Annotated in this window: 38 protein-coding genes (2 of these 38 cut by a window edge); 9 read left to right on the forward strand and 29 right to left on the reverse strand. The window is 46.1% G+C overall.

The window, feature by feature from the left end; genetic code table 11:
- Both KN811_RS16315 and KN811_RS16320 read left to right on the forward strand, forming a co-directional pair.
- On the forward strand, positions 1 to 66 hold the 3' portion of the coding sequence (locus KN811_RS16315) for an MBL fold metallo-hydrolase (protein ID WP_187963881.1). 702 nt of this gene lie to the left of the window's left edge; the window shows 66 of its 768 coding nt (coding positions 703-768); the start codon falls outside the window, past its left edge; it ends in the stop codon at positions 64 to 66.
- 111 nt (positions 67 to 177) lie between these two features.
- On the forward strand, positions 178 to 690 hold the full coding sequence (locus tag KN811_RS16320) for a hydrolase (RefSeq protein ID WP_187963882.1): 513 nt from the start codon (positions 178 to 180) through the stop codon (positions 688 to 690).
- A gap of 308 nt (positions 691 to 998) precedes the next feature.
- Here KN811_RS16320 and KN811_RS16325 read toward each other — a convergent pair whose 3' ends face one another.
- The 9 genes from KN811_RS16325 to KN811_RS16365 form a co-directional block, all read right to left on the reverse strand.
- The gene (locus KN811_RS16325) at positions 999 to 1,817 is read right to left on the reverse strand and encodes an inositol oxygenase family protein (RefSeq protein WP_187963883.1); all 819 of its coding nucleotides are present in this window, start codon (positions 1,815 to 1,817) and stop codon (positions 999 to 1,001) included.
- 101 nt (positions 1,818 to 1,918) lie between these two features.
- On the reverse strand, positions 1,919 to 3,520 hold the full coding sequence (locus KN811_RS16330) for a solute:sodium symporter family transporter (RefSeq protein WP_187963884.1): 1,602 nt from the start codon (positions 3,518 to 3,520) through the stop codon (positions 1,919 to 1,921).
- A gap of 104 nt (positions 3,521 to 3,624) precedes the next feature.
- Positions 3,625 to 4,203: an ester cyclase gene (locus KN811_RS16335; protein ID WP_187963885.1), complete on the reverse strand. Its 579-nt coding sequence runs from the start codon at positions 4,201 to 4,203 to the stop codon at positions 3,625 to 3,627.
- Positions 4,204 to 4,268: 65 nt separating this feature from the next.
- Positions 4,269 to 5,039 carry a helix-turn-helix domain-containing protein gene (locus KN811_RS16340; protein WP_187963886.1) on the reverse strand — a complete coding sequence of 257 codons (771 nt, stop codon included), beginning with the start codon at positions 5,037 to 5,039 and terminating at the stop codon, positions 4,269 to 4,271.
- 160 nt (positions 5,040 to 5,199) lie between these two features.
- Entirely contained in the window at positions 5,200 to 5,889 is a 690-nt protein-coding gene (locus KN811_RS16345) for an alpha/beta hydrolase (RefSeq protein WP_187963887.1), read from the reverse strand.
- A 71-nt stretch (positions 5,890 to 5,960) separates the two neighbouring features.
- On the reverse strand, positions 5,961 to 6,287 hold the full coding sequence (locus KN811_RS16350) for a hypothetical protein (protein WP_187963888.1): 327 nt from the start codon (positions 6,285 to 6,287) through the stop codon (positions 5,961 to 5,963).
- A gap of 46 nt (positions 6,288 to 6,333) precedes the next feature.
- A complete protein-coding gene (locus KN811_RS16355; RefSeq protein ID WP_187963889.1) occupies positions 6,334 to 7,590 on the reverse strand; it encodes a dihydroorotase in 1,257 nt (418 codons plus the stop codon).
- Positions 7,587 to 9,611 carry a BatA domain-containing protein gene (locus KN811_RS16360; RefSeq protein WP_187963890.1) on the reverse strand — a complete coding sequence of 675 codons (2,025 nt, stop codon included), beginning with the start codon at positions 9,609 to 9,611 and terminating at the stop codon, positions 7,587 to 7,589. The genes KN811_RS16355 and KN811_RS16360 overlap by 4 nt, the downstream gene beginning before the upstream one ends.
- A gap of 145 nt (positions 9,612 to 9,756) precedes the next feature.
- The gene (locus KN811_RS16365; RefSeq protein WP_187963891.1) at positions 9,757 to 10,101 is read right to left on the reverse strand and encodes a DUF6249 domain-containing protein; all 345 of its coding nucleotides are present in this window, start codon (positions 10,099 to 10,101) and stop codon (positions 9,757 to 9,759) included.
- Between the two features lie 132 nt (positions 10,102 to 10,233).
- Here KN811_RS16365 and KN811_RS16370 point away from each other — a divergent pair, with 132 nt between their 5' ends.
- Together KN811_RS16370 and KN811_RS16375 are read left to right on the forward strand one after the other, a co-directional pair.
- Positions 10,234 to 10,794 (forward strand): RNA polymerase sigma factor, encoded by a 561-nt coding sequence (locus KN811_RS16370; RefSeq protein ID WP_187963892.1) that lies wholly within the window; start codon positions 10,234 to 10,236, stop codon positions 10,792 to 10,794.
- Positions 10,791 to 11,168, forward strand: a complete 378-nt coding sequence (locus KN811_RS16375) for a hypothetical protein (protein WP_187963893.1) — start codon at positions 10,791 to 10,793, stop codon at positions 11,166 to 11,168. Before KN811_RS16370 ends, KN811_RS16375 begins: the two co-directional genes overlap by 4 nt.
- Before the next feature lie 355 nt (positions 11,169 to 11,523).
- Here the strand turns inward: KN811_RS16375 and KN811_RS16380 are convergent, their stop codons facing one another.
- The 7 genes from KN811_RS16380 to KN811_RS16410 form a co-directional block, all read right to left on the reverse strand.
- Entirely contained in the window at positions 11,524 to 12,024 is a 501-nt protein-coding gene (locus tag KN811_RS16380) for a DUF4199 domain-containing protein (RefSeq protein ID WP_187963894.1), read from the reverse strand.
- Between the two features lie 173 nt (positions 12,025 to 12,197).
- Entirely contained in the window at positions 12,198 to 15,557 is a 3,360-nt protein-coding gene (gene secA / locus KN811_RS16385) for a preprotein translocase subunit SecA (protein WP_187963895.1), read from the reverse strand.
- Between the two features lie 258 nt (positions 15,558 to 15,815).
- Positions 15,816 to 16,037, reverse strand: coding sequence for a DUF2795 domain-containing protein (locus tag KN811_RS16390; protein WP_112373142.1), 222 nt, complete (start codon positions 16,035 to 16,037; stop codon positions 15,816 to 15,818).
- 268 nt (positions 16,038 to 16,305) lie between these two features.
- On the reverse strand, positions 16,306 to 16,887 hold the full coding sequence (locus tag KN811_RS16395) for a cob(I)yrinic acid a,c-diamide adenosyltransferase (protein ID WP_187963896.1): 582 nt from the start codon (positions 16,885 to 16,887) through the stop codon (positions 16,306 to 16,308).
- Between the two features lie 334 nt (positions 16,888 to 17,221).
- Entirely contained in the window at positions 17,222 to 18,568 is a 1,347-nt protein-coding gene (locus KN811_RS16400) for a Gfo/Idh/MocA family protein (RefSeq protein WP_187963897.1), read from the reverse strand.
- An 86-nt stretch (positions 18,569 to 18,654) separates the two neighbouring features.
- Positions 18,655 to 20,043, reverse strand: a complete 1,389-nt coding sequence (locus KN811_RS16405; protein WP_187963898.1) for a 3-keto-disaccharide hydrolase — start codon at positions 20,041 to 20,043, stop codon at positions 18,655 to 18,657.
- 51 nt (positions 20,044 to 20,094) lie between these two features.
- Complete coding sequence (locus KN811_RS16410; protein ID WP_187963899.1) at positions 20,095 to 21,369, reverse strand: Gfo/Idh/MocA family protein; 1,275 nt, start codon at positions 21,367 to 21,369, stop codon at positions 20,095 to 20,097.
- A gap of 513 nt (positions 21,370 to 21,882) precedes the next feature.
- Here KN811_RS16410 and KN811_RS16415 point away from each other — a divergent pair.
- The 5 genes from KN811_RS16415 (at position 21,883) to KN811_RS16435 (ending at position 29,939) form a co-directional block, all read left to right on the forward strand.
- Positions 21,883 to 22,557: a collagen-like protein gene (locus KN811_RS16415; RefSeq protein WP_187963900.1), complete on the forward strand. Its 675-nt coding sequence runs from the start codon at positions 21,883 to 21,885 to the stop codon at positions 22,555 to 22,557.
- 86 nt (positions 22,558 to 22,643) lie between these two features.
- Positions 22,644 to 23,705 carry a Kelch repeat-containing protein gene (locus tag KN811_RS16420; RefSeq protein WP_187963901.1) on the forward strand — a complete coding sequence of 354 codons (1,062 nt, stop codon included), beginning with the start codon at positions 22,644 to 22,646 and terminating at the stop codon, positions 23,703 to 23,705.
- Positions 23,706 to 23,732: 27 nt separating this feature from the next.
- Positions 23,733 to 25,409 carry a C1 family peptidase gene (locus KN811_RS16425; RefSeq protein WP_187963902.1) on the forward strand — a complete coding sequence of 559 codons (1,677 nt, stop codon included), beginning with the start codon at positions 23,733 to 23,735 and terminating at the stop codon, positions 25,407 to 25,409.
- Positions 25,410 to 25,518: 109 nt separating this feature from the next.
- Entirely contained in the window at positions 25,519 to 26,769 is a 1,251-nt protein-coding gene (locus tag KN811_RS16430) for an OmpA family protein (RefSeq protein WP_187963903.1), read from the forward strand.
- Between the two features lie 173 nt (positions 26,770 to 26,942).
- Positions 26,943 to 29,939 carry a response regulator gene (locus KN811_RS16435; RefSeq protein ID WP_187963904.1) on the forward strand — a complete coding sequence of 999 codons (2,997 nt, stop codon included), beginning with the start codon at positions 26,943 to 26,945 and terminating at the stop codon, positions 29,937 to 29,939.
- 96 nt (positions 29,940 to 30,035) lie between these two features.
- Here the strand turns inward: KN811_RS16435 and KN811_RS16440 are convergent, their stop codons facing one another.
- The 13 genes from KN811_RS16440 to KN811_RS16500 all read right to left on the reverse strand — a co-directional run.
- Positions 30,036 to 31,460 carry a TolC family protein gene (locus tag KN811_RS16440; RefSeq protein WP_187963905.1) on the reverse strand — a complete coding sequence of 475 codons (1,425 nt, stop codon included), beginning with the start codon at positions 31,458 to 31,460 and terminating at the stop codon, positions 30,036 to 30,038.
- A gap of 6 nt (positions 31,461 to 31,466) precedes the next feature.
- Positions 31,467 to 32,132, reverse strand: a complete 666-nt coding sequence (locus KN811_RS16445; protein WP_187963906.1) for an ABC transporter ATP-binding protein — start codon at positions 32,130 to 32,132, stop codon at positions 31,467 to 31,469.
- Positions 32,133 to 32,311: 179 nt separating this feature from the next.
- Positions 32,312 to 34,723, reverse strand: a complete 2,412-nt coding sequence (locus KN811_RS16450; protein WP_187963907.1) for an ABC transporter permease — start codon at positions 34,721 to 34,723, stop codon at positions 32,312 to 32,314.
- Positions 34,724 to 34,725: 2 nt separating this feature from the next.
- Positions 34,726 to 37,113, reverse strand: a complete 2,388-nt coding sequence (locus KN811_RS16455; protein ID WP_187963908.1) for an FtsX-like permease family protein — start codon at positions 37,111 to 37,113, stop codon at positions 34,726 to 34,728.
- Between the two features lie 563 nt (positions 37,114 to 37,676).
- Positions 37,677 to 40,079, reverse strand: a complete 2,403-nt coding sequence (locus KN811_RS16460; RefSeq protein ID WP_187963909.1) for an ABC transporter permease — start codon at positions 40,077 to 40,079, stop codon at positions 37,677 to 37,679.
- Between the two features lie 213 nt (positions 40,080 to 40,292).
- Positions 40,293 to 42,686, reverse strand: coding sequence for an ABC transporter permease (locus tag KN811_RS16465; RefSeq protein WP_187963910.1), 2,394 nt, complete (start codon positions 42,684 to 42,686; stop codon positions 40,293 to 40,295).
- A gap of 418 nt (positions 42,687 to 43,104) precedes the next feature.
- Complete coding sequence (locus tag KN811_RS16470) at positions 43,105 to 43,305, reverse strand: hypothetical protein (protein ID WP_187963911.1); 201 nt, start codon at positions 43,303 to 43,305, stop codon at positions 43,105 to 43,107.
- A 250-nt stretch (positions 43,306 to 43,555) separates the two neighbouring features.
- The gene (locus KN811_RS16475) at positions 43,556 to 45,970 is read right to left on the reverse strand and encodes an ABC transporter permease (RefSeq protein WP_187963912.1); all 2,415 of its coding nucleotides are present in this window, start codon (positions 45,968 to 45,970) and stop codon (positions 43,556 to 43,558) included.
- Between the two features lie 15 nt (positions 45,971 to 45,985).
- A complete protein-coding gene (locus KN811_RS16480) occupies positions 45,986 to 48,358 on the reverse strand; it encodes an ABC transporter permease (protein ID WP_187963913.1) in 2,373 nt (790 codons plus the stop codon).
- Between the two features lie 9 nt (positions 48,359 to 48,367).
- The gene (locus tag KN811_RS16485) at positions 48,368 to 50,815 is read right to left on the reverse strand and encodes an FtsX-like permease family protein (protein WP_187963914.1); all 2,448 of its coding nucleotides are present in this window, start codon (positions 50,813 to 50,815) and stop codon (positions 48,368 to 48,370) included.
- A gap of 10 nt (positions 50,816 to 50,825) precedes the next feature.
- A complete protein-coding gene (locus KN811_RS16490) occupies positions 50,826 to 53,192 on the reverse strand; it encodes an ABC transporter permease (protein ID WP_187963915.1) in 2,367 nt (788 codons plus the stop codon).
- 75 nt (positions 53,193 to 53,267) lie between these two features.
- The gene (locus tag KN811_RS16495; RefSeq protein WP_187963916.1) at positions 53,268 to 55,652 is read right to left on the reverse strand and encodes an ABC transporter permease; all 2,385 of its coding nucleotides are present in this window, start codon (positions 55,650 to 55,652) and stop codon (positions 53,268 to 53,270) included.
- A 128-nt stretch (positions 55,653 to 55,780) separates the two neighbouring features.
- Positions 55,781 to 57,671, reverse strand: partial view of an ABC transporter permease gene (locus KN811_RS16500; RefSeq protein ID WP_187963917.1) — the 3' portion only. Its footprint extends 533 nt past the window's final position; the window shows 1,891 of its 2,424 coding nt (coding positions 534-2,424); its start codon lies beyond the right edge, outside the window; the stop codon is at positions 55,781 to 55,783.

The raw sequence follows: 57,671 nt of genomic DNA on the forward strand, positions 1-57,671 counted from the left end.
GAGGTAGAAAAAGAACTGCCTCCAGGCGTACACTTGGCTTATGATAATTTGCAGATAGTCGTGTAGGCGAGTAAACGGGTGTTCGGGTATACGAGTATTTGGGTAATAAATACTGGTCCCTTTTCAACCCGAACACCCGTATACCCGATATACCTGAACACTTAAAATTAAAATTCTATGAAAAATAAGATATTCCTGTACCTGTTTGTGTTTACCGGGCTTTTGGCCCTCTTCCTTTACATGAATTCCAGTAAGATGGTAGCGTCTAAAGAGACCGAGATCCTCGATTTGGAAGCAGAGGTGAAAGACCTGAAAACGAAAATGGGAACATTGCAGGACTCGTCACAGACCCTGCTCCTCGACAAGATGGACCTGCAGTATTTCTCCCTGGAAAACAATGAAGAAGCATTAGCTTATCTGGACGATTTTGACCTGGACAACCCTGTACAATACATTTCGGATAAGCTGCTGGAAACCAATGAATCCGAAGGTGATAATCCATTGGTTCCCTATGCGGGTATGGAGGGGTCCATGAAGATCAACAAGATCAAGGTGCTCAATCACCGCTGGATCATTGCCGATTTTTCGGACGGGAAACACTGGGGCGAACTATTTATCCGTTATGAACTGAAAAAGAACCTGGGGATAGATTTTACGCTAGTAGATCATCTGTTTTATGCGAAAGAGTAGTTGCCCGGGGAATAGGAGATTGAATGAGATTGATGAAGATTGATGAAGTATCGTAAAACAAATATCGACAAATCACTACAAGTCACCATCAATCTCCATAAAATACAACAAATCACAAATCGTTTTCGTGATAATTTCCCCTGGATACTAGCCAAGTTTCCCGCAAAATTCGAACTTTGTTTAGTCATCCAGAAAGCAGATAACCTTGAACCTTGAACCTTGAACCTTGAACCTTGAACCTTGAACCTTGAACCTTGAACCTTGAACCTTGAACCTTGAACCTTGAACCTTGAACCTCGAATCTCTTTTTACCAATAAATCGGTCCTGTTCCCAGGTATTTTTCTGCAATGGGCAGGTAATAGTCTTTTATTTCCCTGAGGTTGTATATTTTGTTGGATTTGGTATAGAGATCGTATCGGTTAAAGTCATTTACCCATTCCTTGTATTGTTGGTCACCCTCGTTGAGTAGATGCGTGTAGCTTCCTCCGCTGTGCCAGGGATAGAAGGAGTGGTAGCGAACCATGACCATTCCGGCCTCCGGAATACTGTTGTCCTTATGGTGGCTCAGTACCTGGTAGAGGTATTCGTCATGCCCCCATGCCAGGATGAGTTTGTCCAGGCCGCAACCTTGCTCGTAAATGCCGAGGGGTGTGTTGTAGCGGGGATCCTGCATATCGCTGTTGAGCGTGTTGAATTCAGGGTAGACACAGGTGTCGGGCAGGGCACAGCCCACGACAAAGATATCTCCTACCAGTCCCCATTGTTCGGCCTGGCTGGTACCATCTTCGTCACATCCCCAGAGATACATTACTTTGCCCAGGTCGTGGATCAGCCCTACCAGTTGCATCCAGTCCGGCCTGTTGTCGGCGCGTATGGCTTCGGCCGATTGTATCAGGTGTTGTACATTAGGGAGGTCGAGATCCGGATCGCTTACGTCTATCAGGGCGTCCAGCTTTTCCATGGCATCCCAGAGGTTCATGGGCTTGTCGTAAGTGAGGTATTTTTTTCTCATCTGCTGAACGTAGTCGTAGGTCTGACGTTCGCGCATTTTCTTATAATGTAATCTTACCGCTGCATCTACATCCAGTTTATCGTAGTTACGGAATTCCTTTTTTGCAGTTTCCATGATTTTTTCAGCTTATAGGTTTGTTTTCATTATATTTTATTCTTTCAAACGATCGACAAACAACCGGCTAACCCACAACCGGCAACAGACGACCCACCATTCTACACATTCCCCAGCAGAATATATATAGATATGGTGATGACCACCAGTACAATGCTAACGGGAACGGCATACTTCCAGGGTGTTATGTTGAGGATGCCCTCGTCCCTGATCACAAAGGCGTTCTTCCTCGGGTGCCATAAAGATACGAAATGCATTATTAGAATGTTCAGCAAAAATTCAAGTCCCCAGATATGTACAAAATGCAGGTCGATCTGAAATATAAAATAAGTAAACACATAAAATGCCAGGCCAAACAGCAGTCCTGCCTTGGCTCCGGTAGCCGATACCCGGGGAAAGAGGAACCCGGCAATGATAACGCTGGCGATAGGAATAAAGAAAATACCGTTGAGCTGTTGTAACAGCTGGTATAGTCCCTGGGGAGCATTGGCCACAAAAGGAGCAATACTTATGGCAAAAATGGCCAGTATTGCCGATACCCATTTTCCTATACGCACCAGTTTCAGTTCCCCGGTGTTCCGGTTGATATATCTTTTATAGAGGTCCAGGCTAAAAACGGTAGCCGCACTGTTCAGGGCACTGTTAAAAGTGCTCAGGATAGCCCCCATCATCACAGCCACAAAGAAGCCTGTAAGCCAGAACGGCAGGACTTTTTTAACCAGCATCGGGTACACGCTGTCCGGGTCGTCATAGAGAGAGGTCCCGAAATAATAAAAACCGATGAGCCCCGGAAGTACAATGACCAGCGGGATAAGTATTTTCAGGGCTCCCGTGTAGAGCAACCCTTTCTGGGCTTCTTTGAGGTTTACGGCTCCCAATGCCCTCTGGATAATGGACTGGTGCATGGCCCAGAAATACAGCTGGTTGATCATAAGCCCGGTAAACAGCACCTCAAAAGGAAGAATGGCCGACCTGGCTCCCGGGCCTGTCCCCGGCTCTTGGCTGATGACATTGAATTTGGAAGGGGCGTTTTCAAAGACTTCTGCAAGTCCGGCGAGCACATTTCCCTTGCCGATGCTCCACAAGGCCAGTATCGGAACAAGCAAGCCGGCGAAAAGGAGCCCGAAACCGTTGATCGTATCGGTATAAGCCACCATTTTCAGTCCGCCGAAAATGGCATATACGGCACCGATGCCGCCTACTACGAGAATGGTGATCCATATGCCCTGTGATTTACTTACATCGAGCAGTTCCGAGATCCGGAATATGGCTTCGATATTCAGCGCACCGGTATAGAGTACAATAGGAAGCAGGGTGACTGTAAATGAAATGATAAGCAGTGTCGCTACAATGGTACGGGTTATACCGTCGAACCGTTTTTCGAGAAATTCGGGGATGGTGGTAAGCCCCATTTTAAGGTATCGCGGGGCGAAATACAGGGCAGCAATGACCAGGGCCAGGGCAGAGGTCACCTCCCAGGCAATGATAATGGCCCCGTTTTTATACGAAGAACCATTCATACCTACCAGGTGCTCCGTGGAGATATTGGTGAGCAGAAGCGATCCTGCTATCACCACTCCTGTAAGTGAACGTCCGCCCAGGAAATAACCGTCCTGTGTTTTCAGGTTGTCGCGGCGTAGTTTCCAGGTGGCATAAAATGCAACAAAAGCGGTAAAAAATAAAAAACTGAGGAAAGTAAGCATAATTTCAGGATAAGTTGGAATCGGTGAATTTACAAAAAATTCAGTTCGGTTCCCCGTTTCCTGGAAAAGAGGGGCTCCCGGCAAGTGGCAGAGCCCCTGGATGCTTAATTATGCTTTGTGTTTGGCCGCTCTGAGACAGGAGCCTGTAAGTCGGGTATCACTCCTATTTGCTGCAAGATCCCCAGACGATCCGGATACACCCGGTTTTGTACGATCTTGCCGTCTTCCAGCCGAAAAACGGCCACAGCACGGTTAATGACCTTTTTTCCACTTGCGGGGTATCCGAAAAAAGAACCATTGTGGGTGCCTTCGAATGTCCATTGTACGGAGATCATATCATTTTCTGCGATCATCCCTTCGATAGTGAATTTTATATCCGGGAATCCCTGCAATACCCCCTTTACGGTTTCTGCATATCCGGAAGGGCCCTGGACTTTCTTCCCCTTGTAGTCTGTGGTATAGTCTTCTGAAATGATCTGGTCCAGGATATCGAGGTTTCCTGTATTCAGGCAGTCAATGTAGAGTTTGTAAATGGTTTCCTTGTTCTTCTGGATTTGGGTAATGGGCATTTTTTCTGGATTTTGAGGGTTGTACATTCTGGAATTTTCGTGCTGTTGAGCTGCGAGGTTTACGGTGTGCAGCAATATCAGTACACCGACACTTAGTTTGCTAAAGGATTTCATATTCCTGGTTTTTTTAGGCAAAGGTAGGCGGGGAGGCCGGGCAATAATTGTAAAAAATCATTGATCTACCAGTAACGCGCGGACCGGAAAAAGGCCTTGGGAGTGGTTCCGGTAAATTGCCGGAAGTCTTTTATGAAGTGGGCCTGGTCAAAATAACCTGCAGAAAGGGCCGTGGCCGTGAGGTTGTTTTCACGGGGTGCTGTAATGACATTTCGCATCCTTACGATAGCAGAAAACTGTTTGGGGGAAGTTCCCGTTACCCTCCGGAATCGTTTTTCAAAGGGATCGCGGCTTATGGGAAACCCGGCCAGCAGTTTCCTGATAGAGAGCGTGCCCCGGGTATGTTCTATCTGCTTTATGGCTTTTGCAATAAGGGGGTCGGAAGGTGCCGGATGGAACAGGGTACGTAAAAAACGTTCAACAATAACGACCCTTTGCCGATGGTCCGCAGCTTCGCACAGGAGGTCTTCGATCTCATTGAGCTGTGCCCGGGGGGCAAAATGATCGAGGGAAACGATTTGCCCGAATAACTCATGGGTGGGCAATGACAAAAATGCGGGAACACCGCCCTCTTGAAATTTTACCAGGAAGGTTGCTGCATTGGCGGCATAACGTACTTGCCGTGGGGACTTCCGAAGACCACTGATTACCGAAAAAGGAAGGTCGCTCCCGGTATTATCCAGGGTGTGGGATATCCGCCCCCTGAACCTGAAGGCCATAACGACCGAGGTGTCCGGAAGCAGGTTGTTTTCCATACCGTCCTCGCTTTCTATGATGAGGTAAGCCTTGATAAACGGCCTGAGGAGTTTACAGGGATGATAGCTTCGTAGTTTCATGGTATCCGGATATAGCAAGTGTACCCGGTATAAAGGTACTTATTTTTATTTCGATCTCGTAGAACAATCGATAGCCCGCCCCCAAAAAACATTCAGCATACTTACAGCAAAAAGACCAAATACGATCACCAAACACCGAATACCGATCACCGAATACCGGTCACCCCGCCAGCCGCTCCGTCAACCACCGGTGAAAAGAATAAAAATTCTGAGGTGCCACGCCATGGCCTACGGGAAATTCTTCATAGGTATGTTCGATACCGAGTTTTTTTAACAGGGGAGGGGCCTGTCTTGCCCAATCCACGGGGATCACCTGGTCTGCACTGCCATGAGAGCAATAGAAACTGAGGTGGGTATGATCTTTTTCCGCATAGTTCTCCGCCAGGATATTTTCGTTGATATAGCCGCTCAGGGCAATGATGTTCTTTACTTTTTCCGGATAGGACAGGGCCAGTGCGTAACTGAGTATAGTGCCCTGGCTGAACCCGAGCAGGGTGATGTTGTCTGTGTCGAGGTCATAGGCCGTAATGGCCTCGTCGATAAACGCCGCTATTTTCTCCCGCGAGGCAATAGCCTGTTCGTCGTCCGACCATTTGTTGTTGCCCGAATCGGTCCCGGGCTGGGCTGAAGAGTCGAAATGAATGGCATACCAGGCGTAGCCATAGGGAGGCAGGGAATAAGGTGCCTGTACGGAAATAATGCAAAGTTCTCCCGGCAGTTCGGAAGCGAAGGAAAACAGGTCTTCTTCATTGCTCCCGTACCCGTGGAACATAAACAGGGCCGGTGTTTTTTTCCCGGATGTTTCCGATGGGCGTATGATATGGTGTAGTGAAAGCTCCTTTGTTTGCATTGTCTGTGTTTTATTTTGAAGGACAGAACCGGAAATCCAGCCTCGCCAATCAAACTTCTAATATCTCAAATCTATGAAATAAAGCTGAACCATTGCTGAAAGTATTTCCCCAGCAGGGGAACCGTTTGCTTTTTGCCGGCCAGTGCCCCTGTAAAACCGTAAAGCAATAATATCATAAAGAAGATGTAAAAACCGAAAGTAGCGTAAAGGCTGTTAGCAAAGCTGACGAGAAATGCAAGGGCAAAAAAGGCGACCCATAACCCGAAAGCCTGCCGGATATGAAACCGGGCAAACTCGTTTTTGGGCTCTGAGTTCATGGACAGGGCAATGAGGGTGCCCACGATGGTGATATAGCTTACAATGGCGGCGGTCTTGCCTTGTTTTATGGTGTCGTTCATCTATTGTCTTTTCTTCTTTCTCGTGGAGACATACGGCCGTACATCTTTAACGAGATATTATCGATTTTCCATTAGCAATAATCCCGTAGCCCCGTCCTTTTAATTTTGTGCCGATATAGGCGCTGTTTTTGGATAGGGACAAGATATTCGCTTCATCGAAAGTGTATTCTTCATCCGGGTTAAAGAGTGAGAGGTCTGCCTTTTGGCCTACCTGTATATCGTTTTCTTCGATACCGAAACGTTCCCTTCCCCTGCAAAGCAGGGATATTGCGGTTTCTGTTCCCAGAATGGTTTGCAGTGCACCAAAAGCGCTTTCCAGGCCTATGCTGCCATACATGGCATGGTCGAACTCCACATTCTTGTGTTCGATATCTATGGGATTGTGGTCTGAAGTTACAAAATCTATAATCCCTTCCTTTAGGCCTTCAATCAGGGCATTGGCATCATCCTGGCTGCGCAATGGCGGCAACAGCTTAAAGTTGGTGTTGAACTCCTGTAATGTCTCGTCCGTAAACAAGAGATTGGGAATGGCCGCGCTACAACTTACATCCAGGCCTTTTTCTTTGGCTTCCCGGATGAGTTGCACCGATTTTGCCGTGGAAATGGTAGGAATGTGAAGTTTGCCCCCGGTATATTCCAGGATAAAAAGGTCCCTGGCGATGTGCAGTTCTTCGGCCAGGGCAGGGATGCCCTTGAGACCGAGCCTGGTGGATGTAGCTCCTTCGTTCATCACGCCTTTTCCCGATATTTTATTTTCATTCGGAAAGGAGAGGACCAGTCCGCCGAAATTACGGGTATATTGCAGGGCGATCTTCAGTAGATTGGGGTTGCTTATAGATTTTTTATAGTCGCCAAAAGCCACAGCCCCGGCATTTTTCATGTCGAACAGTTCTGCCAGGTCAATGCTTTCGCTCTTTGCGGTCAGGGCCCCGATGGGGTAGAGTGCCGTTGCGTGTTTTTGCGCTTTGGCCTTGAGGAAGGCAATATCGGCATTGGTATCTGCTACGGGAAAGGTGTTCGGGTTAGTCACAACTGCGGTAAACCCACTTATGGCTGCCGTCTTCAGGCCGTTGTCTATCGTTTCCCTCTCTTCATAGCCGGGTTCGCCCAGGCTTACGCTGCTGTCTATCCATCCGGGGGATACGTGCAGGTTCTCCCGCTGAATGACTTCCGTATCTTCAGTAGGGGTTATGGTCTCTGAAATTTCGGAAATAGTACCGTCATGGATAAGGATGTCGAGCGATCTGTTGTGGTATTCGCTCTTCGGGTGGATGACCTTGGCAGATTTTAAAAGAATGTTCATTTAAAATATTTTAGAAGCAGTATTTCTATCACCAGGAATACGATGGCAAAAATAACAAACCATTTCCAAAGCTCACGGATACTACCGGTATTTTTTATCTCTTCCAGTGCGTTTCCGACCGAATTGTAAACGGAAGCCCCGGCAGATGTAAACGAGGGATAACGGAATATACTTTCGCGCCTGTCGTAATTAAAGCTGATATGCTGCAATGTGCTGTCGGCATCTTTGACTTGATAAGTGCCATCTTTAGCCGGGACCTCCCCGGTAGAGATCCGTATCTTGTCCGGGTAACTTCTTTGCAGGGGGATAAGAGTTTCCCCATCCTTTTCCAGGGAGACGATGGCATCCCGGGAAAACCCGGTTTGTTTCCTGATATCAATATTGTTGTCCCTCCCGATGAGGTAATAAAGCCCGGGAGTTTGCAATGACGATTTTCCAATGTTGTACAGGGTAGGGACAATAAGAGGGGAATTTTTGAAGTCCGAATTGTCCAAATCTAAAGCAGCCGTAAAAAAGTATGTGCGATCCTTTTGGGCAAGGAAAGGGCTGTTGTCTTCAAAAGCGAGGATGGTGGTTGCATCCGTTATAAGTTCATACGATATTTCTGCCTCGGGATATTGGAAGTTGGTAAGTTGTTTTTTTCCTTTGTTAAACACATCTTTGTAAAGGGGATGAGAGAAGCGGATGTCGGTGATCTTTTTCCGGTTTGTGGCCGTGGTGTCCGTTCGATCCTGCCCGGCTGTTGTTACAGGCACGGAATTGGTGTTTTTGTAGGAAAAAACACTACTATAAGTTTTGTTTATACTGCCTATATTTAATATATTAAATAATTGATTATGAGGATTTTTATCTATTCTACCTGAAGGTATAATTAAAATGTGTTTTCCGTTGTGATAAAATGCTTCTAATGCGGATAAAAGTGGCCCGGAGATGCTGTTTAAGCCATTCAGGACGATCAGATCCTGCTTGGGAATGAGGCTGTAATCGAGCTGGTCGTGGTCTGCTGAGGTGAGGTGGAATTCTGCTTCGGTAAATATCTTTTTCAGGAAGTCATCGTCTGCCTGATTGATGGCGAGAATGCTGGATTTTTCTCCGGGGTTGAGGTTAAAATAAAGGGTGTTGTCATACCACAATCCGTCGTCTTCGACGATCACTTTTCCCTCCATAGACCCATTCCCTTCGATACGGAACACAGCTTCCGATTTGTCCGAATTGTCAAAACCTGCCGTGGTTTTGGCGATCAGGTTTTTTCCGTCGTAAAGCGATACCGGAAGGGTGAGATCGGTGCTGTCGTTCTTGGAAAGGAGTACCGTGAGTTGAGTGGAAGCAGTCATTTGATCGGGGATATATATGCTGTCAACTGATACGTTCCGGGTGCTCTGCGGAGAGAGTTGCACCAGGTTGTAACGGACCAGGGAATCGCCGTCCGGTAACCCTTCGGTTTCGCTCAGGGACCACCCCTGGAAATCGGAGATAAGGACGAAATTTTTACGGGTGGTAGTATCCCCGTTAAACATGTTCCTGCCACGCAGGAGTATGGATTGGGGCGCCGGACTGTTGGAGGTGTAGTCCAGTTGCAGTAGTTCCTGTTTGATGTCAGGGATGGTTACGTCCCGAAAGGAGGCATCATTGGTGAAGAGGGATACCTTGCCTTCGCTGTCATGGGCAAGGATGTCCCGGACGGCCTGTGACAACAGTTCTCCCCTGGTGCCGCTGGCCTGCATGCTAAAAGAATTGTCCAGGTAGATCACAGTTTCCTGAGGTTTGCCGGAATCCTCATTTTCACGGAAGTAAGGCTGTGCAAAAGCCAGAACCAGGCAGGTGAGCAGGAGCAACCTGCTGGCCAGTACCAACCATTTTTTTACCTGAGAACTCTTGCGGGTCCTTAGCTGTATAGCTTTCAGGAATTTCACATTGGTAAAAGAGGTCTTACGGAACTTTCTGAGCTGGAACAGGTGTACCAGTATGGGAATAAGGAGTAAAAATAATGCCCAGAATATCTCAGGATGTTTAAAATGCATGACTTGGGTTTTGTTGCCCAAAAATACATTAAATTTTTGCCGGAGGTTTTTGCCCGGAAGAAACTTACCCAAAAAATATTAACGATCGCTGCTCATGGCCGGTCTGTTTCTCCGGCTGGCTGTGACGGGTAAAATCCGGGGGTGATTAATCCAGTTTTTTCGACATGTGGAATCCGAGGAAAAGGCCTAATCCGCCCATGATAAGGATACATGCCGGATAGGCAACTTCACTTTTCATACCGTAGAGTTCAACCAGATTTCCGGCAAAAAGGCCCAGGCCGATGCCTATGAGGAGCAGGGAGAGGTTCAGGATAAGAATCTTCCACACCGGTGCGGTCTTTTGGTTTTTGCTGAAAAAAATGTCGGCATCCGCGCCTTTTTCAATAAGGGCCATACGTTCCCTGTTCCGGGTGGTGTAGTACAGGTAAAAGATCCCGAAGATCGTTCCGAAGACCACCAGGGGTATCAATACAGGTATTAAGCTTTTCATGTTCGTTTTTTTTGATGTGTTAAACGATTTGTTTTTCCTTTATGACGGAGCAAAACCTTTTACGGTTACAAAAAGCAAAGTTTTTTTTAATTTCTGTAACCGTACGGCGATTTTGTCGTCCAATAAGATGATATGACCAGCCGTAAAGACGATTACTATATCCGAAAGGTGATCGGGGGAGATGCAAGCGCCTTTGCTCCCCTGGTGGAAAGATATAAAGATATGGTCTTTACCCTGGCCGTAAAGATGTTGCGGGACAGGGAAGAGGCGGAAGAAGTGGCACAGGATGTTTTTGTGACTTGTTATTGCTCCCTGTCGACATTTAAAGGAAGATCGAAGTTTTCCACCTGGTTGTACAAGATCGTGTACCACAGGTGTCTGGATGTCCTCAGGGGAAAAAAGAAATATGTGGTTTCCGATGATATTGATGCGGTGATAGAAGTAGAAGAAAAGGAACTGAACGCCTTGCAGCAAATCGTGGAGAACGACAGGAATGAAGCTATCCGGAAGGCCGTCCGCTTACTTCCGGAAGAAGACCAGGTCTTGATCTGGATGTATTATTTTGATGAATTGACGGTGAAAGAAATTGCAAAAGTGGTACATTTGAGTGAGGCTAACGTAAAAGTAAAACTATTCCGGAGCAGGAAGTTCCTGTACCGGCTACTGCAAAATAACAGTATAATCCGCGAATGATGATATACCAGGACCCACATCGGGAAGAGCAGATCAGAAAAGCGATAAAAGCAGGCGGAGGGGAAAAGCCGTCTCCCGATTTTGTGCGTGATGTCATGCAACAGGTAGCGAAGGAACAAGAACTGAAAGAAGTATATAAGCCCTTAATATCCCGTACAGCCTGGGGTGTTATTTCGGTAATGGTGGCCTGTGTGATCTCCCTGTCCCTTTTTGCTCCGGAAAAGTCGTGGACCCTGGACCTGTCGTTTTTGTCCTTTTTAAAAACATCCACTTCCCCGTTCCTCTGGTACTGTATTGGAATAATATCGCTCCTGGTACTGGTACAGGTCCCCCTGCTGAAAATCTATCACAGCAGGAGCATAAGCCGAATATAGGTATTTTGTGATCGATAAAATATTGATAAAATTGCTGGTTTTATGAGGTTTAATGGAGTATCAGTGAAGATGTAAATATTATTTCCCTGCCGGTTTTAAAAGCCAAAAAAACGAAAAGATAGCTAAAAAACTCCTCTGCTTCGATAGACTCAGCACAGGCTCTTCAGATGAAGGGAGGTGAGCGGACTTTAGTCCGGTCGGAGAGCCTGTACCGAGATATCGGGAGTTTGAAAGCCCAAGCCATGGGAAAAACACAAATGTTTGGAAATAAACCCAAGGCATGGATCTTGTCAAACTCCCCGTTCCGCAAGCGGAACACCCCTCTTCGTCTGAAGAGGGGTGCTTTTTAAGGAAATTATGATCCCTCCGGTTCAATTTTTGCCTTTTTCCGTACAAAAAGAGCCACAACGGCCGAGGTGATCACCCCTGCCACCAGCCCGAATATGGCCGATTGCAGGATATAAGACCCCAGGGAAAAATATTTCCCGGCGATCTCCTGTGTCATCTTTCCTGTTTCCACGGTGTATTCCTGCATGTTTGGAAAATAGCCCGGGGTTATGTAAGTGTGTGTGATGTAAGATGTTATGGGGGATAGGATTGTTATAATTAGGGTAATAACGAGCCCGGAAATAAACCCCTGTTTCCAGGACATCACCCCGTTATAATAATTCTTCCGCTTGTCCAGTAGTCCTGCAACAAATACAGCTACGGCCAGTATACCGAAAAAGTTGGTATAGGTAGCGTGCTTTTCGATATTTTCGTCGTGCAGGCCCATAGATCTTTCCAGGATCATCCATATCAGCCCGATAACGGCAAACAGGATACCCCATTTGATCTCGATACCTCTTTTTTTCATAGCTTTAAAATTTAAGTGGTTGGCTATGATAAAGATACGAAAAAAAATAGGCTGCCCTCTAAAAAGCTCTGTAACCTGTTATTCCCTGCTCCGATACATCGGGGTTCAGGTTGACGCAAAGATCACTTTTTAGAGGGCAGCCTGTGTTGTAGACAGGTTGTCGTGAGGGGCTACTATTCTTCGGTAAGCACCCATTCCCCTTTTTTGATCAGGGGTTCGGCCTGTTTGTATTTCATGGTCTGGCTTTCGCCGCTCATGACGTTCTTGATAGTCACCCGGTCGTTCCGGCCTATTTTGGGTTTGTCCCTGACGATGGTTTCAGTGACCTGTGGCCGTTGGGACTGAGTTTGCCCTGCCTCCCTGTTACGGGCAGCCAGTTCGTCGCTGTTCAGTACTTCTTCTTTGGAAGTTTTGTAGTTTTCTTTTTTCTTCGGTTCCCTGGCTTCCTGGATGTTAGAGGTGTCCTGTGTTGGGAGTTCTCCCTTAAACAGGAAGGTGATGACCTCTTTGTTCACGTTTTCGATCATGCTTTTAAAGAGTTCGAAGGCTTCGAACTTATAGATCAGCAGGGGGTCTTTCTGTTCGTGAACGGCGAGCTGTACGGATTGTTTCAGCTCGTCCATCTTGCGGAGGTGGGTTTTCCAGGCTTCGTCTATGATGGCCAGGGTGATGTTCTTTTCAAAATCGGCGATCAGTTTTTTACCGTTACTTTCGTAGGCCTCCTTGAGGTTGGTGACTACGTTAAGGGTTTTGGTACCATCGGTAAAGGGGACTACGATACGCTCAAACCTGTCGCCCTGGTTTTCATATACGTTCTTTATTACCGGGAAAGCGGTCGCTGCGTTGCGTTCGATCTTGTCGTTATAGTGCTGGTATGCGGCTTTGTAGATCTTTCCGGTGATCTCCTGGGGAAGCATTTTGCCGAATTCCTCTTCGGAAACAGGGGATACGAGTGAAAAGAATTTGATGAGTTCGAACTCAAAATTCTTATAGTCGTTAGCGGCTTTGTTGGTTTCGGTGATCACTTCGCAAGTGTCGAATATCATGTTGGCGATATCCACCTTGAGCCGTCGGCCCTGAAGGGCGTGCTTTCTCCTTTTATAGACGACCTCACGCTGGGCGTTCATTACGTCGTCGTATTCCAGCAGGCGCTTACGGATGCCGAAGTTGTTCTCTTCCACTTTTTTCTGGGCGCGTTCAATAGATTTGGTCATCATGGAGTGCTGGATGACCTCGCCTTCTTTGAGCCCCATCCTGTCCATCATCTTGGCCACGCGTTCGGAGCCGAACAAGCGCATGAGATTGTCTTCGAGAGAGACGTAGAACTGGGAGCTACCCGGGTCACCCTGACGTCCGGAACGACCTCTGAGCTGCCTGTCTACCCGCCTGGAGTCGTGGCGTTCTGTACCGATGATGGCCAGCCCGCCTGCTTCTTTCACTTCCCTGGTCAGTTTAATGTCCGTACCCCGCCCTGCCATGTTGGTAGCGATGGTCACTACCCCGGGATTACCGGCTTCTGCTACGATGTCGGCCTCTTTCTTGTGCAGCTTGGCGTTGAGGACGTTGTGCGGCACTTTACGGAGTTTCAGCATTTTGCTGAGCAATTCGGAGATCTCTACGGAAGTGGTACCGATAAGTACCGGCCTTCCTGCTTTGGAGAGCTCGGTGACTTCTTCGATAACCGCATTGTATTTTTCGCGTTTGGTTTTATAAATCAGATCTTGTTTGTCTTGCCGGGCGATAGGCCTGTTGGTGGGGATCTCCATCACGTCGAGCTTGTATATTTCCCAGAATTCGCCGGCTTCGGTAATGGCCGTACCGGTCATCCCAGCAAGTTTACGGTACATCCGGAAGTAGTTCTGCAACGTAACGGTGGCAAAGGTCTGGGTGGCGTCTTCGATCTTTACGTTCTCTTTGGCTTCGATAGCCTGGTGAAGCCCGTCGGAATAACGGCGGCCTTCCATGATACGGCCGGTCTGTTCGTCCACGATCATCACCTTGTTGTCAATCACTACGTATTCGGTGTCTTTTTCGAAGAGGGTATAGGCCTTGAGCAGTTGGTTCATGGTGTGGATACGCTCACTTTTTACACCGAATTCCTTGAAGAGTTTTTCTTTGAGTTCGGCTTCTTCTTCTACGGGAAGGCCTTGTTTTTCTATTTTGGCGATCTCTGTTCCTATATCGGGCATCACAAAGAAATCCGGATCGGTATCTCCGGAGAGATATTCTACTCCCCGGTCTGTAAGGTCTATTTGATTGTTCTTTTCATCAATGACAAAGAGCAATTCGGCATCGACCTTGGGCATTTCCCGGTTATTGTCCTGCATATAGTGGTTTTCGGTCTTTTGCAGGAGTTGTTTTATACCTTCTTCACTCAGGAATTTGATAAGTGCTTTGTTTTTGGGGAGTCCGCGGTGTACCCGGAGCAGAAGGAAGCCTCCGTCTTTGGTGTTTCCTTCGGCAATGAGTTTTTTGGCTTCGGCGAGCACCCCTGTAAGGTACTGGCGTTGTTTTTGTACGAGATCGCCAACTGTAGGTTTCAATTCGTTGAATTCGTGCCTGTCGCCCTGTGGTACGGGACCGGAAATGATAAGCGGGGTACGGGCGTCGTCTACGAGTACGGAATCGACCTCATCGACGATGGCATAGTTGTGCGGGCGTTGCACGAGGTCGCCCGGGGTATGAGCCATATTGTCCCGGAGATAATCAAAGCCGAATTCGTTGTTGGTACCGTAGGTGATATCGGCATTATATGCTTGTCTGCGCCCATCGGAATTGGGCTGGTGCTTGTCTATGCAGTCTATGGAAAGGCCGTGAAATTCGAACAGCGGTCCCATCCAGGCGCTGTCACGTTTTGCGAGATAGTCGTTTACGGTAACCAGGTGCACGCCATTGCCGGTAAGGGCATTGAGGTAGACCGGGAGTGTAGCTACCAGGGTCTTACCTTCCCCGGTCTGCATTTCCGCGATCTTTCCCTGGTGCAGGGCCACACCACCTATGAGCTGTACATCGTAGTGTACCATGTCCCAGGTAACCTCTTTTCCGGCAGCGTCCCAGGAATTTTTCCAGACAGCATTGTCGCCTTCTATGGTGACGTAGTCATTTGTGGCCGATAATTCCCTGTCAAAAGGGCTGGCGGTTACGGTAAGGGTCTTGTTATTGGCAAAACGTTTTGCGGTTTCCTTAACAACGGCAAAGGCCTCGGGAAGTATTTCGTTGAGCTTGTCTTCGGTGGCCCCGTAGGCTTCGTCGTTGAGTTTGTCGATCTCGGCGTAGATATCTTCTTTTTTGTCTATATCTTCCGAAACCTCCGCCTCGTTCTGTAATTGTGCTATTTTTTCGTCAAAAGAAGCCCTGGCCTCTTTGATCTGGGACTTGAAATCGATGGTTTTGTCCCGTAGTTCGTCATTGGATAATGCAGACAATTGCTGTTCGAATGTCTTGATCTTATCCACTAATGGCTGTATCTCTTTAATGTCCTTCTTCGCCTTATCTCCTACAAAGACTTTGATAACAGAATTCAGTAAACTCATAACGGTTTTATTTTTAATTTGAATGTGGGAGAGGGGCACGGATGTCCATCCCCATAGTCGCGCCTTTGCTGTCTTCCGCTGTAAACTTTTTACAAAGCTAATGAAAAAAACAGTGGACCGGTCTATTGATCGGCAGGGAATTGGCGGGCTAAGGCTATTGTGATTAAAAAGTAATCAGGCTCTGCTATTTCCCCCTTATTTTACCATGCAGGGCAAAAAAAAAGCCTCCTCGGAGACTTTTTATTTTTTGCGGTTTTCTTAATATTCATCTTCATTCCAAAGGTAATCTTCCTCTGTAGGATAGTCTGGCCAGATCTCTTCAATAGACTCATATATCTCACCCTCATCCTCCATGGCTTGCAGATTTTCCACTACCTCCAGCGGAGCCCCGGTTCTAATAGCATAGTCGATCAATTCGTCTTTTGTAGCCGGCCAAGGTGCATCACTCAGATAGGATGCCAGTTCTAATGTCCAATACATGTGCTATTCGGTTTTTATTTTTTGCAAAAATAAATTTTTAAACTAAAAAGTCAAGTTAAAACTATTTTATTTACTCATTAATTTTAAGAACGTAATAAAATGTGTGTTTTATTGGCTTTTACTCAATAAAAAAGATCACAGGTTGTCGATCCGGCAAAATTTTCTTTTGGTTGTTCTTTTGGACGGACCGTGTAACCTCTTTTTGAAATCTCTGCGTTAAAACCTTGTAATGATGTGCAGATCATTTTTTTAGGTGAGGGAAAAAGCCTTATTTTCTTTCCCCTTTTTTGGGGATCCATTTTATTTCTTCTGCTTTGAGCGTGTGAGACAACTTTCGTGCCAATACAAAGAGATAGTCAGAAAGACGATTGAGATATTGTAGTATACCCTCGTCAAAGGGTTCAATGTCATAGAGTTGGGTGGCCAGTCGTTCGGCCCGGCGGCAGACACAGCGCGCTATATGACAATATGACACTGTGGAGTGCCCCCCGGGGAGAACGAAATGTGTCATGGGAGGGAGCTCTTCGTTCATGTGGTCTATTTCCCGTTCGAGGGTAGTGACGTCTTCTGATGAGACTTTGGGGATGTCCAGTCGCTGCTTTCCGCTTTTCAATACGGCTTTTTCCGGGTCTGTGGCAAGCATGGCCCCCAGAGTAAACAGGTGGTCCTGGACAGAGAGCAATATTTTGTGCACGCTGTCGGGGACATCCTGATCGCGTATCAGTCCTATCCAGGAATTGAGTTCGTCTACGGTGCCGTAGGCTTCTATGCGGATATGGTGTTTGGGGACCCTGGTGCCCCCGAAAAGGGCGGTTGTGCCTTTATCTCCGGTTTTGGTGTATATTTTCATGGTCTTTATCTTAAGTGTATCTGACAAAGATACGGAGAAAGATTTGTGAAATACGGAAGGGGGGATTGCGTTTAGGTATGGATGAGGGGAATGGGTGGATTTGGACGGGGTGGAGGGGGACCCCCCCCCTTGATCCCCTGCTTCGACTTCAGTTTATCCTGAGCTCGGTCGAAGGGCTCAGCACATCGCCTCGAGGGGGGAGATGTTGGGCTTTTCGGGGACCATTTGTTAAAAATAAACCTGCCGGGGCGGGCAGGTTTAAATTGTTTGTCGGTTCTGTTCGGGAACCGGAAATCGTATCCTTCGGCTTTGCTCAGGAACCGGAAATCGTAAATTACACCAGTTGTTGTGGTTCCCATCCGGGTTCGTAGGTTCGGCCCCAGAGAGCCTGGCCTTTCTGACTGTTGGTGATGTGTCCGTTTCTGGGATCGCATTCGAGGGTTTCGCCGGTGCGGTATGCCATATTGGCCAGGTGGCATAGCAGGGTGCTTTTGGCGCCTTCGTCGATAGGGGACCTTTGTTTTTCTTTTCCCCGGATGGTTTCGAAGAAATTGACCATGTGTGTAGTGGAAATATCTCCGCCTCCGCCGAGTTGGGTCCCGGCTTCGCCACCTTCTGATTTCCGTTCTTTGATCAGTTTGCCCGACCGGTCATACAGCTCATATCCTTCGCGGTCTACAAATACGGTTCCTTCTGTTCCGTAAATAATGGTTCCGCGGCCTTTGCCATAGGTGTTGTAGCCATTACGGCTTTTTCCGTCCCACTTTATGGTTTTTTTGTCGTCGCCGAATTCGAAGGTGGCGTCCATGGTGTCGTACATGCTCCATCCGTCTTCGGGCCAGTGGCGTTTTTCGGCATTGACCATCACCTTGTTCGGAAATTCCACCTGCAGGGCCCAGCGGGCAATATCGAGCTCGTGGGTGGCATTGTTTCCGGTTTCGGCAGTACCGAAGTCCCAGCCATACCAATGCCAGTTATAATCCCAGGTATCGTGCGTATAGGCCCTTCGGGGAGCAGGTCCCTGGAAGAGGTCCCAGTCCAGTCCGTCGGGTACGGGCGCTTTCTTCGGAACGATCACTTCCCCACGACTATTTGCATAGTGGGCTACGGCCAGGTAAGGGTTGCCGATAGCCCCGTTGTGTATTTCGTTAATGATCTCTATACTGGGTTCGGCCGACCGTTGCTGGTTGCCCATCTGGATCACCTTGTTGTATTTTTTCTGGTAGGCTACCAGCAGTTCGCCTTCTTTGGGGTTATGGCAGCACGGCTTTTCCACATAAACGTGTTTTCCTGCCTCCACAGCCAGCCAGGTACCTGGCCCGTGCCAGTGGTCTGGTGTGGCATTGATAATGGCGTCTACCTTTTTGTCTTCCAGTATTTTTAATATGCTGTTTTCCAGTTTAGGGTTATAGTCCAGGTGCTCGGCAAAGCGTGTTGCTGCCTTTTCCCGTTGCGATTTCATAACGTCGCAAAGGTATAACAGCTCTACATTGCTTTCTTTCCTGCTGATGGGAGGAACATAAGCGCCGAGCCTTCTGCCCAGTCCCATAATGGCTATGTTCAGCCGGTCGTTGGCGCCGATGATGCGGTTATAGCTTTGGGCGGTAAAGCCCATCGTACTCATGGTGGTAAGCCCGGCGGTGGCCAGGGCGGAGTTTTTTATGAATTTTCTTCGTTTCATTTGGTGATTGTTTTTGGTGATTTTGGGGAAAACACCCCCCTGGGTCCCCCCTCAAGGGGGGATAAATATTTCTTTAAAGGAGGTGGTTAATTGTGGAGTTCCTTTATCTTGACACTCTTAAAGCTCACTTTGTTACCGTGGTCCTGAAGGAGGATATGGCCTTTCGGGGCTTCTCCGAAGTTTTCCCATATTTTGTATTTGCTTTCGGCCACAAGTTTCCGATAGGCTTCCGATCCGCGTTGATATTCCAGTACTTTGACCCCGTTGAGGTAATGTTCTACTTTGTTGTCGGGATATACTATAACCCGGCCTTTGTTCCATTCGCCGATGGGTTTGGTAAACCTGGGTTGTTTTTCGGCTTTGATAAGGTCGTACAGGGAGGCCAGGGTACGGTTTCCGCCTTTTCCCTTTTTGGCATCCGGATGTTTCTCATCGTCGAGGATCTGGTATTCCAGCCCTATGGCAGAACCTTTATTGCCTTCGCTAAGGGTAACGAAATATTTTACCCCGCTGTTGGCGCCTTCTGTAAGTTTAAAGTCAAAGGAAAGGTCAAAAGCACTGTATTCCCGGGTGGTGACGATATCTCCTGCATTGGCGGATTCTTTGCCGTCGGAGGCTTCGATGGTCAGTATGCCGTTGTCAATGGTCCATCCGAAATCGGGGAAGCTGTCTTTATAGGCACCTACCCATCCTTCGCCGTCCTTACCATTGAAGAGCAGTTTCCAGCCGGTTTGCTTTTCGTATTCGGAAAGGTTGTTCTTCAGGTTGTTTACTACGTATACTTCCTTTTTAAAGGGTGTTGGTTTCAGGCTATCGGTTTTTATACGTATATTTTTAAAATAGGTCTTGTTCCCGGCATCTTCCGGGTTGCCTATGCTGTGTACCTGGAGGCCAATGATACCCCTGGCATCGGTACTGTCTATGAGGTAGGCGGTCTCTACACCATTTATCCAGGTCTTGATCTCATTGCCTATGGCTTCGATCTTGTATGTGTTGTATTCGCCGAATTTGAATGCTTTGCTCGCTTCCGGATTCAGGGAAAGCGGGTATAGCCATCCACGTCTTGCTTCGTCATAGATGCCCCCGGCCCAGGCTCTTTCAGAAGGGTCCAGTTCTACCTGATAGCCGTAGACCAGCCCCTTGCCTTTTTTGCCTTCGGGGTCGTAATTGCTGCGTATTTGTACGCCGGAATTACTGGTTTTGTGCTCTACCTTGATATCGAGCTCCAGGATAAAGTCGCCATATTCCTGTTCGCTGATCAAAAAAGTGTTAGGTGTATTGGCTTTGGCAACACCCACAATGGTGCTGTCTTCGACGATAAACTCTGCTTCTCCTGCAACAGGCTTCCATCCGTTAAGGGTTTTTCCGTCAAACAGATAGGTCCACCCGTCCGGCGGGTTCTTTTTTTCGGGAGCGCATTGTACAAAACACAGGGAAGCGATACACGCCAAGGCAAGGATACTCAGTTTTCGCATTTTTGTAATATTGGTTTGTTAATTAAAGGTTTAAAGTTCAAAGTTGAATGTTTAATGTTCTATGTTTGATGTTTTTTCCGGTTCCCGGGCCCTTTGGCTTCGCTCAGGAGCTACGGAGCCGAGGGAGTACTCCGGTTGCCATTTGCAGATCCCTCCTCCGTATATGGATTTATTGGCCAGGGCTACACAGATGGCTGTGCTGCCACCGGTGTAGACGTTGGAATCGGGGAGAGTGTTTTCGGAAATGGCCCTGTAAAAATCCTGAAAGGCGTAATAACTACCGTCTTTCAGGGGTGAATCCACGAGGCGGATACCATTTTTGTCATCGCTCCATGTGAGCTTTGTGGCCCCGCTTACGCCATCCACTTCCTCCAGTTCTTTCCGGGTTTCGGGTTCGGGATAGAAGAGGCCATCGTCCACCAGCAGGGATACCATACCCTTAGACCCTTTGATCCGGAAAGAGTATCCGTCGTGCTGATTGGAGCAGGTGGCGCCGAAGTTGCCGATCATGTCTTCTTTTTCGTAGCGGATATTTACCTGTACGTTGTCATAGGTCTCCCTGCCGTCCTTGTAGCGGTCGATCCCGCCTGTCCCGTATATGGTGGTAGGGAGGCAATCGAAAGCCCAGTGTATGAAATCCATCTGGTGGGAGAGGAGTTCGGCCGGGAGGCCGCCGGAATAATCCTTGTACATACGCCAGTTGATCTTCCTTTCGAGTTTCGGGTCCGGAACCGGCCTTCTCCAGTTCCAGTTGCGGTCCCACCGGGCATCTATTTGGGTGACTTTACCGAGATATCCGTCCTGTATCATTTTACGGACCTTGTAATAGAGGGGAGAGTAGCGGTACTGGTGACCAATTTGAAGGGTTTGTCGGGGATGGTTTTCCGCAATACGGGCCAGGTTCAGGGCCTGGTCGGTCGTAAAGGCCATTGCTTTTTCGAGGAGGACGTGTTTTCCGGCCTCGATCGAATTTTTAGCGATCTCGTAGTGTGTGTTTAGCGGTGTGGCTATGATCACGGCATCGATCTCCTTGTTTTCGAGTAGTTTACGATGGTCTCTGTATAGCTTTACCTTGTTGGTGTCGGCCGCCTTCCGGGCATGGTCCTGCCGGAAATCGAGCGGATCGCAGATGGCTGTGACCTCAAACTTGTTATGAAAGTCACGGAGGACATTAAAAAGCCCGCTTCCGCGGTCACCGAAACCGATAATGCCTATGCGATATACCTGGTCATTTCCGATTGTGGCAAAACTGTTCCACATGGCCCCGGAAAACAACAGGGCGCTGGTACCAAGAGAACTATTTTTTATAAAATTTCTTCTGTCCAAAACGTTAAAATATTTTTTACGAAATCGATTGCATAAAAGCAACAGCAAAATAGCGAAATCCGCATAAAAGTAAATATTTTTTTAGAAATGATAAAAATGTGTTCAGGCTTTAATGAAAAAATGTCTGTTTGTTGGTTTTAATGTTAAAATATCCTTGTTTAAACCTACCTGCAGAATTTCCGGATAGACAGAAACCGGAACTCAAACCCCGGGTGCTCTCTGCTTTTTTACGAATCAGGTGTAAAACGGTTTAATCCATAGCCTGTAAATTAAGGGGTTTCTGGTGTTGTTACATATAAAAAAGCCTTTGTTACATATCTGAAATTCCTTATTGTTTTGCTGGTCTACTTTTGAAGTGATCATTCTCCCCTGCCACTTTCCAAAAAAGAATTAATTAATAACCAAAATGAAAAGTAGCGTTATGAAATGCCCATTAACAAAACAGCAAACCAACCGACATGATTATTTTGGGCATTCCATCTGACAGAAGAAAAACAAATAAAAAATAAACAGATGAAAACTGCATTTAATTTTTTTATCGTATTGATTGTAAGTATCGGATTGGTAGCCTGTTCGGCCGAAGATGGTGATATTGGTCCTCCCGGTCCGCAGGGCGAACAGGGGGTACAAGGTGAACAGGGACCTCAGGGAGAACAGGGGTCTGAGGGAGAACAAGGTCCTCAGGGAGAACAAGGCCCTGCGGGAGAAGATGGTGTAGACGGTCAGGATGGGCAAGATGGTCAGGATGGCGAAGACGGGAACGCCAATGTCATGTATTCCGATTGGTTTTTTCCGGACTGGAACATGAGCGATTTAGTCCGGTTTAAAAGGATGGAAGTGGAGGACAGTAATTTTAGCGATACCTGGTTAGAAGGCGGAGCTACACTGGTATACTGGAGAACAAATAACGGCTCTACATTTTTGCTGCCGTGGAACTCATATAATACGGCCGGGAACCTGGTCATAGAAAGAAGCGTGATATACAGAAGTTCCACCAGTATCTGGATAACTATAAAAAAATACGGTTCGGACTTTACCGCTGAAGAGACTGAAGGCCAGGTTGGAGGTATTATACGTAACAGGATACGCTATGTTATTATTCCCGGAAATGTCAATCTCCCGGCAAAGTCGGCCCTGGATTATTCCGATTATGATGCTGTTAAAGCGCATTACAATATACCTGATTAATTGTGCAATGAAAATTACACCCGGGTCGGAATAAAATGGTTTCCCAAAACTTTTAAAAAAGTAGAAACCATAAAATTACAGAACTCATGAAAACAATAAAGTTCTTAGGCCTTTTTTTTACTGTCGTTATGCTAATAAACTGTAGCAAAGACGACGACACCTCATACCCCCTACCCAGCCCTGACCCTGACCCGGTAGTCTATGTGGTAGGAGGTGAAAACAACGGTACACACTATGTAGCCACCCTTTGGAAAGATGGTGTGTCACAAGCCCTTACCGATGGGTCGCAGGATGCCCATGCCTCATCTGTAGCAGTTGTGGGTGAAGACGTTTACGTGACCGGTGTTCAAAACAACGGCACCAACAACGTGGCCATGCTATGGAAAAACGGGGTGGCCCATCCCCTTACCGACGGGACACATCATGCTGCGGCCTTTTCAGTGGCAGTGGCGGGCGATGACTTTTATGTGGTGGGCTCTGAACACAATGGCACTCACAATCTGGCCGCACTTTGGAAAAACGGTGTGAAGCAACCCTTGTCCGACAGAGATTCTAAAGCATATTCTGTTGTGGTTTCCGACGACACTATTTATATCGCAGGGACTGAGTGGTCCGATTCCGCCCATGTCCCGGTTGCCATGTTGTGGAATCTGCCTGCGAATAATACAGGAAGCATCATGGCACAACAACTTAGTGATGGCTCACAATTTGCAGCTGGCTATACCGTAGCAGTGTCGGGCGAGGATGTTTATGTGGCAGGGTGCGAAGCAAGATTAGGGAACGACGTAGCCACCATCTGGAAAAACGGTACTGCCCAAGCGCTTGCAGAACCAACAAATTTTAGTGTCGTCGAATCGATTTTGGCAGTTGGACAAGACCTGTATGCCACCGGCAGTATAAATGATGGTACAAATTCAGTAGCCATGCTCTGGAAAAATGGTGAGGCACAGCCACTGCCCGCTATTGACGACACGCAAAAAACCTGGGGCAGATCTGTAGCTGTAACAGGTAAAGATGTTTATGTGGCCGGCATTGAAAGTACTGATACAGCAACAGTGTCCATGCTATGGAAAAACGGTGTGGCTCACCCCCTTACCGACGGCACTCGGCATTATTTTGCCCTTTCGGTGGCCGTCATACTACAATAGATAAAAATCATTAAAAACATAGAAACCATGAAAACTTTAAGATTTACCAGTGTACTGGCAGGATTGTTACTTGTAATTGCAGGCTGTATTGACCCGCCTACGGAAACGCCACCCGACGTGGACATTAGCAGGCTCCGGGTAGACCTTCGCCCGCAGCAGACCCCGATACGCAACCAGGGAGGCAGGACATCATGTCAAACCTTTGCTGCCGTAGCGGCCCTCGAAGCATCTTTTAAACGCCTGGGGTATGGAGACAAAGACCTGTCAGAAGAATTTGTGAATTATATGCGCAAAAACTTCTGGTTGCACCCGGAATGGGACGAAATAGCGCTAGGCGGCCCAAACAAAATAGAAAACCAGATAGGTGCTTTTGGAGGTGGTGGCGGAGCGCATTCGGTAGCCTACTTTTTCGACCAGGGGATGAAAGTCCCCCTGGAAACCGATATGGCCTACCGCCCCCTGGAGAGCGACTATGCGGCCAGTACCAATTTTTTTCCTTATGGCGACCCCCGGAATAAAATCCAATGGTATGCCAACAGCTTTAATCTCGATACGGTAAACCTTACCCGCCAGGTGCTGCACAACGAAAATTTTCACGGAGCAGGGTCCGGAAGGTTTTATCCCGATCCGGCGGATGCCCGGAATGTAACGGCCATTGAAAGTATTTTACGGCGCGGATTGGAGGTTGTCTGGGATTTTGCCGGAAATGTCAAGTACGGCGATATCTGGAGGCCTTGCGAAACGGGCGATAGCGGTTGCTCAGGCAATATAGCCCATAGCATGCTGATCGTCGGGTTCGATAAAACCGATTCCGATCCCGATAATCATTATTTCATGGTGAAAAATAGCTGGGGGCCTACATTTCGCACCAGTGATGACCAGGGTTTTACCTATATCTCTTACGATTTTGTGAGGCGATACGGGTTGGCTATGGCCTATATTACGGTACCCCTGTTCAATACGGGGCCCTGGGAAGACGTGCAACCCTTGGGCAGGTGGCAACTGGTATTTGACGGCCATGAAGCCATTCTCGATATGTATCACATCCCCGGATACTGGCCTACGGACTGGCTTGGTGTACCAGACAGGAGAATAGGCAGCTTGTTTATGAATGATAAGGCCTATCGCGTTAATGGCTCTTTTGACGGCAATAAGATCACTTTTTACTTCAGCGGAAGTGAACCCAATTTACGTTGGGATAAGCTAAAAGGAAGAAAGTTTGAATATTATTATAGTGATAGCGATTTTATGGCCGGTTTCCACACCGATCCGGACGGCCGTATTTACGGGGGATATGCCAGGAAAGCAGGGGCCCTTTCCGGAGGGACCCAAACACCTCGTCCTTTCCTGCCCAAAAGTTTTGAAAATTCTACTTGGGACGTTGTGATTGGCGAACGGAAGGGTACCATTGTCCTTGGAGACCTGGCAACTTATGAAGGAGAATTTCCCGAACATTACGATATTTTCGGAACGTATACCGAATCGGGTACGGGAACAACAGGCAGGGTACAGTTCCGTATTCCTCAAAACAATTACAACCATTGTTTTATGCAACTGGAAGCCGGGGACATTGTAATTTCCCTGGAAGGAAAGTCCCTGAATCATAAACCCGGTAACATTGCCGGACATACCATTGAAACAAAAGAAGACCCGGCGCCATTTGTGATGATCAGAAAGGGTGAGAACCTTAATAATGGAGGTTAGGCTATCAAAACACTAAGGAAAATGTTCATCATGGAAATTGTCAAACCCGCTGACACAGAGTACCTGGGTACTACACGCGGCGGGTTTGGCGATTTAAAAAATAAGAATTATGAAAACCATAAAATTTTATTTCAATATAATCCTGGTTGCATCCTTATCAATAACCTTTATTCCCGATACCCATGCCCAGTTATTAAAAAAGCTGAAGAAAAAGGCAGAAAAGGCGGTTGAGCGCAAACTGGAGCGCAAGGTAGAAAAGGAAATAGAAAATGTAACAGACAGCATTCTGGAACCGAATACAAATGCAGGTGAAAAAAAGCGCCGGTCACCGGTGGTTACACAGGAAGATAATGCAACACAAAATGTAAAGATAAATAGCAGGTTCGACTTTGTTGCCGGAGACAAAGTATGGTTTTATGACGACTTTGCCATAGATCGTAAAGGGGATTTTCCTGCTAAATGGAATACGAACGGATCGGGTGAAGTGGTCTCCATCAGTGGCCGGGAAGGTGAATGGTTACGGATTCCGGACAGAACATTGAGCTATCCCGAAACCGGAGGGCCATTGCCGGAAAATTTCACGGTAGAATTTTCTCTGTATTATCCGGCAGGTATAAAGCGTTCTCCTGTAACTTTTGGGTTCTCGGGAAGTGCCAATCCTGCTAAAAGTGGATTGCGGTCCAAAGCGCTTTTTTATTTTAAGATAGCTCATTTTAAAAAAGAACTAGGGTATAGCACCTCAGTATACTCCGGCCGTGAAACCAACAAGGAATATCCTGCGAATAAGATGGCAGGGAAAGTAGTAAAGGTTAGTATCAGCGTTAACGGAACACGCATAAGGTTGTATATGGATCAGGAAAAAATATTTGACCTGCCCCGCGCTTTTGAACCGGAATCGCTCCGGAACAGTTTTTATTTTCAGGCTACAGCATTGATCCCGGCCCCGGAAGACGGATTTTACATTACCGGCCTTCGCATAGCGGAAGCAGGAAAGGACATTCGGAGTACCCTGTACAAAGATGGAAAGTGGAGCACTTCGGGAATACAATTTGCTGTGAATTCATTTGACTTAATGCCAGGATCCTACGGTATTTTAAAGGAAATTGCCGGGATATTGCAGGAGGATCCCGCCCTGAAACTGAAAATTACAGGCCATACCGATTCCGATGGAACTATGTTCGAGAACCAGGAATTGTCTTTTAAACGTGCCGAAGCGGTAAGGCAGGCCCTGGTCAATACATACCATGTAAAGGTAGAGAGGCTATTTATTGAGGGTAAAGGAGAAACCGAACCTCTTGCCGATAATATATCGGCCGAAGGCAGGGCACATAACCGCCGGGTAGAATTTATAAAGCTCTAACCAGGATAATCCGTAGGAAAAATGAAAAACAAATGGAACCATAAAATGTTTTTTATCGTAGTCTTTATGCTGGTAGTGATAAGTGTTATGATTTTGATTTACAAAGGTTTGTTGTAGGTTTTTACAGGTATTCGGAATACTTTTTTTAACTTTAATATATTGAAATTTTTCAGATGTCTAACTGCCCTGATGTTCATACAAAATATCTTCTTGCCATTAATCTCGTATTATGGGGGTGTATGATGAGTATGGCACAGACCTCCCATAAGCTGGATTCCATCAAAAATATCATTGCCACAACTGAGAACGACTCCATCAGGATTGAAGCGTATAACGATTTTTTTCCCTACTGGATACACAAAAACCTCGATTCTTCCCGGTTTTATACCGAAAAGGGTTACGAGCATGCCAAAAAAACCGGGATCCCAAAAGGCATTGCAGACCTTTCCGTATTTACCGCCTATGTGGATATACGAAGGGAAAATTACAAACAAGCGCATCAAATTCTGGATGAGGCTTATAAACTGTTAAAAAAGGACGGCAGCTATAAGCCGGGTGAGTTTCATGTGCTCAACTGGAAATCTTCAATATATTTCGAAGAAGGAAAAACCGATTCTGCCAAACATGTTTTAAAAGAGATTGTAGAAGCCTCCGCCTCGGAATTTCCGCAAAATACCTTGTTGGCATATTCAAGAATGGGAGATATTGCTGCATCCGAACGAAACTTTCATGAAGCCATCGGTTATTATCTGAAGGTAGATTCGCTGTGTATGGCCTATAACAGGGAGGGAGCCTCTTATTGCAACAGTTCATTAGCCAATATAGGTGTAATATTTAAAGAAGAGTTGCTTCAGCTCGATAAAGGCCTGGAATATTTAAGCAGAGGCAGGCAGGGATATGCAGAAAAGGGAGAGGATATCCTGGTGTACGAGATCGATATTGAGATTGCCGAAATTTATTTTATCCGTAAACAGTACGAGAAAGCAGAATCTTTGTTAAAACTGGCCCTGGAATTTTTCAGGGAGCAGGAAATAGCTAAGAACAGTGCTGCAGCACTCAACGTACTGGGAAAAGTATATTTATTGTCAGACAGGTATGATGAAACAGCAGTTGTACTTCAGGAAGAATACGAGTTGGGCGTAAAGAACAAAGATACTTTTCATATGGCCAGCGCCCTTATACACAAAGGGATGTTAAGCACCAGAAAAGGCAGTTATACAGCAGCGGAAAATCAATTGAAAGAAGGGGCGGGATTAGCGTCCCGGATGGAGAATAATTATCTTGAAGAGGTCGCTTATAAGGGATTGACCCAACTCTATCATTCCAGGGAAGATTATAAAAATGCTTTTTTGTCCCAGGAAAAGTGGTATGGGCTTCAAATTGAAAAAGAAAAGAAAATCAATCAAAGTGAATTATCAGAACTCGAAACCCGTTACCAGACCGGGAAAAAGAAGCAGGAGATCGCTTTGTTAACGGCCAGGAATAAGCTGGTGGGGCAACAGAAAAAGACTCAGAAGATCATTTTTACTGCTATATCCGGTATATTGCTCCTCGGTGCCGTGAGCATTTTTATATTGTACAAGAACCGGGAAAAAACCACTAAAAAGCTAAAGGAACTCGATAGAATAAAAACCAGGTTCTTTTCTAATCTTTCTCATGAATTCAGGACACCTCTAACCCTTATTTCGGGGCCGGTAGAACACCAACTCTCCAAAAAAGGGCTGTCTTCCGATGATGAACTGGATTTCCGCCTTATTCAGCGTAATGCCAACCGCATAATGGAGCTGATAGACCAGTTGCTGGAATTAGCCCGCCTGGATGCCGGGGGCAGAAAGCCCGCTGTCGGATATTACAACCTGGAGCTTTTTATTCGTCAGCTTTTAGAGCCTTTTCAGTATCTCGCAGATAAGCAGCAGATCAGGTTTCAATATAACATAACCGGTATAAAAATGGCCTGGTTTGATCGTGAAATACTATACAAGGTCTTGTCGAACCTTTTCTCCAATGCCGTAAAGTACACGGACAGGAACGGATATGTAAAAGTAGAGGTTATGCAAAAAGGCCGCGATGCGGTTTTCCGGGTGACGAATACCGGTTCACAGCTGGATAAAACAGATATAGAACATATTTTCACCCGCTTTTACCAGTCCGACACCAACAGTGGAGGAGTAGGGATAGGGCTATCCCTGGTCAAAGAACTGGTGTCTGTAAACCGCGGGGACATTGCGGTCGCAAAAAATAAAAACGGTGAAGTGTGTTTCCGGGTATCCCTTCCCGTGGTCAGGGAAGCCTTTTCGGAAGACGAAATCGCAGAACATTATCCTGCAGAAGAAGCCCAGCCCTTTTCCGGTATGGAGCATAAAGACAGTAAAATCAGCAATGGGAGAGATATATTTGCCGATGATAACCCCCTGTTACTTATTGTAGATGATAATGCCGATATATGTTTGTTTGTGGAAAATATATTCAAACAGGACTACCGGGTAATAAAAGCCGGAAACGGGCAGGAGGGCATAGATAAAGCCCTGAAAGCTGTCCCCGATGTTATTATCTCCGATATAATGATGCCCGTAAAAGATGGCATATACCTGGCAAACACCCTTAAGAATGACGAACGGACCTCTCATATCCCTATTATACTGCTCACTGCAAAATCCGGGAACAATAATGAGATCAGTGGCTTGAAGACCGGGGCCGACGCCTATATCGTTAAGCCGTTTCAACAGGAGAAACTCCGGGTATTGATAGAAAACTTACTAAAGAACAGGCAGTTGGTCCAGCAACAGTTCAGGAATACGGGCCTGTTAAGCACTACAACAGCAAAGGTCTCGCCCAAAGATCATGTTTTTATAAAACGGCTTAAAGAAGTTCTGGCCAAAAACCTCACCGAACCCGTTTTTAATGCGGCAAATTTTGGCGAGGCCATGTGCATGAGCCGGATGCAGCTACACCGTAAGTTAAAGGCCCTTACCGGGCAGTCGGCAACAGAGTTTATAAAAGACCAGCGTTTGAGGCTGGCCGCACAATTACTCAAAAAATCAGGAGTGAGTATTTCGGAAGTCGCTTACCGGGTCGGATTTAACCAGCCTGCTTATTTTGCTACCTGTTTTAAAGAAGCCTATAAAGTATCGCCTTCGGAATATGGGGAACGAAACAATATTGATAATTAGTTGCCCGTTGTCGGTTTCGATCATCATCTTAATCATTTTCTATACGCAACAGTCCGGTAAAACTCATAATCTCAATTCTAATACGGTCAAATTTCCTCAATTCATCCCCAACCCACGATAATAGTCCAGGACCCTTACTCTCAACAAATACTCATATTTAGCATTGGCCAGGCTTATCCGGGCATTGTCCATGTTGTTCTTACTGGTGATGTATTCCACGATATTGGACACCCCGTTGTTGAACCGTACTTCATTGACGCGGAAAGATTCTTCAAAAGCCTTGACCTGCCCGGTTAAAATGTGATAGCGGTTAAATGCAGATTCCATATCGAGGTATGCCTGTTCGATGGCCTGTCCGAGTTGCAGCCTGGTGTTTTCCAGGTCTACACGCGATTCTTCGAGCTTTATCTTTTCAAGGGTTACATTGTTCCTCGCACGAAAACCGTTGAACAGTGGAATATTCACTGCCACACCCACGGCAGAACCGAGGTTATTGTTAAACTGGTCTTCGTAGCTTATCGGATCGCCTTCGTGCTGTATTTCTTCCCGCAAAACGGGGTGATTCTGGCCGTCTATGGAAACAAAATCCCCGGTTTCCACGACAGAGCTTCCGATCTCGTTGAGAAATTCGGCCGCACTGGAATAGTTGGTATTCAACTCCCCGAAGACCGAGACCTCCGGGATATAACCGGCCCGGGCCACTTTGACCCCTTTTTTAGCGGCATCCAGGCGAAGTTCTTTGGCTTTGAAAGCGGCCAGGTTGGCCAGGGCATCGTCCATGACCTCTGCTGCAGACAGCTGGTATTTTTCCATATCGTCAAGCGCCTGGAGGCTGGCAAAGGCCGTATCAGGGACATCATCGATATTGAGGAGCTGGTATAGGTTAAGGACAGAGACCTTAAGGTTGTTCTCCGCATTGATAACGGCAGTCTTGTCCAGGGCTTCCTGCCCCTGCATATCGGTATAATCGGCCGGGTTGCCCGATCCTTCTTCGTAAAGGGATGACAGTCTTTCCAGTTGTTTTTCTGTGGTTTCTGTCCTGGCTTTGGCCTGTTTAAGCAGTTCCCTGTTATTGAGTATCTGAAGGTAAGCGAGGGTGACGTTGAGCACCAGGTTTTGCTGCGCTTCCTTCACTTCCATTTCAGCCGCCTGCAGGTTGTAGCGGTTCTGACGGATGGTATTTAACATCCTGAAACCGTTAAAGACCACCGCGTTAAGGCGCAACCCTGCATTGGAATAGGTGAGCCGTTGGTCTAAATAGCTATTCGTATAAGGATCTATACTCCGTCCGCTGGAAAGCCCCAGGTTGTAATTGGCATTCAGAGTGGGCAGGATATTGGCCCGGGACTGCCGGTAATTTACATCGGAAGTCTCCGCTTTTAACTTCGAGCTCTTAAGGTCAAGGTTGTTCTGAAGCGCAGTTTCTATACAGTATTCCAGGGTGACAGGTTGGGTGTCTTCCTGGGAATACAGGGTAAAACAGGCCGTGAGACAAAGTATGGTGATGAGTCTGGCTAACATGGCTTATTATTTAATTTCCCTCCCGTCGAGCAGTTCTATGATCCGGGAGCCGTAGGCTGCATTCTTTTCCGAATGCGTTACCTGGATAATGGTTACACCTTCTTCGTTGAGTTGTTTAAAGAGGTCCATGATCTCTTCGCCCTGTTTGGAGTTGAGGTTTCCCGTAGGCTCGTCGGCCAGGATGAGTTTGGGCTTTGAAATAAGGGCCCTGGCTATACCTACCAGTTGTTGCTGCCCCCCGCTGAGCTGCTCGGGGAACAGGTCCTTTTTGCCTACGATGTTAAACCTGTCCAGCATATCGGCCACCAGGGCCTTGCGTTCGGATGACTTCATTTTTTTATAGAGCAGGGGAGTCTCTATATTCTCATATACGGTGAGTTCGTCGATAAGGTGATAGGCCTGGAACACAAAGCCGATATATTCCTTGTACAGATTGGCCCGGTGTTTTTCTTTTAACTGGTGTACGGATTCATCCATAAAGTTATATTCACCTTCGTTAAAACCGTCGAGCATCCCGACAACATTGAGCAGGGTGGTCTTTCCCGAACCGGAAGGGCCCATGATGGAAATAAATTCTCCTTCTTCCACGGTCAGGTTGATGTCTTTTAGCAGAAATGTTCTCCGCCCTCCGCTGTTTACCCATTTAAAGATGTTGTTAAGTTGTAGTAGCATAAATGTTTATTTATTTTTTAATATTTTGTTTTATATGTGATGACACCCCCTTGGTCCCCCGCTTCGACTGAACTCAGCACATCGCCTCAAGGGGGGGATTTGTATCTTTTTTAGAACTGATGGTTGTCTTTCACAGCGGTTTTAATTTGCATACTTGTACAAAAAGGTTTAATTCGTTGTTATTCTGTTTTTAGTGATTTTACGGGGTTTTCCAATGCAGCTTTTACGCTTTTGAAACTGATGGTTACCAGGGCAATAAACACGGTAATGAGTGCTGCCAGGACAAATACCCACCACCGGATATCCGTGCGATAGGAAAAATCCCTGAGCCACCTGTCCATAAAATAGTACCCGATGGGGAATGCTATGACAAAGGACAGGAGTATAAGTTTCAGAAAGTCTTTTGAAAGCAAAGTAACGATCTGCGCTACGCTCGATCCCAGGACTTTCCGTATCCCTATTTCCTTGAGCCGTTGTTCCGTGGTAAACGTTACCAGGCCAAACAGGCCCAGGCAGGCTACAAAAATAGTGAGCAGGGCAAAGATGCGGAGTATGTCTCCCATTTTTTGCTCGGCGCGATAGGTTTCTTTATAGGAATCGTCCAGGATGGCATAGGTAAACGGTTCGCCGGAGTCAAAGCGGTTCCATAGTTTTTGTATACTTTCGATAAGTCCGGACATATCGGCTACGGTAGTCCTCAAAATAAGTCCGCCGTAGGAATTATACCGTAAAATAAGGGGTTCTATGGGCTGGTGAAGGGATTTGAAGTGAAAATCCCTGACCACGCCTATTACGGTCAGTTCTTCTCCTCCCTTGTCATTAGCCCTGGTCAGGGTCTTTCCGATGGGGTTGTCTTTAAACCCCAGCGTTTCCACTGCGGTTTCGTTGATGATGACATTCAGAGAATCCGCTCCGAACACCTTGGAAAAATTTCTCCCGGCAACAAGCTCCATACCCATAACGGACAGATACTCTTCATCGATATTGTAATAGTGCATTCTTCGCTGGTACCGGTCTCCCAGGAAAACACCGGACATACTGTTATTGGTGGGACCGGCGGGAACATAGGCAGAAGTGGTTACATTTTTTACCCTGGGGTCTTTGAGAATTTCGTTTTTAAATGCCGTTTTGTTGTGGCCCAGAAGATGGGCATCCCTCAATACCAGGATCTGGTCCCGGTCATAGCCGACATTCTTGTTCTGGATGTAGGACATTTGCCGCCCCACGACCAGGGTGGCAAAGATAAGTCCTGCTGATATGACAAACTGGAATACGACCAGTCCGCTCCGGAGGCCTTTTGTACCCTTTCCGGTAAAGAATTTACTTTTTAACGCTGCTACCGGTTTAAATGAAGACAGAAAAAAAGCAGGATAACCACCGGCAGTCAGGCTTATGAAGGCCATCATAACGAGCAGCACGGCCCCTGTCCGGAACTTTAGTAAAAAAGCGGGGTTCAATGCTTTGCCGGACAGGTTGTTGAAGAAAGGCAGGGCCAGTATTACAAGGAAAAAACCTATGACCATGGCGATCAGTGTGGCTATAAGCGATTCCGTAAGGAACTGGGAGATCAGCTGTTTCCTTTCAGAACCCAGGACTTTGCGAATGCCCACTTCTTTGGTTCTTTTGGCCGCAGTAGCTGTGGACAGGTTCATAAAATTAATGCAGGCGATCAGTAGCATAAAAAGGCCTATGGCTCCGAATATATAGATGTATTTGATATTTCCGCCCTGTTCCAGTTCGCTGGCATTTGCGAAATCAGAGTTCAGATGAATATCGGTCAGGGGCTGAAGGAAGAGGCCCAGTTGATTGTCTTTGGTAAACTCGGCAAAGGACATTCCTATTTCATCTTTCATCTGGGGCCCCATATGGCTTTCAACGATCGGAGGTAATTTGTCTTCCAGTAATTCCGGGTCGGTGCCTTCCCGGAGCAACAGGTAAGTGAAAAAATCCGATTTTGTCCAGAAGGTGTTTTTGGCATAGGGATACCCTTCCATGGAGGCGAACATATCGAAATGAAAATGCGAGTTTTCCGGGATATTTTCTATGACGGCCGTGACCCTGAACTGTTCTTCGGCATCACCCATAACCAGCATCTTTCCTATGGGGTTGCTGTTTCCGAAATACTTTCGGGCTTCGTCCCGGGTCAGCACTATGGTCCCGGGTTCTTTTAAAGGATTTTCCTGGTTCCCCTTTATGACCGGGAGAGTGAAGATATCGAAAAAGTTGGGATCAACATAAGCAAAACGGCTGTCCCGGTAAGTGGTATTTTCATAACGCATTTTCGGCATCCAGATCCTCCTTATCCTCGTTGCATCCAGGACCTCCGGCAATTCTTCCTTCAGGGTTTGTGCAACAGGGGCCATGACCACGGCCTCTTTGATCACCTCACCGTTTACTTTTGCCCTGAAGACCACCCGGACGATATTATCCGCTTTTTCATGAAATTTATCATAGCTTAGTTCATCCGTGACAAAGAGCACGATGAGCAGGCAGCAGGCGATCCCGATGGACAGGCCTGCAATATTTAAGGAAAAGACCCCTTTGTTCTTAAGGATGTTCCTCCAGGCGGTTTTTATATAGGTTCTGATCATAATTATTCGGTTCTTAAGTTCTCAGCAGGACTTTTTAAGGCGGCTCTTATAATCCTGACCCCGATAGTGCTCAAGGCAATAAGGATTACGATCAAAGCACTTTGAAGAAAAGTGAGGAAACTCATTTCTATTCGATAAGGAAAACCCGAAAGCCATGTATTTAATAAATACCATGCAACCGGGGTAGCAATAATAATGGCTATAAGGATCAATATTAACGATTCTTTGGAAAAAATACCAAATATTCGGGCCACCGAAGCACCAAGTACTTTTCGGATACTTATTTCCCGGGTTCTTGTTTGAATGATAAAAGTAATTAACCCAAAAAGGCCTAAACACGAAAGAAAAACAATTAACAAACTAAACCAGGTCAATACGGTCCTGAGTTTATTTTCTGCACGGAACTCTTTTTCCAGGTCTTTGGCTGTCCAGGAATAATTAAACAGGTTCTCAGGATAGAATGCATTGTATTCCTGTGCTATCCGGCTTACAATTTGCCGGGGAGAATCGGTGTTTACCCTGACGAGCATATTTCCATACTGAAGTTCTTTTGCAGAGCGGATTATAGTTGGGGCAAGAGGGTTCCGAAGGCTTTGGTTGTGGAAATTTTTAATAACCCCCACAGGGATCCCCTGTATTTCTTCATAAGCCTGGTCCAGTTTTTCAATATTTAAACGCTCTGCCGTATAGGAGGTTATTAAAACCGGACGGTTCTCAATCCCGGCCTCCTCCTCTTCGGAGGTGGAAGGGTCTATCTGCTCTGATGAATAATCATTTCTAAGGCTTCTTCCTTTCACAATTTCCAGTTCCATGGTAGAAAAAAGGTCTTTATCGGCATCGATATACCAGGTTTTGATCGTATTTCCCGGAGATCCCGGGTCATCGATATCAGCAGACCATGTTCCTCCCGCACTGGAAGGGATCCACTGGCCGATACTTGCAGCCTCGACACCCGGAATTTTCCGGATCTCTTTTTTAAAGGCTTCGCCCTTATTCCCCCAGGCCGTATAATTAATCCTAAGCAGGTTCTCCTTATTAAAACCAAGGTCTTTCTGATTTAAAAATTCAAGCTGATTGTTTATTACCAGTGTGGAAATAATAATCCCGACGGTAATTACAAATTGAGCCACCACCAGGCTTTTCCGGAAAAGTTCTGATCTCCGGTTTGTTTTAAACCGGTTACTTACCACATGGGTCATGTCAGGCCGGGAAATGATCCAGGCCGGATAGATCCCTGTCAGCAAACTTATGGAAAGGAGAAGTGTAAAGCTAAGGAATAGGAGCCGGAGATTACCGGTAAAAGTAAGCGCCAGGGAATTACCCAGGAAATTTTCTAAAAAAGGCAAGAAAAGGTGATAAGTTATGAGTCCCAATATATAACTAAGGCCAAAAAACAGAAAAGACTCTGTCAGAAATTGAAAGATCAGTTTTTTTCTGCTCGCTCCCAGGATCTTTCTCAAGCCGGTATTCCTGTTTTTCTTTAAAGTTCTTACCGTACTTAAGTTCACGAAATTAATACAGGCAATCAGCAATAATAATATGGCAACACCGGTAAGGATATTGATATTCCTCTTATTTCCTTTGATCTCCTGATAATATTCATCAGAATTGAGATAAATATCCTGTATGGGCTGTAAAGAAAATTTAATTTTCTCCTTTTTGTTCTCCAAATTAGTGTACCACTGGTTTATAGCTGTGATCAATGAAGACTTTGAAACTCCTGGTTTTAATAAGATATAATTCGTACTGTAAGGGACAAACCTGCCGGAATTAAGATCTGTGTTTTGAGGCTTGTCTATAATAAGAGCTTCTGCCCGCAAATGCGTGTTTACAGGGAGATCTTCAATTACACCGGTAATAAGATATTCTGAAGATTCTCCGAAATTTGAAATATCTCTTATGATCTTTCCTACCGGATTGGTATGGGGAAAATAGCGGTCCCTGATTTTTTCCGAGATCACTAAATTCGGATACCCGGCATTAAATTTCTGAGGTGTACCCTGAAGTGTTTTTATATCGAGTAAATCCCAGATCCCGGGATCTACCTGAAGACTGTTGAGTTCAACCGGATCCTCATTAAATACGAATGGCACAGAGCGATGTAAAATTTCTGAATATGTTTCTACCTGTTCAAAATTCTCAGCCAGCAGGGGTGCTAACGGAGAAAGGGTGGAGACTCTTTTCTCTCCCGTAGCGGTATTTTCACTGGTCAGTCTAAAAAGTCTATCTCCCTTAGACCATTGTTTGTCATAGCTATACTCATTAATGACCACGGTAAACACAAGTAAAAAAGAAGCCAGACCAATACTTAAACCGGCGATATTGATCACCGAGTAGGTCTTATTGAATCGTATATTTCTCCAGGCTATTTTGAAATAATTCCGGATCATGTTTTTTTAATTTCTGTTTCTATTCCCCGTTAGGCTTTCCCATTTTTCGGGATTTCAGATAGAGGAAACTATGCTGTTCACAGGCTTTCACTACTATTGGTCTTTACAATACACAGCAACCGAGCCAAAAACTTAATGTGTTTATAATCAAAATCTTGCATGAATCCTGTATATAACAACTGTCCGATATTGAACACTCGTTGTCCGCATACGGGCAGTTTTGTCCTTTCCCGGTATTGGCCGGGGACCCGTGGGCGAACCTGTATTATTGAAAGATTGACGGGAGATTGATCCCGCTATGCGGGAAGATTGAATGAGATTGACAAACTGTTACAATCAATCTCCTGTAATATTCCATTCAAACCATATTTTGTTGTGTATGGGCTAAGTTACATGACAAAAGATACAAAACCCAATAGTCTTAGACTTAAGATTTCAGGACATAAGGCTAAAGAGTAATCAAACTTTACAGCCCTTGGTTTATAAGATTGTGTTTAACACCATTTTCATCCATATTTTAATGTCTTGTATCTTACGTCTAGCGGTCATACGTCCAGAACTGATCATTCCGTTTTCAGGGTTTTTACCGGGTTTAGCATGGCCGCCCTGACCGATTGGAAACTTACGGTGACCAGGGCAATGACCACAGCTGCCAGTGCCGTTATGGCAAACATCCACCACTGGATATCTATACGGTAGACGAAGTCGTGGAGCCAGGAGTTCATGGCCCACCAGGCCAGGGGCGAAGCGATAAGGAAAGCCAGTAAGACCAGTTTTATAAAACGCACCGATAACAAGCGGACAATACCTGTAACAGGAGCTCCCAGTACTTTGCGTATCCCGATCTCCCTGGTGCGTTGCTTTATGGTATAAGCCGACAGGCCGAAGAGTCCCAGGCAGGCGAGCAAAATGGTAATGGTCGAAAAGATCCCGAGGATCTTTCCCATTCGCATTTCACTGGCATAAAGATTGTCAAAAGCTTCGTCCATAAACCGGTAATCGAAGGGACGGTGTGTAATGATCTTGCCCCAGCTGTCTTTTAAAAAAGAGATGGTTCCGGAAAGATCATGGCCCGAGGTTTTGACAATAAGGTTACTGCCCCAGGTATCGGGAAAGAGTACCAGTGGCTTGATGGAAGTGTGCATCGAAGCAAAATGGAAATCTTTTATAACGCCCTTGACCTCTCCGTTCCTGTAATTGAAATTCACCTTTTTTCCTATGGCTTCTTCAGGCGTCCACCCCAATGCAGCGGCGGCAGACTGGTTTAAAATAAAGTGATAGTAATTTTTATCTGCATCTTCATACGATGCATCTCGCATATCCTGTTCCGACAATCCCTGGCCGGCTATGAGTTGCAGGCCACAGGCCTCAAGGTATTCTTCGTCGATGGGATTACCGAACGACATTAAGGATTGTTCGGGTGTCATCGTACCGGTCCACATGCTGTATCCGCCCTTGATCTGTGTAGGCAGTTCGGCAGCCCTGGATACAGCCAGGACATTCGGGTTTTGTTTTAACTTTTTTCTGATAAGGTCCATTTTTTGGGTGATCTTACCATCGAGAGGAAATACAAGCACGTGTTCCCGGTCGTATCCGAGTTCCTTGTTCCGGATGTAGTGCAGTTGGCTTTGCATGACCAGTGTGGCGATAATAAGAAAGGCGGAGATGCCGAACTGGAACACGGTAAGCGACCCTTTGAGCCAATGCCCGGAAGTAGAACGGTGAAATGATCCCTTAAGCACTTTTACAGATTTGAAACCGGACAGTACAAAAGCCGGATAGCTACCGGCAAGGAAAGAGATACAGAGCAATATTCCCAGCATGCTTACCAGTATCCCGGGCCGAAGCATATCGGAGAACAGCAGGGACTTTCCGGTAAGGCTGTTAAATGCCGGAAGTAATAAGAGGGTGAGCCCGATACTCAGGAGCAGGGCAAAGGAAGTAAGCAGGGCAGATTCGCTGATAAACTGCCAGAAGACCTGCTGCCGGTAAGCCCCGACAACTTTTCGGATACCGACTTCCCTGGCACGCTCCAGCGAGCGGGCCGTGCTGAGGTTGATATAGGTGAAGCATGCAATGACCAGGATAAGCAGTGCAACACATCCGGAAATATACAGGTACTGGATATTGCTGTTCGGCTCAAAACCGTCGTAAGGCGAGTACAGGTGTACACGGGTATAGGGTTCCAGTTCGTAAGTGAGATAGGAGCCGTCGTTGTCTTCATCCGCAGCCATTTCTCTTTTCATGAACGGGCTTATCTTGGGCTGAAGGGAGGCTATGGCCTTCCGGTCATTCAACAAAAGGTAAGTGGTATAATTGGCACTCCAGTAGGTTTCTTCGGTCCGGGCGGCCTGCCGGCTTGAAAAGGAAGCGAGCAGATCGAATTTGATCTGGGAGTTGGAGGGACAATCTGCAGCTACACCGGCCACCAGGTAATCGGTTTGGTCGGCCCCCACCTGAATGGTCTGGCCTACGGGGTCTGCACGGCCGAAATACTTTCTGGCCGTAGTTGCAGAAAGCACCACTTTATGAGGCGCATCCAGCACTTTTTTGGAAGTTCCCTTGAGTAGCGGAAACGAGGAAAATATATCGAAAAAAGCCGAATCGGCATACAGGAACCGGTCCTCTTCAAATACAACGTCCCCGGTCCTGACCACGGTATTTTCCTTATACATGCGCACACCGTTCTCCACTTCGGGAAAATTGTTTTTAAAGGCAGACAGGACCTTGGTACCTGTAAAATTCCCTTTTCTTACATCATCTCCATCCCGGCCGTATTCCATAATAACGCGTACGATGCGATCGCCTTTTTCCTGGAATTTGTCGTAACTCAGTTCGTGTTGTATATAAAGGATCATCAAAAGGCAACAGGTCATGCCGGTGACCAGGCCGATGATGTGAATGACAGAAACCGTCTTGTTCTTCCAGAGGTTTCTCCAGGCTATTTTAAAATGATTCCGGATCATGTTTTTTTAATTTCTGTTTCTGCTCTCTTTCCTAAGAGCTTCAGATAGAGAGGTCTATATTGTTCCCCGGGCTTTTATTACTATTGGCTTTTACAATATACAGCAACCGAGCCAAAAGTTTAATGTGTTTATAATCAAAATATTGAATAAATTCAGGGTAAGACAACTATCCGGTACTGAACATTCGTTGTCCGTAAGCTGTTAGTTTTGTCATTACTCTGCTTTCAGGGTCTTTACCGGGTTTAGCATGGCAGCCTTTACCGATTGAAAACTTATGGTGATAAGGGCAATCAGCAATGCACTTATTCCGGTGATCAGGAACGTTACCCAACTGATCTCAATACGATATGCAAATTCCCGGAGCCATTTGTCCATAAGCCAGTAAGCCAGGGGAAATGCAATGATAAGTGCAAGGCACACCAGTTTTAAAAAGTCTTTGGAAAGCAACCTGGTAATCCTGAATACCGAAGCCCCCAGGACTTTACGTATACCGATCTCCTTGTTCCGCTGTTCCGCAGTAAACGCTGCAAGGCCAAATAGGCCCAGACAGGCTACAAAAATGGCAAGGACGGAAAAGACCAGCCCGACCCGTGCGGTGCGTTTTTCCGCGGCATAAAGTTGCTCGGTGTTTTTATCCAGGAAAGTATAGTCAAAAGCCGAATCCGGTACGATCTTTTTGAACCGGGTTTCAAAATCCCTGAGGGTTGCCGGCAGGTTATCGCTATTAAAACGGACCAAAAGACGTCTTTTGGGCTCCATGGAGCCGTTGTGAAATGAATAAGCTCCAATGGGAGAATGCAGTGACGAAAAATTAAAATCATTGACCACGCCCCTGATATAAGAATTGTTTCCCAATCCGGCATGGACCCTTTTTCCAATAGCTTCTTCGGGCGTGTATCCCAGGTAGTCTACAGCTTTTTTATTCAGGATGACATCAACAGTGGTGTCCCGTTCCTGTTTAAAACGGGGAAGGGGCCTCCCGGCCAGCAAACGGAGCCCCAGGACCTCTGTTACCGTGTGGTCTGCACGATTGGATTGCAGGGAAATACCATGTGGGTCGTTTTCGCTCACATAAAGGGAACGACTGCTAACTTCCATTCCGGGAAACCCCTGTACCATACTTACCTGTAAGACCGAGGGGGCTTTCCTGAATTCATCGAGCAATGCTTCGGTAGAATTGTTTTTTACCGCTACTGCGGCAGATATGGCCACGACATTTTCCGGGTCATAGCCCAGGTCTTTCTGCAGGATAAACTGAATTTGCTGATAAATAACAGTAACACCAATGATCAGGACCACGGAAGCAGAAAATTGCAGGACCACCAACCCTTTTCGGACCATTCCGGCCATATTTCCCTGTCGGGCGGAGGTGCTCATAACTTCTTTGGGCGAAACCCTGGAAAGGTATAATGCCGGATAGGAACCTGCAATAAATGAGGTAAGTATCCAAACGACCAGTATGGCGGTTATAAATTTTAAGGAGAACACGAGATTTATATCCAGTTGTTTTTCCGTAATACTATTAAACAGGGGCACAGCAGCAAAAGCCAGCAAAACGCCCAATATTATTGCAATTCCGGTGATCAGCGCGGTTTCGGTATAAAACCGGGAGATAAGGCTACGGGTAGAAGCCCCAAGGGTTTTACTGATACCTACATCTTTTATACGTTTTTGCGAACGCGCTGTGGCCAGGTTCATGTAATTTATACAGGCAATAAGCAGGATTAACAGTGCCAGGAACGAAAAAATCCGTACCTCCCGGATACTGCCTTTACGAGAGGAATATAGGTTGGTATAACCCACGGAATACAAATGTACTTTTTCCAGGGGTTGCAGGGAAAAATGATACCACTGCTCCTCTTTTTTCACATAACGATCGAGCATTTGCTGTATTTCCTTTTCGGCAGTTTCCGGTATAAAAGTATCAGAAACAAGGCAATAGGTCTCAAAACTGGCATTGCCCCAGGAAGGGTTGCGATAATAGTTCAGTGTTTTAAATGAGGCTATGACATTGGCATCTATGGTACTGTTATCCGGAAGGTCTTTAATGATCCCGGTTACTTCCAGTTCAATATTGTAATCAACAGTGATCATCTGTCCCATAGGATCCCGGTCTCCGAAATAACGCCTGGCCGTGGTTTCCGTGAGGACAACGGTATTGGGGCGGGTAAGAGCCTTTTGAGGTTCTCCCTGGATAAATTCCGAATCAAAAATGGTAAAAAAAGTGTCATCACACCAATAAAGAAGGGGCTCGATAAGCTGTTTGTTGTTTAGGTTAACATTTACGAAGGCCCTGTCGCCAAAATCGTGTTTTAACATACGTACACTGGAAGTTATTCCGGGAATATCCTGGGATAGTGCAGGAGCTAAAGCTGCCGGAGCATTACACCAGATCTCTTCGCCGTGATCTCCCTGGGTATGCAATAACATCCGGTAAATGTGATCTTTGTTTGCATACATCTGATTAAAACTACGTTCGTGGATCACAAAGAGGAAAAGTAACAGGGAAATGGAGAGTCCGATGGCCAACCCTACAATATTGATCAATGAGAACTTGCGGTCTGCTAACAAGCTCCTCCAAGCTATTTTGAGATGATTACGAATCATATTTTTTAATTTTTGTTCCTGCTTCTATCCTGTTATGCTTTCCCCTTTTTTAAGTCATAGGCAGGCTGCTATGCTAAACCGGGGTCTTTAGTCATTGCCATATAATACACAGTAACCGAGCCAAAAAAATAACATATTCATAATCAGTTTTTTGAGTAAATCACAGATATAATAATTGTCCGATACTGAACACTTATTGTTCAAAAACGGGCGGTTTTGCTGCCCGTCCTGGGCACTTCGGTGAACTAAATATAATATTTAACTGCTGGCAGTTACATTTTTAGGCTACTTATATCGGGTTCAAGTAATACACTGATATAAACCCGATAAAGTTTCAGACCGGCACCATATCGTTTTTGGCCTGAAGGGTATCGCAATTACTGAAAACCTACTGGTTTCTATTGGCCGCGCATCCGTTTCAACTAATCACGGTATGGTTCCGGTTAACCACAATATCATTTTGATTGGCCATGTGTTCGTTTTTAATGGCCGTGTATTCGTTTCGGCTGACCATGGTATCGTTTCCGTTAGCCACGATATAGTTTTGAATGGTCACGTGTTCGTTTCTAATGGCCGTGCATTTGTTTCGGCTAACTGTGGTATCCTTCCTGTTAACCACAATATGGTTTTGACCTGGCAGATATCCATTTCGGCTAACCACGGTATGATTTTGATTAGCTACAATATAGTTTTGACCGGCCATGTGTTCGGTCCGACCGAAAAGGGTATCGTAGCAATAAGGAACCAAACAGTTATAGAACTGGCTTCTTTCTTTTAAAGAAAGAAACGGTTACCAGTTATAGCAGATGGTTAAGAGCATGTTTAAAAAGGATTCAATCAATTAAACCTGTAACTTCCAAGGGGGGGCGTTATTCATTTTTCAATGCCTTCACCGGGTTTTCTACCGCAGCTTTTATCGTACGGATACTCAGGGTAGCGAAAGCGATCAGGGTGGCGATGGCCCCGGCAGCGATAAAGAACCAGGGGCTGAGGTCTATCCGGTAAGAATAATTCTGCAACCAGCTTTTCATAAGCCACCAGGAAACCGGGGTGATCACAACGAAGGCTATGACTACCAGTTTCAGAAAATCCTTGCTCAGCAAAACGGTAATGGTAGATATACCGGCCCCGACAACTTTCCTGATCCCGATCTCTTTGGCACGCTGGGCAATGGTGAGCAGGGAAATAGCAAAGATACCGATACAGCTCAGAACAATGGCAATGATGGATCCGCAGGTAATAATCGTGGTCATGATCTTTTCCCTGTCCAGGGTACGGTTAATGTTCTCATCCAGGTAAGATCCCAGAAACTCGGTATTGGGTTCTACTTTTTTCCATGCTTTTTCTACGGCAGACAGTGACTGTACCGGGTTTTCCGGGCTGACTTTTACATAGGCATAATCGAAACTTTTATCAGCGTTTAAAAAGAAGGTAATAGGTTGAATGGCCTGGTTGAGGTCTTGAAAGTGGTAATCCTTAACGATACCAACCACGGTATACTGAGTGGAATCAAATAAGCTGACCGTTGTATTGAGCAGGTCTTTTCCACCCATCTCATTAGCCATTGATTCGTTGATGATCAGCGACAGGCTGTCCCGGGAGAAATTCCTATCGAACGATCGCCCGGCAGCTAATTGAATATCCAGTGTTTTCAGATAATCGTAATCGACAACCAGTATATTGGTCTTGACCTCCTTGCCTTTATAGTCAAAACCAAATGCACTTGTACTTCTGATGCCGTCCCTGCCGAGCCCGAGATTGCTGTCAGCAGCAGAAATACTGAGGATATCAGGCTTCCCGGAAAGTTCATTTCGAAGCAGATTCACAACCAGCCGGGAGTCTTTTTTTCCGTTTAATGGTAAGGAAATAACCTGTTCCTTGTTAAACCCGAGGTCTTTTCCCATCATAAAGCGGAGCTGGCTATGCAAAACCAGGGTGCTGCTTATTAACAGGATGGCCAGGCTGAATTGTACTACCACCAGTACATTTCTCAAACGGTTCTTACGATCAACGCTCAACGAGCCTTTCAGGGTCAGTACCGTCTTCAGTTTACTCAGAATATATGCAGGGTATCCTCCTGCCAACAGGGTAATGGCCGTAAAAGCAAGTATAAAACAAAGAAGGCTTGCCGGAGAAGTGAGGTTTATAAACGTAGCCCCGGTCCGGAACAGTGTTTTAAAGGGCGGGAGTAAAATATTACTGAAAAGGATTCCCAGGATGAGGGCAGTGAGGAAAACAAAAACACTTTCGCTCCAGAATTGAAAGAACAACTGCTTTTTTTCAGCACCGAGGGTCTTTCTTACCCCGATCTCCCGAAGCCGCCCGGCATTGGTGCCTATGCTCATGTTTATAAAATTGACGCAGGCAATGAACAAGATCAGTGCTGCTACGCCCAGTATAAGGTACGGATAGGTTTTGTTTACCGAAACAGTCCCGTTGGCGGAGGTTATAAAACGCAGGTCTTTAAACGGAAACAGGCCCATCTGTATATATTGCCCATTGGAGTCCGGTTTGGCCCCGTCCCGTTTGAGCTTGTTGATGTCGTCGGCAAAATGGAGGTTGCTGAAGGCCCGGGTGTTTTCTTCGAATTTCTTTGCAGAGACGCCTTTCTCTAAGGTAAGGTAAACTTCGTGATTCCAGTGGTCCCATTTGTCCTTGATCTCATGATAACGCGGAGCGTTGGCAAAACTGACCGCAATTTCAAAATCGATGCTGCTTTGTTTCGTAATATCTTTCAGTATGGCAGCTACGGTAAAAGGCTTCTCTTTTCCGCCGATCGTGAGCATAAGGGTTTTGCCCATGGCATCCTCATCCCCGAACATGGCCTTTGCCGATCTTTGTGTGAGCGCTACGCTGGCCTTGGATTGTATGGCGTGCCCGGCATTACCCTGTATCTCCGGGAAGGTAAAAATAGAGAAGAAGTCGGGATCCGTATAGAGGATGTCAAAATAGATTTCCTTGTCTCCCGATGTGGCAACCACACTGGTTTCCAGATGACGTGTAATGGAAGCTACGCCCGGAACTTCTTCTTTCAGGGCACCGGCAAGAGGCATGGGATTGACGATGGAACCTTCAGGCCCTTTGGGGGTTTGCTGGGTACTATAAAGAAGATAGGTATTGTCGGATTTTTTGTGGAACTTGTTGTACGACAGTTCATAAATAGCCGTCATACTCAACAGTATAGCCACGACAAAGGCTACGGACAACCCCATAATGTTCAGCATTGTGAACGTTTTGTGTTTCCAGAGGTTTCTGAGCGCTATTTTAAAATAGTTTCTGATCATGTTTTTCTGTTTATTTTATTCGGTCCGTAAACTTTTTACCGGGTTGGCTACGGCGGCTTTTATCGATTCATAACTTACTGTGAGCAACGCAATGGCCGTTGCCACAACTGAAGCCAGTACAAATACCAGCCATCCTGCATCGACCCGATAGGCAAAACCATTCAACCAGCTATCCATGGCATACCAGGCAATCGGTATGGCAATGACGATGGCAATAAGGATAAGTTTGATAAAGCTCCTCGAGAGCAGGTACACCACATTAAAGACCGAAGCACCCAATACTTTACGTACACCGATCTCTTTGAATCGCTGTTCGGCCATGAAAGCTGACAAGCCGTACAAGCCCAGACACGAGATAAAAATGGCCAGCGCGGCAAACAGATTAAACAGGCTGCCCAAACGTTGCTCGCTTTTATACAAATTGTCCAGGTTCTGATCCAGGAAGCCGTAGGAAAAAGGGTATCCCGGATTTAAACGGGTGTTTATTTCTTTCAGCGCTTTGATCGTAGCTTCCGTAGATCCCGGCTGGCTACGGACCACTACGGTACCTCCCCAATCATTGAACCGCAAGATCATCGGCTCAATGGCCTGCTGTACCGGTTTGAAATTGAAATCTTCCACCACGCCGATGATGGTTCCCGACCGATCCCAGTAGGATATCGATTTGCCTACGGCAGTTGCCGCATTAAGCCCCATGATTTTAGCAAGTTTTTCATTGATGACATAATTAGTCGAATCACCTTTAAAATCGGAGGAGAATGCGCGACCGGAAGCCATTTTCATCTGGAACACATCGAAAAAACGTTCACTCACAGCCATATTTGGGACTATCAGTTGCGAATTGGGGTCTTTCCCTTCCCATTGAATATTGACATCGCCAGTCACGATATTGGTCGGCAAATAATCGGTAACCGTAAAATCGGCTGTTAATCCATTCCGTGTCAACTCATTTTTGTAAACATCCTGTTTATCCCAAATATCGCCACGCATCGGTACGTAAATCAAGTTTGATTTTTCAAAGCCAAGGTTCATGTTTCGGATATAGTGCAGCTGGTTGTATACCACAACGGTGCCGACCAATAATCCGATGGATACGACAAATTGCAGTACCACCAGCGTATTCCGAAAGACGAGATTGCCATTTCCACCGAGCTTTGTTCCTCCTTTTAAAACACTGAGCGGTTTGAAACCCGATAGGAATAACGCGGGGTAGCTGCCCGATATCAAGCCGGTAACCAATGCGATACCTATCAAGGTAAGTAACATTTTGATATCAAAAATACTAATTTCTAATGCCTTGCCCGATAAATAGTTGAAGGCTGGTAAGGTAAGCCAAACCAATGCAATGGCGATCAGGAGTGCGATTAAGGAAATCAGAATGGATTCACCCAGGAATTGGCCAATCAAGTGCCCGCGTCCGGCACCGATAACCTTGCGCATACCCACTTCTCTTGCCCGTCGTGCAGAACGGGCGGTGGACAGATTCATGAAATTGATGCAAGCGACGGCAAGGATAAAGATGGCGACAACAAAGAGAATATTGACGTATTGAATATTGCCATTTCCCGGCAATTCGATTTGGAGATTGGAATGCAGGTGAATGGATGTAAGTGGTTGCAGATGAAAGGTTGCTTTTAGTGCTGTATTGTGCAATTTGAAAAGATCATCCATCTGCATTTCCAATGCGGCCAGATTTGTTTTTGTTGGGTTGAATGTTTTATCGAACTGGATGTAAGCATAATAATTGAAATTACCCCATGCATTGGTGGTAAAGTCGGAGTTTGTGCTGGCAATTGCAGAAATCGGCATGATATAGTCGAACTGCAAATGGGAATTGGCTGGAATGTTTTTCAGCACACCCGTTACGGTTACCAAATCGTTGTCGTTCTTTTTCAGCGTCTTGCCGATCGGGTCTGTATGGCCAAAGTATTTTTTTGCCATATCCTCCGTGATCAGGATCGCGTCGGGACGTTGCATGGCAGTTGTTCGATCTCCTTTGACCAGCGGAAAAGAAAACACTTCCAGGAGCGTCGGATCGGCATAAAACCCCTGGTTTTCCTCAAACTTTTTGTCGCCATACTCCATTACATTCGTTGATGGATGACTGAAGCGTACGGCGTTTCTGATGGTTGAAATTTTGGATTTCAATGCTGGCGACATACCTGCGGGATTTACAGCAGCTTTGAATTCTTCCGTAGCCTCACAGGTTATGCGATATATTTCATCCGCATGAGCATGAAAGCGGTCATAGCTTTTCTCGTGCTGTACCCACAGAAGTATCAGTATGCTGGATGCCATACCCACAGCCAATCCCGCTATATTCAGCGCCGAAAAGGATTTGTGGCGAATGAGGTTCCTGAATGCTATTTTGAAATAGTTTTTGATCATGATTTCTGTTTATTCGGTTCGCAGACTTTTTACGGGGTTTGTCCGTGCTTTACTTAAGGTCCGTATACTCATTATCATCAGGGCGATGATCAACATGCATCCGCCGCTTGCCAGGAACACCCACCAACTCATCCGGGTCTTATAGGCAAAGTCTTGTAACCAGGCATTGAGACTCAGCCAGGCAATGGGTACGGCGATCACATAGGCCAGGCCTATCAATAGTAAAAACTCCGCACAGAGCAGGAAGTTGATCTGCATTAAAGAGGCCCCGAGTACTTTCCGGACCCCTATTTCCTTGGTACGTCTTTCAGTAGTATAAATAACCAGCCCCAATAAGCCCAGGCAGCTTATTAAGACCGATAGGGCAGTGGCCCAGTTTAGTAAAGTAGAGATCCTGCTTTCCTGCCTGTAGAACCGTTTTACCGTATCATCCATGAATTGCGGTCCAAAGTCAGAATCGGGATAAATCTCTTTCCATGTATTTTCAATCCGGGCCATGGCATCCGGCCAGTTTTCCGTATGCGCGGCCTGCAGGGAAAAATGAACAGTGTTGAACTGGGAATACCGGTTTCGATACCAATCGCCCACCAGGGCCATAGGCTCTATTTTTGATTTTAGCGAGCGTTGGTTAAAATCCTTCATCACACCGACTATGGAACTTCTGTCCTCATCGACGATCAATTCTTTTCCCAGGGCTTCTTCGGGAGAGTTGAACCCCAATATGTTCATATAAGTTTCGTTAATGATATATTCCCTGATAGTGTCGTTCAGCAATTTTCTCCCTGCCAGAAGTTCTATGTCGTAGAGGTCCATATACTTTGCGTCTCCGTATAGCAATTGTAAATTGGCATGTACTTCATTCTTTTCTCCCACATAGTTTGTGGTCATCGAATGCGTATTGAACGATGCCGGCGGATTGCCTCCGAGACTGACCTTCTGTATTTGCGGAATGGTCTTTATCTCTTCCATAAACCGGATACGCTTGTCCATGGATGCATCGTGCCAGGGGGTTCGTACAAAAGCAATAGCATCTGTTTTAATGCCCATGTCTCTGGACATTAAAAAGTGTATTTGTTTGCCCACCAGGAGGGTGGCGATGATAAAAACCTGGGCAATTACAAATTGGAATACGGTTAAATATTTGCGAAAAGAAGCTGTACCCCCGGCAGGCATAATCTGATTCTTTAGTACAGTTACGGGCTTGAAACCAGAGAGCACCAAAGCGGGGTAGTATCCGGATAGTAAAGACACGATGACAATCAATAGAAAAGCAAAAGCTATAATAAGCGGGTTGGCAAACAGATGAAATTGAACTCCGTCTGCCAGAAACCCGGAAAAGGTGTCGAGAAGCCAAAAAGAAAATAGTACAGAGATAAGGGCTGCAATACAAGTAAGCAGAAAGGTCTCGGTCAAAAACTGAAAGATCAGTTGCTGCCTGGAACCTCCCAGTGTTTTACGCACCCCTATTTCCCTGGCCCTGTAGGTAGCTTGGGCCGTATTTAAATTGATAAAATTAATGCTCCCTAAAATAAGCAGGAAGAAGGCAATACAGGACAACCCTATAAGGACCGGTTTGCTTGCCTGTCCTGTACTATAATCAAAAATACCGTAGTTGGGATTAAAATGGATGTCTTTTAAGGGTTGTATGTGAAATCTTCTTTTTTGCCCGAACTCCAGCAATTGCTTGTCCTCGTGTTGTTCGGCCAGGATATCTAACCGCTTTTGAATATCTGATATATCTGTGTTTTCCGCAGTTTTGATGAATAATTGCGAAGCGGAATTGGTATTGTTCCAGTTGGTATCAGCTACCATATCTTTCATATCGGATTGGGTGGCCGTTTGTAAGGAAAGAAATTCCTCGAAAATAAGGTCGCTTCGTTCTTTAAAATTGGCGACTACTCCCGTTACCTTTACAACAACGGAGTCGTTATAGACCAGCGTTTGTCCTATGACCTGTTGCGGGGTTAAGGAAGGGAAATACTTTCCGGCCCTTTTCCCGGTAAGGACTAATTCGTTAGGGTTGGCCAGTGCGGTTTCCGGGTTTCCGGCCAGCCAGTCATATTTGAATATGTCAAAATAATTCCCGTCGGCATATATGGCTTCTCCAGGATTTTTATAGGACTGTCTGGCCTGCCGGTTCTCCACCTTGAGAAAATCTGCCGTTATAAAAGCACTTACATGGGGCACCCCCGGAGTACCTTCTTTTAAAGTGGCTGTCAAGGGCCGGGGTACTCCGGAGTTATAAAACTTGCCTTCTGGTGAGATAAAATCGGAAGTAATACGGAAAATACGATCGCCATCCGGATGAAAGGTGTCAAAAGTAAGATCGTAATACACAGCCAGGCCTATAACAAAGGAAGCACATAACCCGATAGCAAGGCTAATGACATTGATCAATGAAAATAACCGGTTATTCCATAAATTCCTGAATGCTATTTTAAGATAGTTCTTTATCATGACTTTAAGTTTATTCTGTTTTCAGGGATTTTACGGGATTGGCCATGGCCGCCTTCATCGCCTGGAAACTCACCGTACAGAGGGCAATGCCGATAGCTGCCAATCCGGCGATTGTAAATACCCACCAGGAAATTTCAATCCGGTAGGCATATCCCGTCAGCCAGTGTTGTGTGATCCACCAGGCGATAGGTATGGCAATACCAATGGCTATAAAGACCAGTTTTAAGAAATCTATGGACAACAACTGAACGATCCGTTTTACGCTGGATCCCAGTACTTTTCTGATGCCAATTTCCTTTTGCCGCTGCTCTGCGGTGTATGCTGCCAGGCCAAAAAGCCCGAGGCAGGAGATTAAAATGGCCAGGAAGGCAAATACACGCGATAATTTTCCGATAAGCATTTCACTTGTGAACCTGGCATTGAAATCGTCGTCCACAAAACTGTACTCAAAGGGATAAGCGGGATTGTGTTTTTTCATGATGGCCTGCAAACTGCTGAGAGTTTCTTCGATATTAGCGTTGGCAGATGTCCGGATATACATGTAAGAGGAGTATCCTACTTCGTTGTGAAGAAATATGACCGGGTCACTACTGCCATACATATCTCCATAAACAAAGTCTTTGATCACTCCGATGACCTCAAAGCTGTTATCTCCGAGTTGTATGGTTTGCCCAACTGCGGCTTCGGCGTCTATGAGTTTGGCCAGGGATTGGGTGATAATGACCCGGGTACTGTCTCCCGGGTAGCCCGGGCGGAAATCCCGGCCTTCGATGATCTCCATTCCGGCAGTGGAAATAAATTCGGGACTGATGAACCTGTGGGAGACCAGGATATCGCCATCATTTTCATCCTTTCCTTTCCAGGTGACATCCGAAGTGTTATTACCGGTGGAAAGCGTCTCATAACTGTTCAGGGCCACATTTTCTACCATCCCGGTATTGAGCATATCCTGCTTGATATTGTTAAAATTTTTTTCCATTTCCCCGCGGACGTTCATAGTGATCAAATGATCCTTGTTATACCCCAGTTCCCGGTTCTTTACATGTTGAACCTGTTGATATACGATAATGGTGCTGATAATAAGTACTATGGAGACCGTAAATTGAGCGACTACCAGCCCCTTGCGGATAAATACGGCACTTCCCCGTGCAGACCTTATTCCTTTAAGGACCGCCACCGGTTTAAAAGCGGACAGGTGCAGGGCGGGATAATAACCGGAAAAAAGACCGCAGAATATGGTAATAAGAAGCAGGGCGAGTAGGTGTAAAGGCTTGTCAAGTCCGAGGACAAGCTGTTTTTCTACCATCAGGTTGAATTGGGGCAATGCCAGTTGCATTAATATAACACTGATCACAACAGCCAAAAAGGCCATGACCATGGCTTCCGTAATAAATTGCAGGACCAGTTTTCGTTTTTCAGCGCCCAGTACTTTGCGGACCCCTACTTCATTAGCCCGTTTTTCGCTTCGGGCAGTGGCCAGGTTCATAAAATTGATACAGGCAATGATCAGTATAATCCAGGCGATGGCCGTAAAAAGGCGAACATAGGTGATACGGCCGCCTGCCTGTTTACCATTTTCAAAATGACCCCGTAAACGCCAGTCGTTCATGGCAAATAAAAATGCTTCGGTATCAGTATCATCACTTGTTTTCTCTTGTATAAAACCCCTGAGTTTTTTGTCGATAGCAGTGACATCGGCCCCTTCGGCCAGTTCCATATAAGTGTCAACAGTATAGTTGTCCCAATACTGCATCCACTCTATATCCTTAGTATGGGGTTCGTAAGCTAAGAGCAAGTCAAAATTCAGGCTTACGTTTGGCGGGAGGTCTTTTACTACGCCTGTTACCTTATATTCCTGTGTATTGTCCAGTTTTAGTGTTTTTCCGACCACACGGTTGTCATCTCCGAAAAATTGCCTGGCCATCTTTTGGGTGATCACTATACTATGGGCATCTTGTAGTGAAGCGGCAGCACTTCCCTGTAAAAAATGTAAACTGAAAATATGAAGAAAGTCGGGGTCTACGTATAAGCCTTGTTCATAAATACCCTTATCGCCAAGACTGAATAATTTTTCACCTCCTTTAACCCTGGAAATATGCTTAACCCCGGGGACCTCTTCTTTAAAAGCAGGCGCCAGTGGTCCGGGAGTGGCCTCGAAAAAAGTACGCCATGTTCCCTCATATTTCTGGTTGGTGGGTACAGCATATATCTGGTCCTTATTCGGAAATACCGAATCAAAACTCACTTCGTCCTCTACCCAGAGAAAAATAAGCCCGGCGCAGGCAATACCGATAGCCAGCCCAAAGATATTGAGGAAGCTGTAGGTCTTGTTATTCCATAAGTTTCGCCACGTTATTTTAAAATAATTCCTGATCATGGTTTTCAGTTATCGTCCGCCTGCTGACGGACATTAATTTTATTGCGTTTAAAACCGTTTATACTGCCCCTCTGTTTATTCATCTCTCAACGAGTCCACCGGATTGGCCACTGCTGCCCTGATCGACCTGTAACCGACCGTAAATGCAGCTATTGCAAACGTAGTTCCGATAGCTAATATAAATACATTGGCCCCGATCTTTACCTGATAGGCAAAATCCTGTAAATACCTGTTCATACCCCACCAGGCGATAGGAGCAGCAATAACGAAAGCGATCAGCAACAAACGGGAGAACTCCCTGCCAAAAAGCCATAAGATCTGCGATATATTGGCACCGAGTATCTTGCGTACACCGATCTCCTTCGTCTTGTGTAAAGCCATGAATGAAATAAGGCCATACAGGCCCAGACAACCTATGAGGATGGCCACTAGGGCAAAACCCTGGATTAGCCGGAGCATGATGTTGTCCATTTCGTAAAATTCGGCAACTGCTTCATCCAGAAACTGATAGGAATACACGTAATCCGGATATGTTTCGTTCCAGATCTTTTCAAACTCGGCCATAGAAGCGACCAGCTCCTGACCGTTAAGTTTGATGGAGCAGTTTTGGTACCATTCTATTGATGATGCCACACAAATGGGGTCCTTTTCCGTATGGAACGAATAGTTATAGAAGTCTTTCATTACGCCGACAATAGTACCCGGGGCGGTTCTTCCGTTCACTGCGATCTTTTTTCCGATGACCTCTTCGGGGGTGTTCAGATTCAGTTTTTTGACAAAGGTTTCATTGACCAGGAACTCATTGACCGTATCCGAAGGGAAAATATTTCGCCCTGCAACCAATTCGATGCCGAATGTAGACAGGTACTGGTCATCCGTGTATTTCATGTTGATGGTCCAACGTTCGTCCTCCGGACGATTGTCATATTGCACACCGGTGTTGAAGTTCCGGTTCGAAGCCGGTGCATTGAAGTTGAGAGAGACACCTTCCACACCATTTACGGCTGCCAGCCGGTTGCCCAAGGTCTTCATTTTAGAAGTATTATCCTGCTCAGGGATGGGTAAACTTATGATGGCTTCTTTGTTGAACCCTAAGTCGGTTTGCCGGGCATAGCGGATCTGGCTCGCAATGATGATAGTACCAATGATGAGCACCTGCGAGATGGTAAACTGACCTACAACCAGGACGCGCCGCAGGGAGAAGCCACCAATTTCCTTTTGGGTGATCTTACTCTTCAGCGCCTCGATAGGCCGGAAACCGGAAAGCACCAATCCGGGATAAGAACCGGAAAGGAAGATGACAAATACAATAACACAACCCAGGAACAGCGGCATTTGCCAACTGCTTAGGAGTTGTAGTTGGACTTCCGATTGCAGTAATTGATTGATCACCGGTAGTACAACAATGGCCATGCTATAAGCCAGTATCGAGGCAAACAAGGTGATGATAGTGGTCTCTGCGATAAACTGCCAGAACAATTGGTTGCGCTTACTGCCCAATACCTTCCGGATACCGATCTCCTTAGACCGGTTCATCGCCTGTGCGGTTGCCAGGTTGGTAAAGTTGATCCCGGCAGTAATGAGCAGGAACAGGCCAATGAGCGATAAGGTCCACAAATAGTTTTTATTGATGTAACCGCCGAGTTCGGGGTTGAAGTGCACATCGTCCAGGGGCTGCAGGTTAAACTTCCAGATATCGGCATCGCGGCCTTCGTAATGGCTCGCGGATAAGCCAGCCAGCGCATTCCTTGCCTGGTCTGCATCCCCTCCTTCTTTTAGCAATGTATAGCAGTTTGAACCGGAATATACTCCTCCCCAAATATTTTCATCAGTATCATTTAACAGTTGATGATAAGAAACGAAGATCTCCTGGGTGATATCGGTATTACCCGGAAGGTCTTTTAGTATACCCTTGACCACATAATCCGTCTCATTATTGACTTTCAGGGTTTGGCCCATCGGGTCTTCATCGCCGAAATATTTTCTGGCTATTCGTTCAGTGATAAGAGCTTCGTTTGGTTGACGGAGTACGGTCTTGCTATCTCCCAGAAGCAAAGGGAAATCGAAGATGGAGAAGAATTCCGGTTCGGTGTAGGCTATTCCGGACGCCTCTTCAAATTTTTTATGGTCTGCTGATCCGGGCAGGGAAATAAGTGTATTCCGATAACTGACAATCCGTGCCGTGTGCTCCGCAAAACTAAGATCCGAACGAATAGCCTTTCCCAAAGGGCGGGGCACGCCGGAAGCGTACTCTACCGTTTCGTCGTGCCATTCCGTTACCAGGCGGTAAATACGGTCTTTATTGGAATGGAAGGTGTCAAAACTCAAATGATAACGCACAACAGCGAAGATCAGCAGGGCACAGGCTATGCCAAGGGATAAGCCCGATACATTGATTAACACATACGGTTTGTTCCTTTTGATGTTGCGCCACGCTATTTTAAAATAGTTTTTGATCATGGTTTGGTTGTTAGTTTTTTAGTCCTGGAGTTCTGGAGTTTTGGAGTTTGTTTTTTAATTTTCTGGTTCCTTTATGCTTTGCAATCTTTTGATCTGTTTTTCTCAATAACTCCATAACTTCTCAACTTTTATTCGGTTCTCAGGCTTTTTACGGGATTAGTGATCGCTATTTTCAGGGTTTTAATGCCAACGGCTACAACAACCAGGACAAATACCAGCAGTACCGGCAGGGCAAAAAGCCACCAGCTCATATCGATACGCATGGCAAAGTTGCTCAACCAGTTTCTTGTGAATAAGTAGGTCACAGGAACTCCAAGAAACACTGCAACGAGAACGGTCCGGAAAAAATCCTTGCTCAGCAACAGCAATACATTGGAGGTGCTGGCCCCGATCACCTTGCGGATGCCGATCTCTTTTTGCCGCTTCAGTACCGTAAAGGAAGCGAGGCCGTACAATCCGAGGCAGGCTATAATGATGGCCAGTACGGCTAGTACGGTAAATACATTCCGGAAGCGTTTATCTGCCTTTAACTGCATCTCGTAATTACTGTCCAGGAAAAAATAAGAGAACACCGTACCGGGGAACACCCTTTCATAAATGTTTTTGACATTTTTTATGTGATCTTCGGGCCTGCCTCCTGAAAACCTGATACTGGTAAATTCGGAAGACGTATTCTTAAAGCGATGAATGATAGGAATAAAAGGCGCTTTCGGGGATTCCTGATTGTAGTTTTTCAGTACCCCGCGTATGGTCCATTTTTGCTTCCACATCTCTATTTGTTTGTCAATGGCAGATTGCGGATCGGAGAGCCCCCACAACCGGATCGCTTCTTCGTTAACAATGATTTCGTTTTTTTCCGGAGTGGAGTTTTTATCAAAATTTCTTCCGGCGAGGAGCTGCATCCCCATAAGTGGGATAAATCCGTCATCTATTTGGGTGATATAAAAATTGTAATAATGCCGTTCAGTCGTCCCTGCAAGGGAAATACCCGGTGTAGTTGCCATTTCACTGCCCATCTGCCCGGGGACCGTTTCGGAAACGGATACATGATCTATATAGGACTGTGCCAGGAGTTCCTGTTTGAAAATATTACCGGTTTCGTCATTTCTGTTAAGCGGGGTTTCCGTTACGATGATCTGGTCCGGATTGATGCCTTTGTCCAATGTTTGCAGATAATCCAGTTGCTGTTTTACCGTAAAAGTTTGTATCAATAAGATCAGGGTAACCGTAAATTGGAAAACAACAAGCCCTTTACGTAACAGAACACCTTTACCGGAATGGGAAAAACTTCCTTTCAACACGGTGACAGGTTTAAAGGAAGAAAGTACAAGGGCCGGGTATATTCCGGATACAAAGACTCCTGTTACAAACAATGCGATAAACAAAATCCAGAAATAAGGATCGCCAAAAAGGGCAAAAGTTTCCGGGAGGCCGGAGATGGAAATAAACAGGTGCTTTCCACCCAGGATAAAGACAAAAGCAAGTAATACAGCTATAAAATTTACCATAAGCGATTCCGTCAGGAACTGTATTTTAAGCTGTGTTTTTGAAGACCCCGCAACTTTCCGGATACCGACTTCTTTTGCCCGGTCCAGGGCTTTTGAGGTAGCCAGGTTAATATAGTTTACAAATGCACTGACAATAATAAGCAAAGCCACACCCAACAGGAAAAACACGGACCGGGCATCTCCGTTGATTTCCGGTTCAAAGGTCTTTTTGGAATAAAGGTGAATATCTTTTATTTTCTGGCCGATAACGGCTTCGTTGGTTATTTTCTTTTCCTCTTCGAGTTTTTTACTGAAACTGGCAAGTGAGCGTGTGAATTTTTCATAATCCGTATGAGGCGCGAGCTGCACATAGGTAAAGGTGTTATTTCCATTCCAGTTGTCCTCTTTTTCCCCGAACCATTTTTGCATTGGTCCGGACAACATGGTGGGATAGGACAGGAGTATATCGAACTTTAAATGGGTATTGGCCGGACTGTCCGCAACCACCCCGACAACTTTAAATGGAATATCC

The sequence above is a fragment of the Sinomicrobium weinanense genome (genome assembly GCF_018863395.1).
Lineage (GTDB): Bacteria > Bacteroidota > Bacteroidia > Flavobacteriales > Flavobacteriaceae > Sinomicrobium > Sinomicrobium weinanense.

What these genes read in the sequence shown, in the direction of transcription:
- KN811_RS16460 (WP_187963909.1), bottom strand. Translation starts at nt 40,079, where the DNA reads ATGATCCGGAATCATTTTAAAATAGCCTGGAGAAACCTCTGGAAGAAC.
- KN811_RS16325 (WP_187963883.1), bottom strand. Translation starts at nt 1,817, where the DNA reads ATGGAAACTGCAAAAAAGGAATTCCGTAACTACGATAAACTGGATGTA.
- KN811_RS16445 (WP_187963906.1), bottom strand. Translation starts at nt 32,132, where the DNA reads ATGCTACTACAACTTAACAACATCTTTAAATGGGTAAACAGCGGAGGG.
- KN811_RS16465 (WP_187963910.1), bottom strand. Translation starts at nt 42,686, where the DNA reads ATGATTCGTAATCATCTCAAAATAGCTTGGAGGAGCTTGTTAGCAGAC.
- KN811_RS16495 (WP_187963916.1), bottom strand. Translation starts at nt 55,652, where the DNA reads ATGATCAAAAACTATTTTAAAATAGCGTGGCGCAACATCAAAAGGAAC.
- KN811_RS16420 (WP_187963901.1), top strand. Translation starts at nt 22,644, where the DNA reads ATGAAAACAATAAAGTTCTTAGGCCTTTTTTTTACTGTCGTTATGCTA.
- KN811_RS16365 (WP_187963891.1), bottom strand. Translation starts at nt 10,101, where the DNA reads ATGAAAAGCTTAATACCTGTATTGATACCCCTGGTGGTCTTCGGAACG.
- KN811_RS16375 (WP_187963893.1), top strand. Translation starts at nt 10,791, where the DNA reads ATGATGATATACCAGGACCCACATCGGGAAGAGCAGATCAGAAAAGCG.
- KN811_RS16340 (WP_187963886.1), bottom strand. Translation starts at nt 5,039, where the DNA reads ATGAAACTACGAAGCTATCATCCCTGTAAACTCCTCAGGCCGTTTATC.
- KN811_RS16355 (WP_187963889.1), bottom strand. Translation starts at nt 7,590, where the DNA reads ATGAACATTCTTTTAAAATCTGCCAAGGTCATCCACCCGAAGAGCGAA.
- KN811_RS16350 (WP_187963888.1), bottom strand. Translation starts at nt 6,287, where the DNA reads ATGAACGACACCATAAAACAAGGCAAGACCGCCGCCATTGTAAGCTAT.
- KN811_RS16450 (WP_187963907.1), bottom strand. Translation starts at nt 34,723, where the DNA reads ATGATCAGAACCTATATAAAAACCGCCTGGAGGAACATCCTTAAGAAC.
- KN811_RS16395 (WP_187963896.1), bottom strand. Translation starts at nt 16,887, where the DNA reads ATGAAAATATACACCAAAACCGGAGATAAAGGCACAACCGCCCTTTTC.
- KN811_RS16490 (WP_187963915.1), bottom strand. Translation starts at nt 53,192, where the DNA reads ATGATCAGGAATTATTTTAAAATAACGTGGCGAAACTTATGGAATAAC.
- KN811_RS16425 (WP_187963902.1), top strand. Translation starts at nt 23,733, where the DNA reads ATGAAAACTTTAAGATTTACCAGTGTACTGGCAGGATTGTTACTTGTA.
- KN811_RS16330 (WP_187963884.1), bottom strand. Translation starts at nt 3,520, where the DNA reads ATGCTTACTTTCCTCAGTTTTTTATTTTTTACCGCTTTTGTTGCATTT.
- KN811_RS16405 (WP_187963898.1), bottom strand. Translation starts at nt 20,043, where the DNA reads ATGCGAAAACTGAGTATCCTTGCCTTGGCGTGTATCGCTTCCCTGTGT.
- KN811_RS16360 (WP_187963890.1), bottom strand. Translation starts at nt 9,611, where the DNA reads ATGCATTTTAAACATCCTGAGATATTCTGGGCATTATTTTTACTCCTT.
- KN811_RS16455 (WP_187963908.1), bottom strand. Translation starts at nt 37,113, where the DNA reads ATGATCCGGAATTATTTCAAAATAGCCTGGAGAAATATACGATTCAAT.
- KN811_RS16475 (WP_187963912.1), bottom strand. Translation starts at nt 45,970, where the DNA reads ATGATCAGAAACTATTTTAAAATAGCGCTCAGAAACCTCTGGAAACAC.
- KN811_RS16430 (WP_187963903.1), top strand. Translation starts at nt 25,519, where the DNA reads ATGAAAACCATAAAATTTTATTTCAATATAATCCTGGTTGCATCCTTA.
- KN811_RS16480 (WP_187963913.1), bottom strand. Translation starts at nt 48,358, where the DNA reads ATGATCAAAAACTATTTCAAAATAGCATTCAGGAACCTCATTCGCCAC.
- KN811_RS16345 (WP_187963887.1), bottom strand. Translation starts at nt 5,889, where the DNA reads ATGCAAACAAAGGAGCTTTCACTACACCATATCATACGCCCATCGGAA.
- KN811_RS16380 (WP_187963894.1), bottom strand. Translation starts at nt 12,024, where the DNA reads ATGAAAAAAAGAGGTATCGAGATCAAATGGGGTATCCTGTTTGCCGTT.
- KN811_RS16440 (WP_187963905.1), bottom strand. Translation starts at nt 31,460, where the DNA reads ATGTTAGCCAGACTCATCACCATACTTTGTCTCACGGCCTGTTTTACC.
- KN811_RS16415 (WP_187963900.1), top strand. Translation starts at nt 21,883, where the DNA reads ATGAAAACTGCATTTAATTTTTTTATCGTATTGATTGTAAGTATCGGA.
- KN811_RS16335 (WP_187963885.1), bottom strand. Translation starts at nt 4,203, where the DNA reads ATGAAATCCTTTAGCAAACTAAGTGTCGGTGTACTGATATTGCTGCAC.
- KN811_RS16400 (WP_187963897.1), bottom strand. Translation starts at nt 18,568, where the DNA reads ATGAAACGAAGAAAATTCATAAAAAACTCCGCCCTGGCCACCGCCGGG.
- KN811_RS16320 (WP_187963882.1), top strand. Translation starts at nt 178, where the DNA reads ATGAAAAATAAGATATTCCTGTACCTGTTTGTGTTTACCGGGCTTTTG.
- KN811_RS16435 (WP_187963904.1), top strand. Translation starts at nt 26,943, where the DNA reads ATGTCTAACTGCCCTGATGTTCATACAAAATATCTTCTTGCCATTAAT.
- KN811_RS16370 (WP_187963892.1), top strand. Translation starts at nt 10,234, where the DNA reads ATGACCAGCCGTAAAGACGATTACTATATCCGAAAGGTGATCGGGGGA.
- KN811_RS16390 (WP_112373142.1), bottom strand. Translation starts at nt 16,037, where the DNA reads ATGTATTGGACATTAGAACTGGCATCCTATCTGAGTGATGCACCTTGG.
- secA (WP_187963895.1), bottom strand. Translation starts at nt 15,557, where the DNA reads ATGAGTTTACTGAATTCTGTTATCAAAGTCTTTGTAGGAGATAAGGCG.
- KN811_RS16485 (WP_187963914.1), bottom strand. Translation starts at nt 50,815, where the DNA reads ATGATAAAGAACTATCTTAAAATAGCATTCAGGAATTTATGGAATAAC.